The sequence below is a fragment of the Sphingobacterium sp. Ag1 genome (genome assembly GCF_000988325.1).
GTDB lineage: Bacteria > Bacteroidota > Bacteroidia > Sphingobacteriales > Sphingobacteriaceae > Sphingobacterium.
The window spans coordinates 57,672-115,342 of sequence record NZ_LBGU01000036.1; the positions used below are offsets into that span (position 1 = coordinate 57,672).

Genomic DNA, 57,671 nt, shown 5'->3' on the forward strand with positions numbered 1-57,671 from the left:
ATAAAGGAAGAAGCGCTCAATATGGAAGCGGATATTATCGCTGTTCATGCCGATGAAGATATCTTTTTGCTGAACCCGGTCATCTCAAATACGCAAGTTACACTTTACCTTCAGCCCAATATTCATGATCTTACCAAATTGAATATGACTTTTGACCTGACTCCTGGTGCCTCCATTGAGCTTTTGAAGGATTCTTTGAAAATGCCTGCCGGAACTCAGGATATGAATAAAGTAATTGTTGATGAATTGCTAAAAAACGGCGTATATTATAAAGTTACGTCCGAAGATCATCAGTTTACAAAAAACTACCTGATTAAAATTGTGAAAACAGATGGTGGATTTGTTCCAACAGCATATGGTTTTGAAGATACGGCGATTGATAAGGATGATAAATACACCATATTTTACAATAAAATTGATGGCCAGGATTTCTATAATTGGGCTTCCGGAAATCCAAGTTTCTCCTTGACATTGAGCTTAGGAGGAGGTACCAAGGACCCCGAATCATATCCCACTAAAACGAGTTCGGATGCACATTCAGGAACGAAAGCGGCTTTATTGGAAACGAAGTTGACCGGTGCTTTTGGGGCGATGTTCAAGAAACCTATTGCTGCCGGAAATCTTTTTATAGGAGCGTTTGATACAGGACCTGTATTGACAGACCCGTTATCGGCAACGCAGTTTGGCCTTCCTTTCAATCAGATACCGCTGGCCTTGGAAGGTTACTATAAGTATAGTCCTGGCGCAACGGTGACGGATGAAAACATGAAACCTGTTAATACCAAGGATTCCTGTGATATCTATGCTGTTTTCTATAATCGCAAGCAGCTTATGGACTCGCAATCTGATCCCAACAAGAAAGTTTCCTATTTAACGGGACATAATATTTTAAAAGATCCAAGTATTGTGGCTATTGCCAGGTTGGAAAATGGGGGCGCAACCAAGGCTGGTGATTTTGTTCAGTTTACATTGCCATTTAAGTACACGGCGAAAGTAAACGAAGCTGATGTTGCCAATTTGGATTATAGCATTGCGATTGTAATGTCTTCGAGTAAATATGGTGATAATTTTATAGGTGCTGTCGGTAGCAAGTTGACGGTGGACGATCTCAAAATTGTAACGAAGAAGTAATGAAAATAATAAAATATACAATCGCACTGGCTGCGATGGTTTTGATAGGATCTATTGCCAATGCGCAGGAAAATACAGCGGATGAGGGTAAATTGGGTTTCGATGTGACGGTAGGCGGTAAGATCGGCGGCGCAGCACCGCTTTCATTGCCACGGGAAATTCGAAAGATTAAAAGCTATAATCCGAATGTTCCCTTTTTTGTCGGAGCAAGGGCAAACTATCATATTGATTCCCAATGGGGAGTATCTTTGGGAATCGTCTTCGAAGGAAAGGGAATGGATACAGAGGCGAGTGTTAAAGGATACAAGACGACATTCAATGCGGTGAATGATGCAAAAGAGGAGCTGAGAGGTTATTATACGGGCGATATCACAACAAAAGTACATAACCTGTATCTGTCTGTTCCGATTCAAGCTACCTATCAGCTTTCAAATCGTTGGAATGTACAGGCAGGTCCTTATATTTCTTTTGCGGTAAAAAAGGAATTCTATGGCGAGGCCTACAATGGCTATCTTAGGCATGAAGAGCCCACCGGAAATAAGATTGTTGTAGATAATGCCGATTATGATTTCTCGGAGAGTGTTAGAAGTATTGATGTTGGTATGAGTTTGGGCGCACATTATGCTATCGACAAAAGATTCTTTGCGTTGGCACAGTTGGATTATGGCTTCAATAATATTATGAAAACCGGATTTGAAAGTATTAGCTTTGGGTTACATAATATCTTTATGAATGTTGGTATAGGTTATAAATTGAAATAGCTTTAATATCCATAAAAAAGAAATGGCCGGTCCTAGGATCGGCCATTTCTTTTTTTATACTGTTACGCTCATTTAAATGATGCGGAGTTTTACATTTTTAATCCGATTTCTCTTAAGCGTTCATCCAGGTACTGACCAGCGGTATAATCTTCGTAGACCTTCGGGTGTTCCGCATCGATGCAGGAATCCAATGAAGCCAAACTCATGGCGGATTTTGGATGTAAAAAGAAGGGAATAGAAAAACGGGAAGTACCCATCTTCTCACGTGGTGGGTTTACCACGCGATGCGTAGTAGATTTCAACTTATTGTTTGTTAACCGTTGCAACATATCACCTACATTGATGACGATATCTTCACCTTTGGCTTTGATAGGAAACCATTCCCCATCTTTTGTCAAAACTTCAAGACCATCCGCACTAGCTCCAATCAATAAGGTAATGAGGTTAATATCTTCGTGGGCACCTGCACGTACTGCGTCAGGGGCTAAGGCGTCAGGATCGTTGATTGGGAAGTAATGGATCGCGCGTAGAATAGAATTACCATTGATGACATATTGTTCAAAGTAATTTTCTTCCAGATCGAGGTAGGTCGCAATCGCTTTCAATAAGTCTCGTCCTGTATCTTCTAGTTTTTTATAAACCTCAGCGGTTACGCCATTAAAGCGAGGAATTTCAGCTACTTCAGGATTGTCCGGAAAATCAGCTTTGGAATATTCTTCACCAACAATCGTTTGACCGCGTTGCCAGAATTCTTTTAAGTCAGGTGTTTTCGCGTCTTTGGCTTTTTCTCTTCCCTTTGCGGTATAGCCACGTTGACCTGCAAGTTCTGGAAATTCATATTTTTCCTTGATCTCAGTCGGCAAAGCAAAAAATTCAGGAACCACCTGATATAATTCCTCAATCAGCTCTTTTGATAAGCCATGATTTGCAATCGTTACAAAGCCTGTTTCATTGAAAGCTTTGCCAATATCTTGGATAAATTGATTTCGTTGTTCTTGGGTTCCTTGTGTATAATGTAGCAAGTCCAAGCGAGGTATGTTTACTAAAGCCATACAGTGTTGATGTTTGTTCAGGACAAAGTTAACGGAATTAATTTTGATTATTAAACAGGGACTGTTAATAAAAGTTTTGTGTTTCTGTTTATTTTGCTGTATTTCAGTGTTTAAAAGTTTTCCACATTTCACAATTGACGACAAGTATCGTTAGGTATGTATACCGAATTATGCTGACGAACATATGACAAAATTTATAATTTCGAACTTGTTATTCTAATTGCTAACTGGTATATTTGTTATGCAAGCATAATAAATAGCTTGTGAGTACGCTTATGAACCAAAATCAGACAATCGATTATTTTTTAAAAACAGGCTGGCAGACAATAGCCAATAAATATAATCAAATTGCTTCGCAGTACGGTTTTACCCAGGCTGCGGGATATATTTTGATTAACATCCATAAAGAGGGTACACCTGTTTCTCAGATTGCAAATTTGACAGGAGTTAAAACAACTAGTTTGTCTCGGGTGTTGAATAATTTGGAGTCATTGGGATTTATATACCGCGAAACGAGTGAGACCGACAAGAGGTCCGTAAAAGTGTATTTAACCGAATTGGGGCGAGAGAAAAGACGGATTGCTAAAGATGTTGTTCGTAATTTCAATCAATATTTAGCGGACAATTTTTCAGAAAATGAACGGGATCAATTGATTGCTTCTTTAGCGAAGCTCAATGAGCTCGCAACAAGTTACAAAGAAGAAGTAATCATCTAGGAATTAAACCAAATGTACAGAAGTGCATGATAAATATGTTATGATGAACAGAAATATTAGAAAAGTGGCAGTTCTCGGATCGGGTGTTATGGGCTCGCGAATTGCTTGTCATTTTGCTAACATTGGTGTTGAAGTTTTACTGTTGGATATTGTTCCGCGCGAACTGCTTCCGGCAGAACAAGCCAAAGGCTTGACTTTGGAGAGTAAGATCGTTCGGGACCGAATTGTCAACAGCTCCTTAGAAACGGCTTTAAAAACAAACCCTTCGCCAATTTATAGCAAGTCATTTGTAAGACGTATCAAAACAGGGAATTTTGACGATAATCTAAAAGACATTGCTTCTGTGGATTGGATTATCGAGGTTGTTGTTGAGCGGCTCGATGTTAAAAAATCTGTTTTTGAGCGTGTTGAGCAATTTCGAAAACCTGGGACATTGATTACTTCCAATACTTCTGGTATTCCTATTCATTTAATGACAGAAGGGCGAAGTGAAGATTTTAAAGATCATTTCTGCGGCACACACTTCTTCAATCCGCCGCGCTATCTCCCTTTATTGGAAGTCATTCCAACACCGCATACCAAGCCCGAGGTTGTTGACTTTATACTTCACTTCGGTGACAAGATGCTGGGTAAATCGGTTGTGTTATGTAAAGACACTCCGGCGTTTATTGGTAATCGTATCGGTGTTTATTCGATGTTGGCGGTTACTCATTTAGTGGAACCTCTTGGATTGACCGTTGAGGAGGTCGACAAATATACCGGTCCTGCAATGGGGCATCCCAAATCGGCAACTTTTCGTACGGCCGATGTGGTAGGACTTGATACTTTGGTGAATGTTGCCAATGGACTGGCGCAGAATGCCCCAGAAGATGAAGCCAAAGGGGTGTTCCAGCTTCCTGCATTCATCAGCAAGATGGTCGAGAATAAATGGTTGGGTGAGAAAACCAAGAAAGGGTTTTATGAAAAAGTAAAAGCTGCCGATGGTAATTCGGAGATTTTATCTTTAAATCTAAAAACACTGGAATTTGGTTCACAGCAAAAAGTGAAATCCACTACTTTGGAAGCTACCAAGCCTGTGGAGGATATCCGCAAGCGGATGAAAGTATATGAACAAGGAACCGATAAAGCGGCGGAACTCTTCCGTGCCATGCATTATCCATTGTTTGAATATGTATCCCGCCGTGTTCCCGAAATTACAGATGACTTCTTCCGGATCGATGATGCCATGCGTGCTGGATTTGGTTGGGAGTTAGGACCATTTGAAGTATGGGATGCGCTAGGTGTTCGCGAGACTTTAGCTAAAATTAAGGCCGAAGAAAAACGACTTCCGGGTCAGGACGGGGAGGTTGCTTCCTGGGTACACGAGATGTTGGAAGCCGGATGTGAATCATTCTATAAAATAGAAAATGGTGTACGTCACTATTATGATATTGCGACCAAATCGTATAAAGCTATTCCCGGTACCGAAGATCTGATCGTATTGGATCACATCCGGGAAAGTAAGACAATCTGGAAAAATACGGGTGTTTCTATTATTGATCTGGGCGATGGTATCATTAATTGTGAATTTCATACCAAGATGAATACCATTGGTGGGGATGTTATCCAGGGATTGAATAAAGCCATTGACCTTGCTGAAAAAGAGTATCGCGGTTTAGTGGTGTCCAATGATGGGAAAAACTTTTCTGCTGGAGCCAATATCGGAATGATTTTCATGATGGCCGTAGAACAGGATTTTGATGAATTGAATATGGCCGTTCGTGCATTTCAAAATACATCCATGCGCTTACGCTATTCGTCAATACCTGTAGTCGTTGCGCCATTTCAAATGACCCTTGGTGGGGGCTGTGAATTCTCCATGCATGCCGATTTTGTTCAGGCTCACGCCGAAACCTATATGGGATTGGTTGAACTGGGCGTTGGTGTTATCCCCGGTGGCGGTGGAACCAAAGAATTTACACTACGTGCCTCGGAGGAATTTAAGGAGGATCAGATTGTTCAAAATACGTTAAAAGATAAATTCCTGACTATTGGCCAGGCGAAAGTTTCAACTTCTGCCTATGAAGCCTATGAACTTGGCTATTTGCAGAAAGATAAATTTGCAATCACCATGAACCGTGCCCGTCTTCTGGCGGATGCCAAGGCAAAGGCATTAGAATTGGCAGATGAGGGTTATGTTCAGCCTGCTCCACGCAATGATATCAAAGTTTTGGGAAATCAAGGATTAGGAATCGTTTATGTGGGCGCTTCATCAATGCGTGAAGGCAATTACATCTCTGATTATGATCGTAAGATCTCAGAGAAACTAGGCTGGGTGATGTGTGGTGGAAATTTATCGTCACCGACGGAAGTGTCTGAACAGTATTTACTGGATCTTGAACGTAAAACATTCCTTGAGCTTTGTGCTGAACGCAAAACGCTTGAAAGAATTCAATTTATGTTGACCAAGGGTAAGCCTTTACGGAACTAGAACTCACTACTCACGAAAAAATTAAAAATCATGGAAGCATATATAGTAGCAGGATTTCGTACAGCAGTAGGCAAAGCGCCCCGGGGAGTATTTCGCTTTATGCGGGCCGATGATTTAGCCACGGATGTTATTAAACATCTTGTATCCACTGTGCCGAATTTAAATAAAGAAGATATAGATGATGTCATTGTTGGGAATGCCATGCCGGAAGCGGAGCAGGGACTCAATATGGCCCGTTTCATTTCACTGATGGGATTGGACACGGATAAGGTCCCGGGTGTAACCGTTAACCGATACTGCGCATCAGGCCTAGAAACCATTGCAACCGCGGTAGCAAAGATTAAGACTGGGATGGCAGATGTTATCATTGCCGGTGGTGTAGAGGTGATGTCCGGAATGCCTTTTGGAGGTTGGAAGATTGTGCCTAATCCTGTTGTGGCAAAAGAGCATCCTGACTGGTATTGGGGAATGGGATTGACTGCCGAAGCCGTAGCCAAAGATTACAATGTTTCACGCGAAGATCAGGATGCTTTTGCACTTAAATCAAATCAAAAGGCAGTTGCAGCTATTCAAAACGGTCATTTGAAAGATGGGATTGTGCCTATTACTGTAAAAGAAAATTACCTGAAAGACGGTAAGATTGCAACGCGCGAATATGTTGTTGATACAGATGAAGGTCCTCGGGCTGATACTTCCCTGGAGGCTTTAGGGAAACTAAAACCAGTCTTTTCAGCGAATGGTTCAGTAACGGCAGGGAATTCCTCACAAACTTCTGATGGAGCAGCATTTGTCTTGGTGATGTCTGAAGCAAAAGTGAAAGAACTTGGTGTTAAACCAATTGCAAAGCTTGTTAGTTTTGCTGTGGCAGGTGTTCCACCGCGCATTATGGGCATAGGGCCTATCTACGCTATACCAAAGGCCTTGGCGAAAGCTGGGCTTAAAAAAGAAGATATTGATCTATTTGAACTGAATGAAGCTTTTGCGTCTCAATCGTTAGCCGTTATTCGCGAACTCGGATTAGACGAAGAGAAAGTGAATGTCAATGGTGGTGCCATAGCATTAGGGCATCCACTTGGTTGTACAGGCGCGAAATTGACAGTCCAGGTCCTAAGTGAGTTAAAGCGTAGAGGCAAAAAATACGGCATGGTGACGATGTGTGTGGGAACTGGCCAAGGAGCAGCTGGTATTTTTGAGTTATTGGACTAAATAGGTCTTTAAAAACAGCGATATAATTAAAATATGGATCTCTGATCTCATAGTGAATAGAAGTATTTAACAACATTGTGGACAGCATTCGTCGCATAGCAAGATTTTGCTGCCCATACAAATCTAAAAAGACAATGAGCGAAAATAAAGCAATTAAAGGCGGAGAGTTCGTGATTAGGGAGACGCCCTATACAGCAGTTTTTATTCCGGAAGAATTTGATGAAGAAGCCAAAATGATTCGTCAAACTTGCTTGGATTTCTTGGATACGGAGGTATTGAACAAACTTGATCGTATAGATGCACAAGAAGAGGGGCTTATGCCTAGTTTGATGGATAAGGCCGGTGAACTCGGGATGCTGGGAGTTTCTATTCCCGAAGAATATGGTGGTTTCGGCAAAAATTTTAACACGTCTATGCTTGTTGCAGATGCGGTAGGGGGTGGGTTTTCTTTTGCTGTCGCATTGTCTGCTCATACAGGAATCGGAACACTGCCTATTTTGTATTATGGTAATGATGCCCAAAAGGCGAAATATATTCCAAAGCTTGCTACCGGTGAATGGAAAGCCTCTTATTGTTTGACAGAGCCCAATGCCGGATCGGATGCAAATTCTGGACGTACCTCGGCAAAATTAAACGCTGAAGGAACACATTATTTGATCAATGGTCAAAAAATGTGGATTACAAATGGTGGTTTTGCAGATATCTTTATCGTATTTGCAAAAATCGATGATGATAAAAATCTGACGGCATTTATTGTCGAAAAGGATTTTGGTGGTATCACGATGAATCCAGAAGAACATAAATTAGGCATCAAAGGGTCGTCAACACGTCAAATCTTTTTTAATGACTGTGCTGTTCCCGTAGAAAATATGCTTTCTGATCGTGAAAACGGATTTAAGATTGCTGTAAATATCCTGAATATTGGACGTATAAAACTGGGCGCTGCCACAATTGGTTCGGCACGAATGGTGATTAACCATGCGGTGCAGTATGCCAATGAACGTGTGCAGTTTAATCTGCCGATTTCTAAATTTGGTGCCATTCGTTATAAGCTCGCTGAAATGGCAACACGTTTGTTTGCTGTGGAGTCTGCGTCATATCGCGCGGGTCAAAATATCGATGATGCCTATGATGCACTGATTGCTGGTGGTATGGATGAAGCGAAAGCAAAATTGAAGTCTGTGGAGCAGTTCGCAATTGAGTGTGCTATCATCAAGGTATGGTGTTCGGAGATGTTGGATTATGTGGTTGATGAGGGCGTGCAAATCTATGGTGGAATGGGCTATTCTGCAGATGCGCCGATGGAACGCGCTTATCGGGACTCACGGATCAACAGGATTTTTGAAGGTACCAATGAAGTGAATCGATTACTTGTGGTTGACATGTTGTTAAAACGGGCCATGAAAGGTGAATTGGATCTGATGGGACCAGCGCAAGCTGTAGCCGGAGAGCTTCTAGCTATTCCAGATTTTGGTGAAGAGGACGACGCACCTTTTGCTGCAGAAAAGAAAATTGTGGCAAACCTTAAAAAAGCGGGCTTATTGATTGCCGGAGCAGCTGTGCAAAAATTGATGATGTCTCTTTCCAAAGAGGAGGAAATCCTCATGAACATTGCCGATATTATCGGGTATGTTTATATCACTGAGTCAGTCTTGTTGCGTGCGGAAAAATTGCTGCATACAGGATCAGATAAAGCAGACTATGCGAAAGATATGGCTAAAATTTACCTGTATGGTGCTATTGATAAAATTAGCGCTGCTGGCAAAGAAGCATTATATTCTTTTGGCGAAGGCGACGAACTGAATATGATGTTAGTTGGTTTGCGCAGATTCACAAAAGCACAGCCATTTAATGTGAAAGCTGCACGTCAGCGAATCGCAAAAAAATTGATCGATGAGAATAAATATTGTTTTTGATTGATAATAGATTATTGGTTTTGGTTGATGGCCGGAGAGAAATCTTCGGCCATTTTTGTGTTACAATACTAGAAAGTAACGGTAATTATGTTAAATTTAACCTTTAAACCCTAACCATTCTATGACATCTTCAAAATCATTTGCATTTACAGAAGACTGGGTAGTCGTCATTTTGGGGATTGCTACCATATTTCTTGCTCTCTCAGGAATTGTTGCGCCGGTACCTAGTTTTTCGTGGAGTAATTCTGCCGAACTCGTCTCGACGATTTTTGACCCGACAAATTTACTGAAGCTTTTTGAGCAGTTTATTTTTGTATTCGTTACGGCGATATTAGGCGCGTTTCTTTTGGGAAAATCTGTAAAATATTTATTAGTTGTATTTCCGACTGTATTTATCCTTACGGTATTTGCCCTGATTTTGGCAGGCAACGCAACGGTGAAAGAATATAATCTCGAAGCTGTAATTTTTAGTTTGATTATCGGTTTAATTATCAGCAATTGCTTTAAACTGCCCAATTGGTTTAAAGAGGCACTCAGTACGGAACTGTATGTCAAGATAGGCTTAATTTTGCTCGGAACGACAGTGATTTTCGGAGATATTCTCAAAGCGGGATCTTTGGGGCTTATTCAGGCACTGGCCGTTGTGCTGTCTGTTTGGTACTTCGCGTTTTGGATCTGTAAAAAGCTAAAGATTGACAAGGAAATGTCCCTGATGCTGTCGAGTGCGGTTTCTATTTGTGGCGTCTCCGCCGCAATAGCAACATCTGGAGCCATCAAAGGCGATAGCAAAAAACTTTCCTATGTGATTTCGTTGGTCCTGATTACAGCAATTCCAATGATGATTTTCATGCCCTATATGGCGGAGTGGATGGGCTTGTCGCAAGAAGTTACCGGAGCTTGGCTTGGAGGAAGTATTGATACAACCGGAGCTGTAGTAGCTTCTGGCTCCTTGGTCGGTGAAGAAGCGTTGAAGATCAGTACCATTGTGAAATTTTCCCAAAATGTATTGTTGGGGCTGGCTGCTTTTGCCATTAGCATTTATTGGACCTACGCTAAATCTGTTGATGATGAAACCAAGCGCGATAAACCGACATTGAAAATTATATGGGAGCGTTTCCCGAAGTTTGTGTTGGGATTTGTGTTTGCATCGTTGCTATTTTCATTCGTTATCTCCCCTGAGAAGATCGACGCCGTCAAAGGAAGTCTGAAAAACCTGCAGGGTCTCTGGTTTACCTTAGCATTTACATCAATAGGTTTGGAAACGAACTTTAAGGATCTTTTTGTCCAAGACAACAAGAAACCGCTGTATGCCTTTCTAATTGCCCAGACTTTTAATGTTATTATTACTTTATTGATTGCGCTGGTGTTATTCCGCTAAGAAGGTAAGTGTTATGATCTGAGGCGGATCGTTAAATATGATCGTAAAAATGGCTGTCCAACAAGGACGGCCTTTTTTGTTCCGTGCTCCTCATACGCTCTCGGATATACCGCTTTTTACAGCTCACTTCATAAGTCCAAAGCCAGCCGCATGCAGTAGATCATCTTGACGACGACTGTAGCTTTCATGATTTTTCACGCCGGATGAAATGCGATTAGCCTTTTTATTCTCTTTAAGTGCCTTAAAATTAATGGTTAAGGGTATTTTAAAAAAAATATTATTAAATCTATCAAATTAGTAGTCTTTTAAAAAATATTTATATATTTGTATCGTTATCTGATTTTCAGGTAAATAGAAAGGTGGGCAAAAAGACTGACTTGACTATGAATCGAACTAGCCATGAAATTGATTTTGTAGAAAGACATGTAATTAAAGTTGTTTGAAATTGCCACACTGTAAGTGCATATACGGATTTGCTTTATGTAGTATGAAATAAAAGAAAAATAACAAGATAAAAAGAATGAAACAAAATTACTCTTCAAAAACAAGTTTATTGGTTGCTTCGGTAGAAGGATCTGTTGTTGGCCTAGAAAGTTGCCAAAAACGAATGTGTTGTTAAAATTTCTCTCTTACACTCTCTTATATTAGAAAAGGGAAGCCCGAGGCTTCCCTTTCACAAAGTTTTAACAATGAAGCAAGTATCGATTGGCGTTGGCACTTGTTTAGATTCACCATTAAACTGAATAAATTTATGAAAAAAAATGCTATTTTTCGAATTAGCGTCGTTTTTAGCTTGCTTTTAACGGGTTCTTACCACAGCTATGCGCAAGTAGAAAATCCTAAACCTATTATAAATGCCTCATTAACAGGTACCGTAATTGACGCCGTAACAAAAGAACCATTACAGGGGGTAACGGTTCAGCTGGAAGCTGTTACGCACCAAGTAAAAACAGACAGTAAAGGCGTTTTTCAGTTTGTAACTGGACAAAAATTACCATTTTCATTGATCGTATCCATCGTCGGTTATCAAACCCGTCACATCGTGGTAGATCATTCTCCGGCTGTGATTGAACTTACACCACGATTGGAAGCATTGGATCAAGTGGTCGTCACCGCACGTCGTCGGAAAGAGCAATTGCAGGACGTGCCTATTCCCGTATCAATTATTCGTGGAGCAGCATTGGAAGATGCCGGCGCATTTAATGTTAATCGGTTGAAAGAACTGGTGCCAACTGTTCAGTTGTATGCATCGAACGCACGTAATACAACACTTAACATACGCGGACTTGGTTCCACCTATGGCCTCACCAATGATGGGATTGATCCTGGCGTTGGATTTTATCTTGATGGCGTATATATTGCCCGCCCTGCCGCAACTTGGCTAGATTTCATTGATATTGATCAGATTGAAGTACTGCGGGGACCACAGGGTACCCTCTTTGGAAAAAATACAACCGCGGGAGCTTTCAATATCACCTCACGTCTGCCTCAATTTACACCCGAGGCCAATGTGGAAGTCAGCTATGGAAACCAGGGGTTTATTCAGGCGAAGACTTCAATCTCAGGACCATTGGCCAAAAACTTGGCAGCGAGAGCTTCTTTCTCTGGTACACAGCGGGATGGAAACTTGTTTAATGTACATACCAATAGGAAGATCAATGATATCAACAACCTGGGCTTTAGAGGGCAATTGCTGTTTACCCCAACCGAAAATATCAAACTCGTACTTTCTGGGGACCTGTCATCACAAAAACCGGACGGTTATGGCTGGGCGGTTGCCGGAGTTGTAAAAACACAGCGTGCAGACTATAGACAGTTTGATGCAATTATTAAAGATCTTGGCTACGAGTTGCCCTATAAAAGTGCTTTCGAACGTAAGATAGATCTGGATACGCAATCCAAAGCCGATAATAAATTGGGTGGGGTCGCATTGAATGCCGATATCAAGATTGGAGAAGGGACACTGACCTCTACTTCTGCTTGGCGAACATGGACGTGGGTTCCGCTCAATGACCGTGATTACTTAGGACTTCCGGTATACACCGTTTCAGCAGGTAATTCCGTCCATAACCAGTGGTCACAGGAGTTCAGATACTCTGGGAAAATCAGTGAAAAGGTCAGCGGGGTTGTTGGGTTATTTGGCCTTTGGCAGGATCTGGGCACAGACCCCGTACATACCGAAGAAACAGGATCTGCCTTTTGGCGTTTTCAAAAAAGCTCTACCAGTGCTTTGTGGCAAACTCCGGGCTTATTCGATAATTTTGGAATCAAGACTGTTTATGGCATCAAGAGTACGAGTTTAGCTGCTTATACGCAGATCGATTGGGCTGTTACGCCAAAATTACACATCTTACCTGGTTTGCGTTACAACTATGATAAAAAGGTTGCAAACTACGATAGACAGACCTATGGCGGCTTGCAGACATCAGACCCCGCATTGCTTGCTTTAAAGAATGGTGTGTATACAAACCAGACTTTTGATGTCAATGCTGATGCCGATAATTTTTCAGGCCAGCTCTCGGCAAGATATCGCTTCAATCCGAAGATAAATGCTTATGCAACTTATTCTATTAGCTATAAGCCAGTCGGTATCAATGTCGGTGGGTTGCCGACAGCAAATGGAGCAGTGCTGCTGGATCTCGCCGAAGTAAAACCGGAGGCTGTCCGTCATAAGGAAATTGGTGTGAAGACGAATCCGACACGCAATACACTCCTCAATCTGACCGTCTACCAAACGGATATCAAAGACTATCAGACGCAAGTGCAGACACCAGAGCCTGGGGTAAACCGTGGTTATCTGGCCAATGCCGAAAAGGTACGTGTAAAGGGTGTTGAATTGGATGGAAATATCAACATCGGACACTTTCTCCGATTGAATGGAGCATTGGCCTATACTGATGCCAAATATGTTAAATTTACCAATGCACCTGTTCCCTTAGAAGAGGTTGGCGGAGCGCAAGCTTTTAAAGATATCTCTGGTGGCGTCCTTCCTGGTGTTTCCAAATGGTCTTGGTCCTTGGGTGGCGAAGCGAATAAAAGTGGGAAGCTGATCGGAATTAATGGATCTTACTTTTTGGGCGCAGACCTATTTCACCGTTCTAAATTCTCATCCAGTTCCTCACCATCACAGTACCTAAACATTGATGCCTATTCGGTATTGAACGCTCGGCTAGGATTCAGGGGATCGAATGGTATTTCGGTGTTTGTGTGGAGTAGAAATCTAACCAATAAAGATTACTACGAACAATTGCTGGCAGCACCTGGAAGCTATGGACAGTATGCAGGGGTAGTTGCCGATCCGCGGACTTACGGTGTTACACTGCGATACAATTGGAAACAAGGAAATTAAATCCGTAATTCATATTATATTTTTATCGACCGTCTCCATTTCGTTATGGGGACGGTTTTTGTTTTGCGCTAATTTTCAATAGCTCCTTTTTTTATATATGGAAATTTGTATCTTAAATCATCATTAAGGTGAATGATTTGCGCATGAACGAAAAAGAGCTTTTACAACACTATAAAACAAGCGGTGACTTGTCTACGCTGGGGAAACTATATTCGCCCTATATGTCCTTGCTTTATGGTGTGTGCTTTAAATACTTACAAGACCCCGACCGTAGTCAGGATGCTGTGATGCAGATATTTGAAGAACTTATCACGAAGCTTCGGCAATATGAAGTCGATAATTTTAAGAGCTGGTTACACGTTTACAGCAAAAATTATTGCCTGATGCAGTTACGTAAAGATAAGCGGACAACACAGGTTGATATTGAAGATAATTTGTTCGAAAGCGAACAAAAGCTAAATGATACCAGTGAGGTCAAATGGGAAGAAAAAGACTTTGAGAAACTGGAAGGATGTATGCAGACTTTAAACCATGAACAACAAAAATGTGTGCGTTTATTCTATCTCGAGCAAAAATGTTATAAAGATATTGCAGATTTGACCGGATATGACTTGAATAAGGTCAAGAGTGCTATTCAAAATGGAAAGCGCAATCTAAAAATCTGTATGGAAAGGAAAGAAAATGGAAAATAATTATCAATTATCACGGATTCATAATTACATCCATGGTTTGATGACTAAGGAGGACATGTTTCAACTGGAACGAGAAGCATTGGAAGATCCCTTTTTACAAGATGCTATCGATGGTTATCGATTACAAAATGGTGTGGATGCCCGACAATTGAGTCTATTGCAGCAACGCCTCAATCGTCGTGTAGAAGATACCGTTGCGACAAGACATGCCCAATATTTCACTTGGCAGCGTTTGGCGATAGGCGCTACCGCAGGGGTACTTTTTGTGACTTTATTGGCCTTGCTCTATTTTAAACATTTTAGCGGTAAAGCGGAGCGTACAACGGATGTAGAGTTGAGCGAGCCTGAAAATAAGGTGTCTGTTGAACCATTGTTGGATGGAGGTGATGCAACGCCGCGTGAAGGATGGAAAATTTTTGAACAGTACCTCAATCAGAAGTCCGTTACATCTGTAAGAGGAGGCGAAATTATTGTCAATTTTACGATCGACAAAAATGGAGTGCCTACTCATATCAGTGCTGAAGGACAACCAGATCAGGCTCTCGTTGATGAAGCGGTTCGACTTCTGCAGTTTGGGCCAAAATGGCAGGGAACAAAAGGGCGTCTGAAAATTGTGTTCCCCGTCAAAGAGGAACGGAACTCGGCACAAGTAACTGTAATTAAACCGCCGCATTGTTTTGGGATCGAAAAAAAAATAATAGTGATCTGATAAAAAGCAGCGAGCCATTTCTTTCATAGGAAATGGCTCGCTGCTTTTTTATATAGTCTGAATTACTTAAAATGCATATCTCAGGCCTAATTGTACTTGATAAGGATTACCATTTAAATTGGATACTCCCACACCAGAACTCATATTATAAATATATTGTTGACTGGTTGCATCAAAGCTTTTGATGGCATAGAGATTTTGCTTACCCAGATTGTGTCCTACGCCCCAAGTTTTTTTCAATAGGTTGGCTACATTGAAAATGTCTATCGAAGCTTCAATGCCATGTTTCTTGTAAACTTTTAGATTTTTAGCCAAATGTAAGTCAAATACGCCGTAAAAACCGTTGATGCCGCCGTTTCTTTCGGCGATGCGGTCGAGGTTACCATTGATGTATTTTTTAATGCTCTGTTCTGCCTTTGGATCATCCAAAATGGCTTGAATGCCCGATTTGATGTAATCGGGTGTGTTTTTATTGCTGGGGTTGTAAACGAAGGCAAGATCGTTGGAATTTACAAAATCACCATTAACATTCCCGTTAACCGCTAGGGAATAGCGCGTTCCTGCAATTCCGCTAAAACGTAAACCCATAGATACACCCCATAGCGATGGCATAGTACCATAAAAAACAACTTTATGGCGGAATTGATTGTCCGAATACGTCATCGTACTCAAGTCGCGTGGATCATCTTTCACCATCAGCGAAAGGGTAGCGGAGTTTGCGACGTTGCCGTTGTAAGAGGTATTGTCTTTTGTGTCGTTCCAGGTGTAAGATACGGTTATCTGCCCGTCTTTATAATAACGATAAGTTCCGTCCAGCACAACCGTATAAGAATTGTTTTTTCCTTCACTGTTCATTTCCAGTACGCGGCCTATTTGTTTTGTTTTACGGCTATTGGTCCAGTTGGCGGCACCGTTTGTCGTATTGATGCTTGATGCCGGAACATACACCCCACGGTTACCTTCGGCAGTCAGCCTAAAGTAAGGATCCTCCACCATATTGCGATCTACATACATATAATTGTTGCGCCCCCAGGTTCCGTAAGCGCTTAAACCGATGCGTAGCGAAGGTGTGAAAAAGTGATTGATGGAAATATTCGCTTTATATACAGTTGGCACTTTTACATCCTTGCTATTGGTATTGATGGTGACAAGTTTTTCGATCTTCGGGTTGTCCAGCAGTTCGCGCCCTGGAGCTGTATCGGGGTCTTGGCGATATCCTGCAAAATTTGGTTTGGGAATTAAAGTAGGGTCAGTAATATCTACACCGGCAATGCGTGAGCCATCAAACAACATATTGTTTAACATAGAATATGGGTTGAGGGCCGAACCGAATATACCCGCGCCAAAACGGATTATATTTTTCTTTTCTTCATTGATATCCCAGTTGAACTGCACGCGAGGTTGTATCTGAAAAGTGTTGATACCATTATCGGTTGAAAGGCCCAGTTCGTCATAGACTGTTTGGTTGAATGTAGCCTTCTTTAGGTATTTCGTATTGTCCAGACGTAGGCCGCCGACAACATCAAGACCCCTAGCGATTTTAGTTTCCATCTGTCCATAGAGACCTACAGCTAGATTGTTGACCAAGGTGTTTTCTTTGTCAGTCATATATACATCACGGGCATACCGATAAGGAGTCAGGTTATCGAAATTTTGTAGACCAGTAAAATAGAAACGACCATTCATTTCGCTGCCGTAGCGGAAATCCATGTTCGTATACATGACATCTGCACCGAAGGTATATTTGATTTTATCTGTGTTATAATAGAGGTTGTTGACCAGTTGTAACATATTTCCGTTGAACCATTCTGGTGCATAGCGCTGACCACCAAGCTGTATTGAATTGGTATATTTATTTGTGCCGTCCACCGATTGAACAGATTCAACGATCGCACGTGGAATACTGTGTGACTGATCAAATCCAGCGACATTGTGCTGTGCTTCAGAACGCTCATAAAAATGTTGCACCTTCAAATCGTTGGTCAATTTGGAACTGATCGACGTGCGCAAGGAGGCCATGAGGCTGTTGTTGATATACCTTCTGTTGGTGTAGGATTCAAAAGCATTGATGCCTGTATTGTCTCCCTCTTGTTGATTGTCCATGTCGTAGACAAAGTTGTTCCGAATAGTCAATAAGTTTTTATCGTTCAATTGCCAATCAATGCGGGCGAAGGCCGCGTCGGTCTTTTTCTTCTTGTCAAAGGAACCAAACAGGCGATCGGCACTTGCTCCATATTTACCTACAGCAATGCGGGTAAACTCATCTAATGTAGCCTGGGTTACTTTGTACCGTGCAATGTCCTCCGTTGTTTGAATGTCTGCGATCTGAAGAGGACGGGTATCCATTTGACGATCCCAAGTTACAAAGAAGTGAGCTTTGTCTTTTATGATTGGACCTCCAAGTGAGAATCCATATTGATAGGTGGAGAATTTTTGTTTTCGGGCTGTTCCATTGAGGTTGTACTTACTCGAAAGCCAACCTGCCCGGGCAAAAGTAAATGCACTTCCAGTTAACGTATTTGTACCGGATTTGGTTACGGTGGTAATGCTGCCCCCACCGCTGCGGCCGAACGTGACATCATAGTCGTTGGTCACTACTTTGAACTCACGAATGGCTTCCATAGAGATTGAATAAGCTCCGCCGCTATTGCCACCGGCTACTGTACTGCGTGAATTCATTCCGTCTACCGTAAAATTGGTCGATGAAGCACGCTGCCCAGCAAGATTCGTCCCACTACTGACAGGCGATAAATCAATCAGAGAGGAGAAATTACGACCATTTACAGGCATTTTTTTGAGATCATTGGCCGTAATGGCGGTAGATGCACCCAATGTCTTGATCTTATTTTTTAGGTCAGCCGCAGTGCCTTGAACGATAACTTCATCCAATTTATTTTCAGCTGATGATAAGGTGAAATCCACATTGAGTTCGTCACCATAGCTCAATTTATAGTCGGTCTTTTTTTGTTCTGCATAGCCAACGTGGTTGATTGTAATGCTGTAGGGCGAGCCCAAAGGTAATTGTTGAAAGGTATAGACACCATTTTGGTTGGTCAGTGTCGTTTGTTTAAATCCTGTTGATTCATTCCTTACCGATACAGATGTTCCTTTTACGGGCCCATTGTTGTCTATGATCCGACCTGTAATCGTCGCTTCGGTACCCTGAGCCCAACTGTTGGTTGGAATTTGGAAAAATGTAATAATGGTTAATACCATTAACCAAACGATGTTTCTTTGCATAATAATTTCACTTTTTAGTTGATTAGCGTCTGTCACAAGTATGTTGCGAAATTATCTCTGCAAGATTGTTAAATGGTTAAGATCTCATTATGAAATATTTAATAAAAATGGGTTTTGATGGTCCGTCATGCATAATTAATTAACCTATAAACAGCGAGCGGCTCAGATACCTCTAAGCCGCTCGCTGTTTATTATAAAGTTGAGAAGATTTATTCTTCCCAACGAATTTTATCTGCAATTGGTGTGCGGATAGGTTCGCGCGCCTCAGATTGATGGTGTCCTAAGTAGAATAGACCAATACATTTTTGATTTTCTTCGAGATTTAAGAAACCACCCAAATGATTGATTAAACCGGGAGTCGCCCAGTATCCACCAATGTTTAGCGAGTGTGCAGCTAACCACATGTTTTCAACTGCTGCAGCAGTACAGGCCAATTCTTCCCATTCGGGAACTTCGCCTGTATAATTGACAACAATAGCGATCGCAACGTTTGACTGTGTTGCTTTTTTGCCCATTGTTATTTCTGTTGCTTCAGTGTATTTCTCTGCTGGTGTTACCGATTTGTAAATACGTGATAACTCCGTGCCCAAACGTTCCAATCCCTCTTTGCGGAAGATGATAAAACGCCAAGGTTGTGTCCTTTTATGTGTTGGAGCAGCATTAGCCGCTTCCAAGATACTCAAGATATCTTCTTTACTGACTTCTTCTTCAGTAAAGGATGCTTGAAATACTGATCTTCTGTAGTGTATTGCCTTTAATACGTCGTTTTTCATTATAATTTATTTTTCCTTTATGCTTTTTCTTCCCATAAAGATACAACATGCAAAATTGTTTTGACGGCTTTTTCCATATCTTGTACAGCTACCCACTCTTGCTTTCCATGGAAAGCATGTCCTCCGGCAAAAATATTTGGACAAGGTAGCCCCATAAACGAAAGACGGGAGCCATCTGTTCCACCACGGATACTTCTTCTTTCAGCCACCATTCCTGCTCGGTTGATGGCTTCCATACCGATTTCCATAATTTCAGGATGCTGATCCAGCACTTCTTTCATATTACGGTATTGTTCTTTTACAACAAAAGTATAAGTACAGTTTGGATATTGCTCCACGATTGATTTTGCAATACCTTCCAGTTCATCTTCATGTTTCTTGAGATTGGCCGTAACGTGATCACGTACGATAAATTGAATTTCTGCTTTTTCCACAGATCCACTGATATGAACAGGATGTACGAAACCGTCTTTTTTGCTGGTGCTTTCAGGTGAAAGCCGATTTTTCGGTAGCGCATCAATTACTGCACTGGCGATTTTGATGGCACTTTGCATCTTTCCTTTAGCAAAACCCGGATGCACAGACACGCCATGAATAGTCAATGTAGCTCCATCTGCTGAAAATGTCTCATCTTCGATGGTTCCGGCTCTTTCACCATCCATGGTATAAGCGAAATCTGCTGCTAAACGTTTTAAATCTGCTTTATCAACACCTCTACCAATCTCTTCATCCGGTGTGAAAAGAATTTTGATGTCACCATGTTTGATTTCAGGATGTTTCATTAATAAACGGGCAGCATCCATGATTTCGGCCACACCTGCTTTGTCATCTGCACCGAGTAAAGTAGTGCCACTCGCTGTAATGATATCATGGCCAATTTGATTGGCTAGATCGGGATGTTCGGCATATTTGATGATAATACTATTGTCGTCAGGAAGCACAAGATCCTGGCCCTGATAGTTAGCATGAACCAGTGGTTTTACATCTTTTCCAGAAGAGTCCGGAGATGTATCCATATGAGAACAGAAACAGATAACGGGGACTTGCTTTGTGGTATTAGAAGGAATAGTTGCGTAAATATATCCATTTTCATCCATTGCCGCGTCTGAAATACCCAATGCCAGCAACTCCGTTACAAGTAACTTTCCTAGGTTCTTTTGCTTTTCTGTAGAAGGACATGTTGGTGAATTTGCATCAGATTGTGTGTCAATCTGTACATAACGTTGAAATCTTTCGGATACCGAAAAATCACTTATGTTGTTGATCTCAAATGTGCTCATTTTTTAATAGCCCTAATGTGATAAGGGTGGTCAAACTTAGATAAATTGCTTTTTATTTGCAATTTAATTTGGTTGCATTTACAAACAATTTACCCTTCATACATGCGTTTGACGCTATTGTAACAAATGGGCAATAACTGGAAACTGATCGGAGCGGATAGAATCCTAATTTTCGCTAAAGAGAATGTACCGCTAAAGAAAATGTATCGCTAGATAGCATTGTGCTGAAGGGCTTTTGAACAGTACGGTTGTTTGTATCCATGGATATGCAACAAAAGAAATCATGATGGTGGTACATCAATAAAAACCTTCATGACTTCGCAGACACCAACAGCAATGAAAGCAAACTGAAGGTTCTTTGTGGCCAATAAGACCAGACAATTTCAGAAAAAAAAGGACCTATCAAATTGTTGACAGGTCCTTTTTCAGTGGTAAATCGTTTTCTATTTCTTTTCGTCTGCGTAACCAAATACCTTCTGCAGGATATTGGTATTTCTACTGCCGCCTATGTTGTGTCTAATTTTTGACTCCTGGTCTGCAACTTTGATAAATAGACCATCTATTGCTTTCTGCGTAACGTATGCAGTAAGATTTGTCTCCACTTTATTGCCTAAAGGAAGGTTGTTGTAAGCTGTTGTCAATTGGGTCCAGTACTGGTCCACATTGTTTGTACCCATGGCAGATTTGATAACAGGACTAAACTTGTTTGTTAATTCGGTCGATGCATTTGTTTTAAAAAACGTTGTGGCGGCGTCTTCTTTACTACCTAAAAGAATATTGGTTGCATCGGTTATCGTCATCTTCGAAAGTGCGTTTACAAATACTGGGGCAGCCTCTTTAACGGCTCCCTCTGCTGCTCTGTTCATGCTCTGTATAAACTGATCGCACAATTTCCCCATCCCAACAGCACGAAGTGTTTTTTCTACTTTCTGTGCTTCGGCAGGCATCAAAATCTTTACTGCCGCATCACCCAAAAAACCATCCTTCTTGGCTAGAGATTCGATACTCAGATTTAAGCCGTTGCTTAAAGCCTGTTTGATTCCCAACGATGCATCCTTATTGGACAAAGATGCCAAGGTATTCGATTTTGATGCTATTGCAGTCGTATTTGATGTTGTCGTCTTTGATGTCGACGTCGTTTTAGTACTGTCGGTCTGGCCCTGATTTGCTTTTGCCAATGTCTCACTGATTTTCTTAAAAATCTGTGCTTCGCTTGCATTGGAATAAAGTAATCCGGAGACAAATAGTGTACAATATAATAGTGGAAATTTCATTATGCTTTTGTTTTGCTGTCAAAATTAAACATATCGACTGTTAATTTATGTGAAAGTTTAAACCAATTGCAACGAACCATAGCTATTGTCGGGAATCGTAGCAGATGCGCTACAGCGTGCCGAGTCGCTATTCCCGATGCGGTGTAAATAAAAGCTGTCCCACAAAATAAAACAGCAGATCCTAAGCGGACCTGCTGTTTGTGTTATAAGGTTGTTGTTATTAACAAGATATTATTTCCAGGAGAGTGTCGTTGCTACTGGAAAGTGATCCGACGGAAATTTATTCATGTAGGTGTCGGTCAGGATACCATATTTTTTTACCTGGAAAGGTTTGGTGATAAAGATATGGTCTATGCGGCCTGTTGGTCTGATGCTTTTGCCCCATCCGTTGAAGGAAGAATTCGGTTCATATTTGAAAGGAGCCAATTCATGTACGTCGGTAACTACTTTGCTATTGGCAAGTGTAAAATAAGCCTCATCTTGTTCATCCACATTGAAGTCTCCGGTTAAAATGAGCGGTAGATCTTTGGCAAACTCTTTTGCTTTTGTCAGAATCAATTTCGCACTCTCGGTACGTGCAGTACGGCCGATATGATCAAAATGCGTGTTCATGAAGATGAAGCGTTTTTTATTGGCCTTGTCTTCAAAAATACCCCAGGTACAGATTCGCGGTAGTGCTGCATCCCAGCCTTTATTCGGGTGTTCGGTATCTGTGGCTGAAAGCCAGAAAGTTCCACTCTTTATCGCCTTAAAGCGATTTGTATTGTAATAAATCGCCGAGTGCTCGCCCTCTTGTGCACCATCGTCGCGACCTACACCCACGTAATCAAATCCAGGAAGGAGCTTTTTGAGATCTTGAACCTGATCAAAAAAACCTTCTTGGATACCAAAGATATCAAAACCATGGTATTTGATCAGATTGGTAAGCGGGACTTTCCGGTCGTTCCACATGTTATCGACATCGACGGTATTTCTTTGGCGGATATTATAACTGGCTGCAATAAATTCCTGCCCATACGATAGGAAGGATAAACACAGTGCTATAACGAGAAAAAGACTTTTTTTCATTTATTTGAATTATTTATGCTATTTATGAGTGATCTTCATGTGTTTAAATGAACTCGTTTCACTCGGTTATTTGTTTATCATTTATTCTTTATATAAAGGCAATCATGCTGCCTCGGACGACACGAGTGTTTAGTTTCATCGCTATAAATGTCCTTTGTTCACTCGGTTTGTCCTTATTTCTTTAATATGCGGAGCAACAACTCAGGTTCATCAGTGGTAATAAAATCAATTTTCTGATCGATTAGATTTGTCATTTCTTCTTCTGTGTTTACGGTCCATGCATTCACTTTCATACCAAGTTGATGCGCATCTTTCAGCCATGTCGCATTCTTTTTAAAGACGGAAAAGTGATAATCCACCCCATTAATCCCAGCAGCTTTTACATCTGAAGGAGATTTATCTCCTGTAAGATATTGGATATTAGCCTTAGGAGCCAATTCGTGGATCTTTTGACAAGCTTCAAAGCTGAAGGAAATGTAATCCGTAATTTTCTCAGCTTTTAAGCTTTTGACCATTTCAACCGTTTTTGTGGTCGCTTCAAGTGTACGCTCGACGCCGAGTTTATTAATCTTCAATTCAAGGATAAGACGCAAGCCTTTCAATTTTTTTCCAGCATTAATATATTCTTCCAACGTGGGAATGGATTCACCGTTAGGATGTTTCTTTTCTAAGAGCTCTTTGTAGGTTGCCGTTGCGATATCAATGCCATAGAAATCATTGTCATGGTTGACTACAAGAATATTGTCTTTGGTCAAATGTACATCAAATTCAGACCCGAAGAGCTTGAGTTCGTGGGCCGCTGTTAAGGAAGCAATGGAATTTTGCGGAAGGTGGCTGTTTTTCCATACGCCACGATGTGCAATGGCTTTCGTTTGCGCGAATAATGCGGAGGATGAGATTACCATAGCGAGTGTCAGACAGCTAAAAATATGTTTTTTCATGCTATAATTATGTATGAGTGGTTGTTTTCAACGGCAGAATGTGCACGTTCCACTCGGTGATTTATTCCTATTCTATTTCTTTTTTGGACATTTATATGACCGATTGTGATGTTACCGATAAAAAATAGACCCCGATGATGATCGTTTCTTACCGATATGTTTAAAAGCTGATTTTACATAGGACAAAAAAAGTGGTACTTTTTATCTCGATGTACAAGATCTAAAGTACCACTTTTATATTTAGGAATTGTTAAGTGTAATTTATTTTTTACCATTCCATTCAGCCATGAACTCATCCAGAAAGTTGAGCATATAGTCATGACGATGTGCTGCTATTTTTTTTGCAGCCTCTGTATTCATCTTATTCTTTAACAATAATAGCTTTTCGTAGAAGTGATTGATTGTAGGAGCTTCCGAATGTTTGTACGCTTCCTTATCCTTATATTCTTGAACAGGAATGTTCGGATTATACATCTCACGGCCTTTATTACCACCAAAGCTAAACGCACGGGCAATACCTATTGCACCGATAGCATCCAAACGATCAGCATCTTGGACGATTTCCATCTCTTTTGAATGGAATGACACTTCGCCCAAACTTGCTTTGAAAGACATATTGAAGATGATTTTCTTGACATGGTCAATGATCTCAGGCGAAATTTCTAGACTTGCCAAAAACTCTCCGGCAACACGAGGGCCTATTGTTTCATCGCCATCGTGGAATTTACTGTCAGCGATGTCATGTAATAGTGCCGCCAATTCGCAGACCATAACATCCGCTTCTTCATCTTCTAAAATTAACTTCGTATTGTTCCATACGCGTTGAATATGCGACCAATCGTGGCCTGCTTCTGCAAATTTCAATCGATCTTGCACAAATGCTACTGTGCGCTCAATAATGTTATTCATACAATACTTTTGTTTTTTCGCGAGTACCCTCGTATAATTCGTATTCTAATAATCTACAATCTAATTTACCATTATAAAATTCTATGCGACGGGACGCGCGTAGGCCGATTTTCTTTGCTAGATCTGGATTTCCTGTAAATATATAGCCTCTATAACCTTTGCACTCCTGTTTCATGAAATCCCCCATACGCTTATAGGTAATTTCTAGCTTGCTGTGCGTGCCCAAACGTTCACCGTATTCAGGATTGAATAAAATGACACCACCTTCTTTAGGAACGTGTGTTTCGGCAAAATCGCATACTTCAAACGAAATTAATTGCTCCACACCAGCAGTTCTTGCATTCATCTTTGAGACGTTGATTGCCTCTTCCGAAATATCGCTTGCAATAATTTGTGGAGCCGCTTTTTTATTGATCTGATCTTTGAGTAGTCGGCGCTCTTGGAAGAAAACTGTTTCATCATAACCAATGAAATGCATAAATGAATAGTTCATGCGCAGCAACCCTGGTTTTCTGTTTGTTGCTATCAGTGCTGCCTCAATGGCTAAAGTTCCGGATCCACACATCGGATTTACAAAAGGTGAATTACCGTCCCATTTGGAGGCAATAATTGTTGAGGCTGCAAGAGCTTCCAGCATTGGCGCTTTTCCCGGGATCTTACGGTAGCCATGTTTTGCCAGTGTCTCGCCTGAAGTATCGAGAAAAATTTCAGCACGGTCATCTTTCCAGTACAAGTGGACAACCGCTTTATTATTGTCCGGACCTGAATTAGGGCGCAGACCTTTTTTTTCCTTTATACGGTCCACAATTGCATCCTTAACCTTTACGTTTGCAAATAAAGGTGTGCTGATCGTCTCATTGTCTACATTGGAGCTGACAGAAAAATATCCGTCAAATTGAATAAGTTCTTCCCAGGCAATTTTACTCAATTCTTCATAGAGCTCCGTCGGATTGTTGGCTGTAAACTCCTTCAACGAATACAAAATCTGAGAGGCTGTGCGTAGGTTCAGATTAAGCTTGATCGTATCGTTTATACTGACCTTTAATTCTACGCCTGTAGGGAATGCCCTGACAATGTCAAAACCTAACTCTTTAACTTCCTGTTGCAAATAAGGTGATAAGCGCTTATTGCACGTTATAATAACTTTATTGGGGGTGTTGAAAACTTCCATCATATTTTGTACAAAGTTAATTAAACTCTTCCTCAAAAATTGCTTAATTTTACGCTTTAATATTTATTTTTTTGATTATGGAAATTAGAGGAAAAGTACACGAGATAGGAGCGACACAACAAGTGACAGAATCATTCAAAAAACGCGATATGATTGTAGCTTATGCCGAAAACCCACAATTTGTTGAGTATATCCGTTTTGAAGCAACACAAGACAGAACGTCAATTTTTGATAACCTTGCAATTGGTGAAGAGGTAGAAGTATCTTTTAATCTTCGTGGTCGTCCTTGGACTAATAAAGATGGCGTAACAACTTATTTCAATTCATTGGTAGCATGGCGTGTTACAAAATTAGGTAATGCTGCTCCAGCTCCATCTTCTCCAGTTTACGCAGATATGCCTGCCCCTGTAGATTTGGCGGGTTCATCAGATGATGATGATCTACCATTTTAATCTGAATAGGATTATATAGCCTATCGCCACGCGGTAGCAAATAGATTATTTAAACTGTTCGCAATACAGTTATCTACGATAGAAAGGCTTCCTCAAGAAGCCTTTTTTGTTTGGTGTCCAGTAGGCATGCCTGATTTTTCTTGGCGCTTAAATTGCTTGCTATACGATGTCGTACATCAAAAACTACAGATATGAAATTAATTGTATTATTCTCTTGCTTAGCAATGATCTCGCTAAGTGCATGTAATCAAACCTCGAAAAATAGTCAGCATATAGCTGCAGATTCCTCGGCACATGAGACTGTGGCGGTAGATACTGCCCATACATCTCAGAATTCGTTGGATTGGGCCGGTACCTATGAAGCTACTATTCCCTGTGCTGATTGTGAAGGCATCAAAACAAATATCACCTTAAAAAATGACAATACCTTTGCCATCGTCAGTGAATATATTAATAAAAATACCAAGGTCGAAGATAGTGGTAAAGTCATGTGGCACGACAACGGATCCGTTGTTCACCTCACAGGGAAGGAAACAAATATGAAACTGAAGGTGGGTGAAAACAAGCTGATTGGGCTAGATCAGGAAGGCCATGCGATTGAAGGCCCCAATGCGCATCTTTATGTATACAATAAGGTAGAAGGCGAGAAATTGTAAAACGAAGCTCCGATAAAGGAGTTAGCCACTAACGTATTTACCGTACGGAACTTTTCGTAATAAATAGGTCAGTAGGGCGCTAGCCAACAACGTGAGCACCGTTGCTGCCGGGATTTTCCACAAAGTGGATAAAGGAAGCAAAGGATGAATATAATTGAGTAGCAAAATATGGCAAAGGTAAATGCCAAAGCTGTGGATGTCGATAAATTCCCAGAAGGCGTTGAGGTTTTCTGGGAGTTTAAGACGTTGAACGAAGACGAATAAAAAGCCTGCACTCAATGCGATGTTGGGCGAAAGATAGTTGTAAAGTGTCGGATCAAATTCCCCACGGGAGCTACTTAGATAATATGTCCCCGATGCCGTAATTAAACAGCAGATTAGAAAAAATGTAAAACTTGACAATTTTACCATTGGGATAGGGTAATTACGTAGGTAATGGCCCAAGACCAAATAGCCTGCATAACCCGAGAAAAAGGTCAGGTCAAAATTAGGTAGGTAACTATTGAACCATTTATTCGTAAAAAATAACGCTGCAAACCACAATCCCAAAAAGATCTCAAGCTCTCTCTTACTGCAATTGCCCACAATTTTGCGTATGAAAGGAACTGCAAGGTAGAGCCCAAGTATCATGTATAGGTACCAAAGGTGCGCATTCGTTCCTGATTTTAAGCGAATTAACACAATGTTAATAACTTGTGGAAAACCGATATAGTCAAAATCAATATAACGGACAAAATAATAGAGAAGATAGACGATGCTCCAAAAAAGAAAGGGCGGGACAATTTTTAATAAACGTTTCCGATAAAATTGTCCCGTACTTTCGTCTTTCTGTAACAGGAGGGCACCTGAAATAACGACAAACAGGGGTACAGCAAAGCGCGAGAAGCTATTGAGCCAATTGGCATAACTCCAGTCGAATGATTCAAATTCATTGCTGTTTAAGTAGCCCGAAGAGGAATGAATCAAGATAACGAGGAATATCGCAACAATACGTAGTACACTGATATAACTGGTTCGCGCCATTTGATTATGCTGTTTTTATTGACTTTTACTGTCGTAGACTTTCAAATACAGCAAAGTTAGGAGTGCTCCAATGCTCGCCATACCCACACCAACGAGGGAAGGTGTATTATAAGCTAAACCCCAGGTTATTGGGATTCCACCTAAAAATGCACCTAAGGTATTCCCGAGGTTAAAGGCTGCCTGGCCACCTGCTGCGGCCAATGTTGCTGCTTCTTTTGAGGCGCGGATCAACATCAGTTGTGTCGGCGAACCAATAGTGAAGGACACCAGTCCGGTAATAAAGGCTAAAGGATAGGCTGTCCAGCCCAGTGGTGATATAAAGTAAACCATCACAAGGCATAGTGCCATAGCGGAGAAACTCGCGATTGCCGCTTTGGTTGGGGAGATTGTATCCGCCAGTTTTCCGCCGATAAGATTTCCGAAAAACATACCAACACCGATCAGGATCATAATCAAGGGGACACGATCAGCAGCGATGCCCGACACATTGGTCACCAAAGGCGCGATGTAGCTGATCCAGGCGAAAAGTCCACCGGTACCAATGGCGATAATAGCCATTAAGAGCCAGGCGATTTTTTTGTTGAAGAAGTTTAACTGACTAAAGATATTATTTCCTTTGGCGGCCTCAATTTTTGGCATCCATGCATAAATTGCTGCAAAAGTGATTAATCCCAATATACTGATAATACCATACGTTAAACGCCATGAATAATGATGGCCTAAATAGGTGCCGAGTGGTACTCCAGCCAAATTGGCAATAGTCATTCCGGTAAACATAATGGATATAGCCTGTGCTTCTTTTCCTTTCGGAGCCAACCGGGCAGCAACAACAGAGCCAACACCAAAAAATGCGCCGTGCGGAAGTCCGGCCATAAAACGGGAGAGACTAATCAAAAACTGCCCCGGTGCAATACTGAAAAGGCCATTGAAGATAAAAAAGAGCAGCATTAAAAAGAGTAATACCTTCTTCGGAGGATATTTTCCTGTAAATAGCACTAATGTTGGGGCACCTACAACGACACCCAGTGCGTAGAGTGCAATCAGGTGAGCAGCGGTAGGGATTTCGATATGAAGATCTTTGGCAATGTCAGGCAGGATGCCCATCATCGTGAATTCGGTCATTCCGATGGCAAGTCCGCCAAATGCCAAAGCGATAATTCCTTTGTTCATTGTATTTTAAGGTTGAGGTTGTACGATAATGGTACGAAGATAGTAAATAGATTGTACTAAAAATTATTGATACCTTTTTTGAGGGACGCAAGTAATATTTTTAGTCTTTCTTAAGATGATCTGACGTTGATCTAACCTGCTTTCCAGTACCACCGAATCTGCAGCATGATAAACAACTTTAAAGCGGGGGATATACTGACCGGAAAGATAGCAACCTGAAATCTTCTGTTTGCCATTTTCCTTGGTATAGATACCATCGACAATGATGGAGTCTCCGCGTAATACATAAATACCTTTTGCATGTTCTGTCCAGGAGCCATTTTTGTAACAGCTATCTGGTATGGTTTGTACTTTATTGTTGACGTGCATGGTCGCGTAAACAGAGTCACAGGTAAACTTGAAGTCGGTCAAGGTATATTGCATCATCTGCTGCTGTCCAGGAATACTGTCTTGGACCCATTCTCCCTGTAAAAAGGGGGCACCTTCACTCTGCATATCCGAATTGAATTTGCAGGCTGTAAAAAAGAAAAACATACCTATGGCAAGTGCCAATAGGTATGTTTTTGTTTGTATATTTTTTATTGAAATAAAAGTCACAGCTTATTTTAAACTTCCAACCATATCTTCTGGTTTTACCCAAGCATCGAAATCTTCAGGAGTCACATAACCTAAACGCACTGCTTCCTCTTTAAGCGTAGTACCATTTTTATGTGCTGTCTGCGCGATTTCTGCCGATTTGTAATAACCAATTTTTGTGTTTAGTGCAGTTACCAACATCAATGAATTGTCAACCAATTCTTTGATACGTTTGTAGTTCGGCTCAATACCAGCTGCACAGTGCTCTTCAAATGAAACACAAGCATCACCTAATAGGCGAGCAGACTGCAAGAAGTTTGCCGCCATCAATGGTTTGAACACGTTTAGTTCATAGTGACCTTGCGTTCCACCAATCGTAATAGCCACATCATTACCCATCACTTGTGCCGCAACCATTGTCAATGCTTCACATTGCGTTGGATTAACTTTACCTGGCATAATTGATGATCCTGGTTCGTTCTCCGGGATCAGGATTTCACCGATACCTGAACGTGGACCTGAAGCCAACATACGGATATCGTTTGCAATTTTATTTAATGCTACAGCCAATTGCTTTAATGCACCGTGTGTTTCGACGATTGCGTCATGCGCTGCCAATGCCTCAAATTTGTTTTCAGCGGTTACGAAAGGTAGGCCTGTAAATTCAGCGATATATTTAGCAACGACAACGTCATACCCCTTTGGAGTATTTAATCCTGTCCCTACTGCAGTACCTCCCAATGCAAGTTCTGATAAATGTGAAAGTGTATTTCTTAAAGCTTTCAGACCATGGTTCAATTGTGCGACATAACCTGAAATCTCTTGACCTAAAGTCAACGGAGTAGCATCCATTAAGTGTGTACGGCCAATTTTTACGACATTTTTAAACTCTTCAGCTTTTTTAGCTAATGTGTCACGCAATTTTTCTACACCTGGAATTGTAACTTCTGCAACAGCTTTGTAAGCCGCGATATGCATTCCTGTAGGGAAAGTATCGTTAGATGATTGCGATTTATTTACATCATCATTTGCTTTTAACACAGGCTCGCCTTCGCCGATCTTATGTCCAGCCAATACTTGTGCACGGTTTGCGACAACCTCATTCACATTCATATTGGATTGTGTACCTGAACCCGTTTGCCAGATCACCAATGGGAATTGGTCATCCAATTTGCCCGCCAAAATCTCATCACATACGGTAGCAATCGCATCACGTTTCTCTATAGGTAATACCCCCAACTCGTGGTTAGCATAAGCAGCTGCTTTTTTCAAATAAGCAAAGCCTGCGACGATTTCGTGTGGCATCGAAGCTGCCGGTCCGATTTTAAAGTTGTTGCGTGAACGCTCTGTCTGTGCACCCCAGTATTTGTCTGCAGGGACTTGAACTTCACCCATCGTGTCTTTTTCAATTCTGAATGACATAGTATGTAAGTATAAGTAAAACGTAAAAATTATAAGTATATATGCAAAGCACCTAATACATCAATTACAAAGTTACAGGATAATACAGTAAAGAGCAAGGATTAAAGCATAAGGATTGAGAATAAAACCCAATAAGCAGGTCTTAAAAACCAAGACGTTTTGTTAAGGAATCATTCACATGGTGGAAAACTTGTTTCGGTTTTAATGCCCGCCAAGGTAGCTCATTCAATGCGCCACCGAAATTGATGTAATAATCTATATTCTGTTGCTGGAACTCTTCGATCACATGTTCACGGAAACCGACGCCAGCAATCCAGCCATCATCGATATCCTGAAACCATTCCTCATAGTAAGAGTCGTCTGAAGCATGAAAATTCAGTACATTCTCCCCGATTAGAATAAAATACTTGATGCCTTGACTGATCAATACATCGATAATCTCGCGCTTGAGCAACATAATATCATTGTAGATCGCATCATTCCATTCACCAATCAGTTCGATAATACAGTATTGTTTTTCATAGTCCACAAATAGTATTTTTAGATATAAGGTAAGTGAACCAAATTCATCCCATTGTGGGTGCAAAAGAAAATTATAGATCTGCTTGTCAAAATCGAATTCGCTATAGATTGTACCATAAAATGGGGATTGTTCATCTTCAGCGGCAATGTAATAGTCCCGCCAATTATAATAAGGTTCGATTTCGTGCATAAAGTGGAATCTTTTTCAATTCAAACTAAGATAAATTTACGCGCATTTGCAAGTTAAATTATAGACATCATCTTTATCTGTTGAAATTAAATGTTCGATGCCCTTATCGGCTGTTCTGTTGTTATTTTTGAAAGTTTTACAATGACTTCTAATCGTGGACGGCGCTGTTTCCACCTAAAAGCAAGGGCGGGAACTTTTTATTTTTAATGTAAAAATATGGGTTTAGGTACTCGTTTAACCGAATAAACTTGCTATTTTTGATGAAGTAATTAATTGTTGAATAGTTTGTCTCATCTTCGATAATTCATGAAGATCTCCCATGCAGAAAAGTATTAAAAGAAATATTTTTGTAGCCGCTACTTATGCTGCAGTATTGCTTCTTGGCTTGCTGTTGGGGCAAAATTATGCCGAGGAGCAGGGAAGCAACCAAAAAACAACCTTTTCGAGTCTACGCTCGAATGGCAACTCGGACAAATTACAATATCTCATTCAATTAATTGCTGAGAATTACGTTGATAATGTCAGTATAGATACCGTTCAAGACGAAGCCATTGAACATGTCGTGTCCCGTTTAGATCCTTTTTCCACCTTTTTAAGACCGAATCAAGTGCTTGCAAAGCAGGAAACGCTTGAAGGAACATTTGATGGTATCGGTGTGGAGTATTTCCGTCTGAAAGATACGCTACTTGTTGTTGGAATGGTTGCTGCTGGCCCCGCTGAAAAAGCAGGTATGCGTATCGGCGACCGCATTTTAAAGATCGGGAATAAGGATCTTGTCGGAAGAAAGGTAGCCGAGTCCGAAATTGAGAGGTTAATCCGTGGAAAGAAAGGAACAGCTGTATTGATTTCTATTCAGCGCAATGGAGTGGTAATGGCCAATCCAATAAAAGTCATTCGCGATCAGGTAAATGTCTCCAGCTTAGATGCATCCTATATGATCGCTCCGAAAACAGCTTATGTGAAAATTCGGAGATTTGGGCATAAGACAGCAGACGAATTCAGACAGTCGCTCATAGATTTACGGAAAAGTGGGGCGCAGGATCTTATTTTGGATCTGCGTAACAATGGTGGCGGATTTGTCCATACGGCGATTGATCTGGCGGGTCAATTTTTCAAAGAAAAAAGATTGTTGATGTATACCGAGGGCGCCAATGAACTACGTCAGGATTTCTATTCAGAGAAAGCTGGTGATTTTGGTGACGGCCGGGTCATTGTGCTAATCAATGAAAGTACGGCATCAGCAAGCGAAATCCTGAGTGGTGCTCTTCAGGATCTGGATCGGGCAACGATTGTTGGCCGCAGATCCTATGGTAAAGGCTTAGTACAAGAACAATTTGACTTTTCGGATGGCTCTGCAATCAATCTGACTGTCGCTCGCTATTATACCCCTCTTGGAAGATGCATTCAGCGAAAATACACACGCGCCAATTTTGATGCTGCGAAATACATGACGGGCTTCGATCTATGGACGATGGACACTGAATTCAGCCAAAAAGAAATGTTTACCACCAGTAAAGGGAAACTTGTTTTTGGTGGTGGTGGTATTCTTCCGGATGTTACTATTCCGATTGACACCAACGAAACCAGTGCCAAATACCGCGAGATATTTCATTCCAATGCGATCGAAGAATTTGTTTATGATCGCTTCACGAAACATTTGCCCGCATATTCTATAGAGAATTTTATTAGCGGTTACCACTTACCGACAACAGAATTTGATCTATTTATTTCATATCTCAACAGTCAGAAGCGGATTTCGGTCACCGCCAAAGAAGCAAAAAACTTACATGATTTGATTCAATCCGATATCGAAGCCTTGGTGGGTCGATATTATTTTGGTCGTGAGGCCTATTATAAAATCAAAAATCGAAGGGATAAATTTATTGAAATAGGACTTAAAACATTAGGTTATCAGATGCCTAAGGTTTAAGCCTAAGATCAGACCATACTGGGTAATGATCCGATAATTTCTGTTTGACAATCTGATAATTCATTACCTGAAATTTCTGGCTAGCAAAAATATAGTCGATCTGAAAGATCGGTAGGAGGGCATGATGGGTCACTCCCCAGCCGTTACCTTTCTCCTTAAACGCATTGTACAAACCATCTCCAATTAAATTGACCGAGTAGCTCATTGGCGTATCGTTGAAATCACCTACGGCAATATAAGGATATTGACATTCATTCATGTGCTTCTTCAACGAATGCGCCTGTTCGCTACGTAGCTCGAAGGCATTCTTAAGTTTGCGGCTCAATTTACGGGTCCTCGAATTATCCGATTCATTATTATTGGACAGGTTTTGGATAAATTCCTTGTCTTCATTTTGCAGCGCAAAAGAACGTAGATGTATATTGTAGATGCGGATCAGGGTATCCTGTTTTTTGATATCAACATAACTAATCCGGTTGATTCCGTAATCGTTATCTCTGATGGTCCCTGAATCATAGATTGGGAAACGGGAAAGAACAGCCATTCCATACGCCTCATAATCGTTTTTAGAGCTCGGTTCAAAGAAAAAATAATCATATCCCAATTTATCTTTGAATTCCTCAGAGAAAACATGTTTTCCCTTAATCTTGCTAATATATTCCTGAAAGCAGATCACATCAGGAGAGATGCTGTCAATAATGCGGACAACGTCGGCTTTAAAGTTCTTTTTCTCATCGTTTACCTTCTTGAACAGATGAGCATTGAAAGTCATTATGCGAAGCGTACGTACCTCCGATGATACAGGGGCATTCTCTTTGCGAATATTCCAATGCTTAGTTAAAAAAGGCCACCCAATGAGGATCGTTATGAGCGAATAAAGCGCAATTTTCCGTTTGCGGAGTAGCCAATAAAAGATAAATCCAATATTGATAAGGAGGATCGGAAGGTAGCCTAAGCCCATAAATGCAATCGGCCAAAAGGATTTGGGATTAATGAAGGTCGCCGAATAACTCATAAGTAAAGCAACGATCGCAAGCATATTTGCCAGGAACATTGTTTTACTGATAAAGCCCAGTTTTCTCCTTAAAAATGTCCTTCTATCCATCAACCTTGTCACCACTATTGCTTGCCCTAAAGAGCGTTTCTTTTTCATGGTTCGTTAGACTGTCGTAGCCAGAAATAGAAATTTTATCTAAGATAGCATCGATTTCATCCTGATTGGGTAAGTCATAACGATGTTTCCGATTTGTCGGTATATTGTTACCCACAACGACTTTCATTTTTGCAGGCTTCTGTTGTTTTTTCTGAAAAATTGTAGACCAGTCCATCCCCGATTTTAGCGCATAAGTGAAGCCCATTCCAAAAAGGACAACAGCAAAATACGAAATGGCAGCAGGTCGATTCGTCATCGTAAGTGCAAGAAATTCTAATCCAAAATAGACAATGGCCACTAATTTTAGCTTGATGTTACCCAGAAGCAGAAGCCGTAGCTCATACTTGGGGACCAAAGTCACAATCGCGGCGAATACCGCTGCCAAGGGGAGAGAACCTCCCATAAGCTGTAAGTTACTTGGCATGGGAATAAGTGACCCAAAGCCCATATAGAGCACACTACCGATCAGCCAAGAGGCCATATAGACAAACAGAAATTGCCGCGTGTTTAAGAAGGTAAAGAAGATCTGACCGACCCAATAGAGCCAAAGACTATCAAAAAGTATGGTCCAAAGCTTGACGTAAACGAAATTCGATGTAACCAATGACCATGGTTGTGCAATAAAGCTTGAGAAATTACTCGGTAAACTTAATAGACGTACCGTAGGCTCCAAGAAGCTTTGTGGAACAATTTTTAATTCGAAGAGCAGGTCTAAAAAATAAATGAGGACGAATAAACAGACCTGAATACTGATCACCAAAGGTACGGGCGAGCCAGTTTTATAGGTTTGTCTCCAAAAATCTTTTAAACCGATGTTATTCATTGCGCACAATATTAATAAATTCCTTTTCTAATCTTCCACAGTTTAAGCAGTAGATAGCCAAATAGTGCACCACCGACGTGAGCCAGGTGAGCCACAGAATCTCCTGGTCTAGATAAGCTCATATATATTTCGATGAGGATAAATCCACCGATCATATACTTCGCTTTGACTGGTACAGGAATAAACAAAAATTGAAGCGGTATGTTTGGAAAAAGGTAGGCAAATGCCAATAGTACACCATAAATAGCTCCCGAAGCACCCAACATGGGAATGAGGTAGGTTAATGCTTCGTTGTTCCCGGTATTGGCCATGGAAATAAGTTCGTTTCCGCTCATGCCATGTAGCGGAGCGAAAGAACCCGTCGCATTATAAAGTTGTATGCCATTTACAGCCGTATAAAGAAACCAAGCACCGATTCCTGAAACCAGGTAAAAATTTAAAAAACGTTTCGAACCAAGGACCTGCTCAATCATAGGGCCAAACATGACTAAGGAAAACATATTGAAGAAAATATGAGTAATGGTGTTCTTGTCATGCATAAACATATGCGTGATCACCTGCCAGATTTTAAAATAAGGGGAGTCCGGATAGTAGACCGCAAGATAATCATATGCTACAGGTACAAGTTGAGATCCAATATAAAATATAATATTGATGATCAATAAATTCTTGATAACAGGTGTCAGTTGTGGAAACATATATTTTATCTTCTAATTTTTACCAAATTTTTCCGCTAATTCTTGCAATGTAAATGTTACAATTACAGGATTCCCATAGATGGAGATATTGGGTGAGTGACAAGCAAAAAGTCTGTCCACAAGCTCTGCCATTGCTGTGTTGTCCAATACGGTTCCAGGTTTAATGGACGCGTTACGGGCAAGGCTTTTTGCAAGATTTTCGCGCTTAGCTAGCTTATACTCAGATTGATTGTTTTTGTAATCCTCTAATATTTTCTCAATCATCTTTATTTCGTCGAATCCTGTCCCTAAGTCTGCAGGAATTCCGTCAATAATATAGGAATTTTTTCCAAATTCACGAATTTGAAAGCCCAAACCGTTGATGTCCTCCAGGAGGTCTTTCATTAATTCATTATCTGCAGCATTCAGATCCAAAGTCTGTGGAAACAAACTTTGCTGACTCAGACCTTTATGTTGGTCCAGCTGTGAAAGAAATTGTTCAAAGAGAATACGCTCATGTGCCGCTTGTTGATCGATTAGGATAAATCCGGAGTGAATTTGTGAAACAATATATTTATTATGTAACTGGAAAAAGAGCTTCGAGGATGATTTATCTTCAACTTGGATGATCTGCGGGCCATCGGTACGTAATTCCGGCTCGGCATGCAATGGCAGCTGAACAGACTCCTCCTTTTCGACAATTTGATATAAAGAATCCCAATTGCTGGGTATGCCACCTGTTTTCTTGGTAAGCCCCTCAGCATAGCTTTCTGAGCGGGTGTAGCTCGAATTGGATTTTGATTTGTCTGTATCAAAAGGGTTGAAGTCCGGATTAAAGGTAACTGTTGGAACGATAATTTCATCCAGTGCCTTTTTTGTAATGAGATTGGTGAAGCTAGTCTCCTGTTCAAAATCCAGGGATGGCATAATATTGTACCGTCCCAATGATCTTTTTACGGCCGAACGGATAATTGCATAAATAGCTTTATCGTCCTCGTACTTGATTTCAGTCTTGGTCGGATGGACATTGATATCAATACGTGCGGGATCTATGTCGATAAATAAGACATAGAAGGGAAATGTTTCTGCCTGCAAGATATCTTCATAGGCGTTCATGACAGCGTGGTGCAGGTATGGATCACGTACAAAGCGTTTGTTGACAAAGAAAAACTGTTCACCACGAGTTTTTTTCGCAAACTCAGGTTTCCCCACAAAGCCCTCTACCTTGATGATGGATGTATCTTCTTCCACAGGGACAAGACGCTGATTGTAATTGTTTCCGAAAATATGGACAATACGTTGTTTTAGTGTCTCTGCCGGCAAATGGTAGATTTCATTTCCGTCGCTATGTAAGGTTAGGAAAATCTGTGGGTTCGATAAAGCAATACGTTGAAATTCATCAATGATATGACGCATTTCTACCGAGTTGCTCTTGAGGAAGTTTCTCCGGGCAGGAATATTGTAAAAAAGATTTTTAACTAAAATATTTGTTCCGGCAGCCACAGCTTCCGGATACTGATTGACAACTTTCGATCCCTCTATTTCAACGACTGTACCTAGCTCATCTTCAATACGGCGTGTTTTGAGTTCGACCTGTGCAATTGCGGCAATGGAGGCCATCGCCTCACCACGGAAACCCATCGTACGAATAGCAAATAAGTCTTCAGCCTTACGGATTTTTGATGTCGCGTGGCGCTCAAAACAAAGGCGAGCATCAGTTACGCTCATACCACAACCATTGTCAATGACTTGAATCAACGACTTGCCTGCATCTTTAACAATAAGTTTTATTTTGTCAGCTCCAGCATCAATAGCATTCTCAATCAATTCTTTAATTGCAGACGCTGGTCGCTGCACCACTTCTCCCGCCGCAATCTGATTAGCAACATTATCTGGAAGTAATTGAATAATATCCGACATATAATACAAAGTTAAGAAATATCCATGTTTGCAGCGTATAAACACTGACGAAAATCAAGCGGACATTCCACATGTTCTTTAAAAACAAAAGCGTGTAATGCGTTCATTTATACAAATGAAAATGGAATAGCAACGACCAACTGTTTACAGCCGCAAAGAACCTGTAAACGTATTTAGTCACTAAATATGACGCTTCCCAGTTGACGTCAAAGTCAGTGTGCGTTGTCTAGCACCTGTGTAAAACACAGCTGATATCGAGCTGGAAAAATATTCCCTTCGCAATAACCGAGCCACCCTACGAACAGAAACCGCATAATTCGCAGCTGCTGTTTTGTTGATATTACATTTCCAGTTTTAAGAAACGTGCCGTTTCGCTTTTGTTATTTTTAATTAAGTTTTCAGGCGTTCCTTCAAATAGAACCTGACCGCCCTCTTTACCACCTTCGGGACCGATATCAATGACCCAATCTGCCGATTTAACAACATCAAGATTGTGCTCGATGATCAAAACGGTATTTCCACGTCCGACCAAGCGATTGATAACGCCCATAAGGACATTGACATCTTCAAAGTGTAGTCCTGTAGTCGGTTCGTCAAGGATATAAAATGTATTTCCAGTATCTTTTTTAGAAAGTTCCGTAGCTAATTTTACCCGTTGAGCCTCGCCTCCCGATAAGGTTGTGGAGGATTGACCTAAGGTGATGTAGCCCAAACCTACATCCTGCAGTGTTTTGATCTTTCGATAGATACTCGGTACGTTCTCAAAGAAATCCACAGCATCGTTGATACTCATATCAAGTACATCGGAGATGGATTTTCCTTTATACCGTACTTCTAAAGTTTCTCGGTTATAGCGTTTTCCGTGGCATGTTTCACAAGGAACCTGTACATCGGGAAGGAAATTCATCTCAATGACTTTCAATCCGGCCCCCTGACAGGTTTCACAACGGCCGCCTTTGACATTGAAGGAAAAGCGTCCTGGTTTATAGCCCCTGATCTTAGCCTCTGGCAATTGAACAAACAAGGTTCTGATATCCGAAAATACGCCTGTATAGGTGGACGGATTGGATCGTGGTGTACGGCCGATAGGACTTTGGTCGATCTCGATGACTTTATCAATATGTTCTAACCCTTCAATTTTTTTGAAAGGAAGCGGCGTGGCTTTGGCTCTGAAAAAATGTTTATTCAGAATCGGATATAATGTTCCCGTGATTAAGCTGGATTTGCCTGAACCCGAAACCCCCGAAACAACAATGAGTTTCCCTAATGGAAAAGAGACAGACAGATTTTTTAAGTTATGCCCTGTTGCGCCATGCAATGACAATGTTTTTCCATTGCCCTCACGACGTTTCTCCGGAATCTTAACCTCTTTTGTCCCGTTGAGGTATGCCGCTGTCAGAGAGTCTGATTTGAGGATTTCTGCTGGGGTACCTTCGGCAACTACTGTACCGCCGTGAACCCCTGCAGCAGGACCCATGTCAATAACATGGTCCGCATGTAGGATCATGTCTTTATCATGTTCGACAACAAGGACCGAATTGCCAATATCGCGTAGGTTTTTCAGGGCATTGATCAACCGTTCATTGTCTCGCTGATGTAGTCCGATACTCGGCTCATCCAGAATGTAAAGTACATTCACCAGTTGGGAACCAATCTGTGTTGCCAGACGGATCCGTTGTGCCTCCCCTCCGGAAAGTGTTTTAGCAGTACGATCCAAGGTGAGGTAATTTAAGCCTACGTCCAGCAAGAATCCTAAGCGTGCGCGGATTTCCTTTAAGATCTCTGTTGCAATAATAAGCTGGCGTTCATCAAGTTTGCTTTCTACCTGATCAAACCACTCCTTGATCGATGTAATATCCATCGTGGAGAGCTCATGGATGTTTTTATCCGCTATTTTAAAATGTAAAGACTCTTTTTTCAAACGCGCTCCCGCACAGGTTGGGCAGGTGACTTTCGTCCTGAAATCATCTAAAGATGGGGCTTCATCCGAAGATTTTCCGGAAAACTCTTCCAGCATCTTAAAGATTCCTTCAAATTCAACGCGATATTCACGTGTGCCATAACTTCCATAGGATACCGTGACAACAATAGGCTCTTCCTTATTGCCAAATAAAAGCTGGTCAATCTGTTCTTCATTGAGCTTTTCAAGCGGCGTTGAAATGGTAAAATCTAATTTTTTTGCGACAGCCTTCAAGACTTCTGAAGTCCAGTTCTCCCGGGTAGGTCCCAAAGGGGCTAAACCCCCTTTTTGAATACTGAGTTTTTTGTCTGGAATAACCGCATTTTTATCAATTTCAAAAATATAGCCTAATCCATCACATGTCGGACAGGCACCATAAGGCGAGTTGAATGAGAAAGTGTTGGGCTGCGGTTCATCATAAGAGATACCCGATTCAGCATCCATGAGATAGCGGCTGTAGAATTGCTCCTGATTATCTTTGGTGGAGACCTTGATAATACCTTTGGCAGTTTTCATCGCCTGCATAACCGAAGTCTGTAGGCGCTTTTTATCTTCACGCTCTACTTTCAAACGATCCACGACGATCTCAATATCGTGAATTTTATAGCGGTCTACTTGCATTTTTGGAACAAGGTCCAAGATCTCTCCATCCACGCGCACCTTCACATAACCTTGTTTACGGATTTGCTCAAACAATTCCCGGTAGTGACCTTTACGGCCTTTAACCACCGGAGCCAAGATATTTAAAGCCTGCCCTTCAAATTCAGTCAAAATACGTTCGATAACCTGATCGTCCGACATACGCTCCATTTTCTTACCGGTCACATAGGAGAAAGCTTCCCCCGCTCGGGCAAATAGTAGACGCATAAAATCATACACCTCGGTAATGGTTCCAACAGTGGACCTGGGGTTTTTGCTGGTGGTTTTCTGCTCAATGGAGATCACTGGACTTAAGCCCGAGATCTTGTCCACATCCGGACGTTCCATGCCGCCCAAAAATTGACGGCTGTAGGCACTGAATGTCTCCATATACCGACGTTGTCCTTCAGCATAAATGGTGTCAAAAGCCAAAGAAGACTTTCCGCTGCCACTTAAACCTGTAATAACAACCAATTCATTTCTCGGAAAAGAAACATCTATATTTTTTAGATTATGCGCACGCGCTCCAAATACCTGAACTTCACTTTGTTCGCCCAAATCTGGGCTTCTTTTTACTGCCATGAAAACTCCTTAAAGTCCCTGTTGAGGGATAAAATGCAAAACATGCAAAATTACAGATTTTAAAGGAATTATGCGAGCCAATCTGACTTTTGGAATAAAATGTGATATACAAGTGATTTAAAAAAATAATGTACCTTGCACAGTAAATCTAAATTTATGCGAAAATACGACGTCAGCAAACAAGAGAAGCAATCGATCGACGATATCGTCCAATTTTGGAAGAAAGAAAACCTGTTGGATGAACAAAAAGCGAACGAGCTGATGGATAGTTTGGACGTAAAAAGTTTTGACTGGGGACAACTGGCGAGATATGCTTTTTGGATTGCCTTGGCTTCTTTGGTCTTTGCTGTTTTTTCGTTGTTTACAGATGCATCATTCTTGGCCTTTGTCGATACACTTTACGAAGCACCTAATATCCTATTTTGCTTCTTTTTTGCTGCTGTGGCCGTATTATTCTATACGCTGGGTTTTCGGTATAAGAAACGATATCCTTATAAAAATCTATCCACTGAAACGATGATGCTGATTGGGGTTTTTGGAACAGCAGCCTGCATCGGATTTATGGGTAAAGTATTGGATAAAGATACGATGCATTATTCCTTGTTATTTTTACTCTCTGTTGCAATTTATGGCTTTCTGGCCGTTAAGCTTGACAGTAAACTGATTTGGACCTTTATGCTTTTGGCTTTGGGGGTATGGTTTGCGACCGAGACGGCCTACCATAGCAATTGGGGCTTTAAGTTTTGGGGAATGAATTACCCACTTCGTTTTACCATCTTCGGAGCGCTGCTAACCGCTTTGGCTGTTTGGGTTCAACCGCGGTTCGAACGCCTGCAAATCTTTCAGCCTATCAGTTACATTGTAGGGTTGATCTACCTGATGGTCTCCTTGTGGACCCTATCTATTTTTGGGAATTATGCTGATTTCTATGAATGGACGACAGTACGTCAATACCATATGTTCTATTGGGGTATCTTATCCACTGCCGTGTCGGCATTCTTGGTTGTCTACGGCTTAAAGGCTAAAGATAATGTAAGCAGGGAAGTGGGATTTGTATTTTTAGTACTTAATATCTATACCCGATATGTGGAGTATCTCTGGGATAATATCAATAGAGCCGTATTCTTTTTAATTTTAGCGGTGTCCTTTTGGTTTGTCGGTCGTTGGGCAGAGAAATTATGGAACAAGCGGAAAGAAGAGATTGCCGGATAATCCTTAAAATTGAATCGTAAATCCGACTGCTCTATGTGAACTGATACTAAGCTTGGGATCCAGGCTTAAGTATTTTCGGATTCGGGTAATAAAGACATCCATACTCCTTCCGGTAAAGAAATCTGCGTTTCCCCATACCTTTTCAAGAATTTCTTCGCGTGTGACAAGTTGACCATTGTGTTGCGACAGAAATAGGAGAAGTTGCGATTCACGTTCAGTAAGCTTATATTGTTTCGAAGCATGGCTTAATAATAACTGTTCGGGATAGAAAATATACGTACCTATGGCAATCGATTTTGGGGTACTATTTTTCTGATTTCGCTTTAATATATTCTGTATGCGAAGTAACAGTTCTTCAGGATCACAAGGTTTGGTGATATAATCATCGGCACCGATTTTTAGTCCCGTGAGCTTATCTATTTTTTGCTCCTTGGCTGTTAAAAAGATAAATGGCAACGTGGGGTATAGGGCGTTGATTTCTTTAGCCAGGCTAAAACCACTAATTTGAGGAAGCATAACATCCAGTATAACCAGATCGTAATCGGCTAGCTGCTGGAAATTTTCCGTAAGATCATTGGGCTGTGCTATCCAGTCTATGTTAAATGTGGATAGCTCAAGGTATTGCTTGAGCATAAAACCAAAATCTGGGTCATCTTCCACGAGTAGTATTTTGTTCATATGCTATTTTCAGTCGTTAATGTATTGATTGTCTATTCCCTATTTTGTTTTCGCTGATCATCCCTGCTGCTGATCATGATGTCTGTGATTGAATAGCAACGAGGGGCAGCTGAATTTTAAACGTAGTGCCTACATCGGGCTTGCTGGTTACTGTAAGCTGCCCGTGATAACGATCCACGATTGTCTTAACAAGAAAAAGACCGATTCCCAAACCTTTGCTGTCGTGAATATTGTTTTTTTGGATGCGGTAAAACTTGTCGAAAATATAAGGTAACTCGGACTCCGCCATGCCGTAACCATTATCCTGTATATAAATCGAGAGTTTACCTTTCTGATCCTCAAAAGAGATATTAATCCAAGTTGCACCATATTTTACGGCATTGTTCATCAGGTTTTGAAATAGTGTTGTCGCATCATTTAGGCTCAGGCATAATTTACCGTCAGGCAAGGGGCTTAATTGGAATGCGATAGCCGGATTGGTCAATTGAAAGTCTTCGAAAATAGCGTGTAGTTCTCTGTTGGTAATAGGACGCTGATCCCTTGTTTGAAGGTTCTCGCTCAGTGGGTTGAGGGTTTGTTCGAGACGGTTTGCCTGACGTTCAATGACCGTTATGATATTGTCGTCTGTTGATTTCCGTAGTGTTTTAGCTGCAATCTTCAAGGTTGCGATTGGCGTTTTGAGCTCATGAGAAATATTGTCAACGACATCGTGTAGCACGCTGATTTGTTTCTGCTGTTTTCTGAGATTCTGAATGGTTCTATAAAAAAGCCAAAGGAAGGCGACAAGAATAAAAAGGGTGCTCAATAGAAGCGAAGTAAGTTCTTTGAATAATATCCAGTTGAGATTCGTCACCTCAAACGATGTCTTCCTATGTACAAGAAAGGTATATAAGATTTCTTTGCTTTGGATGCTGTTTTCGATTTTCTGTGTTTCTGTTTTTTCTGTTATCCACTCGCTTGAGGAAAGTTCAACGGGCTGCCGAAAAGCTCCAGACGTTGTGTAAATGGTAATGGGACCCGCCGCGATCTGTTTTTCTAAGCTCTTGAAATAGATGCCCAAAATTTCTTTTTTCAGGATGACATCCATTCCAAGTGGCTGAAATAGACTGTCGACATATTGTGTTAGCCTCTGGGATGTTTTATGTGCATTTGCACTGTAAAGTCCTTTCAGTTTTTCGGCCGTAATCTCATTTTTAACCAATTTGATATAATAGTCTCTGGCAATGTCCTTACTCATTAAATCATCATCAAAAAGCTTGTCATTGTCATGAAGCTTGCCAAGCTTACTTTTCACAGTGGCAAAAATATCACGCTGTTTGAGCTGATAGGTATTATACAATTGATACCCCTGTATGCCGATAAGTACAGCAAAAAACAGCGTAAAGAGGACGATGTAACTTTTGGGCTTCAATTCCATACACAAATATAACTGCTGACGGCTAAGATAATATACCTTAACGCAGCATTAACTCTTTGTTAACTATCATTTGCTTGAACTATAGGCACTTTTGAAGCATAGAATATCAGCGTATTAAATGGCCGCGGTTGTCAAATATGGATGACCACAAACTGGCCTATGTGTTACAAAACATAAATTCTAACAAATAGAATAATGCGGATAAGCTATACTAGAATTTAAAGACTAATTATTTGTAGATGAAATTGATCCTATTTTTTCTGGCTTTCCCCTTGTTGCTTTCGGCACAGACCAAACAAATCGGGGGGCAAGTACAGGATGCAAACAAAATTGTGCTGGCGGGAGCGACCGTTATGCTATTGGATAGCAACTATCAGGAGATCCGGGAAGTAAAGACGGACCATTTTGGAAAATTTATACTTATGCTGGATCATCCTAGTGGCTACTATCTACGAACAACCTATCTAAACTTCAAGTCTCAGGAACTTTTTTTTCACAGCGATACCATTTCACGCCCTTTCTTGCTTGAACTTCTTCCCGAAGCAAAAGTACTCGAAGAAGCACAAGTCGTCGGTCGCGCTCCTAGATTGATCCGCAAGTTGGACCGCTTGGAATTTAACGTTCAGAATTCAAATCTTTCAGCGCTCAACAGCTGGGACATTTTGAAGCGTACGCCATTGGTGATGGTGAATGGTGCGGATTTAATGGTCCGTGGAAGCAAAAATATTGTTGTCCTCATTAATGAGCGAAAAGTGATGCTCACGGGGGATGAACTGAAAACCTATCTGGAGAATACAGCAGGTAGCGACGTACAATCGATAGAGGTTATTACCAACCCGCCAGCAAAATATGAAGCTGAGGGAAGTACGATTATCAATATTAAACTTTCTAAATCGAACCTATATGGCTACAGAGGCTCAGCGGTTGCATTGGCCGAAAAAAGCAGTACCTGGAAGCAACTGTTTGGACTAACCCAGTATTATAAAAATGAAAAAATCAATCTTCGTGGTACCTATAACTTCGGAAGAGGGACTTACGCACGCTATGAAACGAATTATGTGTATTATCCGAACGAGCAAACCTCATGGGAAGGTGTAATGGATCGATTTGATACCAACAACAGTCAGAACAGCTATGTGTTTTCGATAGACTATACGCCCGATACAACCTGGACAGTCAACGCCGGATTAAATGGATATTACGGACCGAAAACCTATGGCATCTATGAGGTACCCACGATCATATACGATAAAAATCATGTGCAGGAGTCCAGTTATTTTACCACCAATGATCATCAACGATCGGCAAAAACGAATAACCTCTATCTTCAGGTAACAAAGAAACTTAATCCCCAATGGAGCATAAACTGGTCATCCTATTTTACAGATAACCATTCTACCAACGATCAGGATGTTTTGACGGCACTGCGATTTAAGGGGGAGGAACCTACAGACACTCGATTTATCAGTAATAATGAAAATAAAAACCGGCTTTTTTCTTCACAGATAGATTTCACCGGGAAAATAAAGAAACTGGGGCTGGAGTTTGGTGGGAAATTCAGCGATGTAAAAACAACAAGCACCCTTGCTTTTTCCGATGATGAATCCGGTACTCTTCAGCACCGGCCCGACAAGAGCAGCGTGTTTGATTACAAAGAACGGAATATAGCTGTATATACCTCATTCGATTATGCTTGGAAGAAATGGAGCTGGAAAGCTGGTTTAAGGGGCGAATATACCAATTTGGAAGGTATTGTGTCCGAACCAGCTGATATCAATAAGCGTGATTATTTTGTGCTCTTCCCGACATTTTACATGCAATATGCCTTGGCTGACGATCAGCAGTTCGGCTTTTCTTATGGAAAGCGTATTAGTCGCCCAGCATACTCTTGGCTTAATCCGGCTAAGTCCTACTATAATCGCTTTTCCTATTTTCAGGGAGATCCACGTTTAAGGGCGACGATCGTCCATAACCTCAATCTGACCTGGACCAAAAACAACTGGAATATCGATCTATTTTACCGATTTGAGAAGTGGCCGAATATGGAAATTTCCCGTCAAGATAACAACAATCACCAGTTGATTTTCCAATATACCAATATCAAGAAAGGACAAGGGGCGGGTATAGACCTGGGTAAGAGTTTTCAGCTGACAGGACGCTGGGGAGTGAACCTCCAGTTGGAAGGAATGTATAACGAGAATTACTTTATGGGGACTGATGATGTATTGCACAAGAATGATGTGTATATCGGCAACGGAAATGTAAGTACCAACTATGTACTGCATAAAGATGCTGGCTGGAACCTTGAACTGGGTAACACATTTACATCCCCGACGATACAAGGGCCATTTAAAATAACAGGATATTCAAGTACCTATGTGACGACAAATCGAAAGTTCTTTAAGAAGAAATTTGAAGTGAATCTATCATTTATGGACATTTTCAAAACAGAAAAAATGACGATATCATCCAAGTATGGCGACCAAAACAACTTTTATAAAGATTACCGCGATACTAGAAAGGTGAATCTGACGCTGCGGTATCATTTTGGAAACCAGAAGGTCAAGAGCAGCAATCAGCCTACAAGAACAGAAGAGCAGAATCGCTTGTAAATCGGTTAATTTTGACGAAGTCAAATCCTGTTGCAGATGCTATTTACTTGGTATATCCCCATGCGCCGGTAAAGAGAATAATACCGCATGGATCAAAAATAATAATCCTCCACATCGAATGTGGAGGATTATCAGATGCCAGGAAAGTATTTCTTAGTTTATTTTCAGTGAATATGTGATATTGATACCGCCAGCGGCAAGCATATCATGTACTGAGCAATATTTTTTAACGGCCAGTTCAGCCGCTTTAGCTGCTTTTAGCTCATCAATTTCGCCTTTTAGGAAAAAATTGATGTGGATATCTGTAAATACCTGCGGGATTTCTTCGCGTCGTTTTCCTTCCACTTCGACCTGGATATCGTCAATTTGCTGGCGTTGTTTTACCAGTATGCTATGGAGGTCAAAGACGCTACAAGAACCCAGTGCCATTAAAACCAATTCCATTGGACGAACACCTTTTCCTTCGCCGCCGATAGCTTCCGAGCCATCGATGTTGACTTTGACAGGCGATAATTCACTGCTGGCTTCGAAATGCACAGCTTGGTTGACACGGTTTAATTTGATTTTCATCTTATTTTATTTTATTCTTTTTTGCTCGTTTAGACTCCTTTTTCAATCCATACGAGGGTTTTGTTGTTCAATCTATACTAAACAAATATACAAAAAAGGCAGACGATTATTCGTCTGCCTTTTGTCAGTATGTAGATCACTCTTTATTTTGTGACGGTATCGGGCAGTTTGACACCGCGATATTTCGCTACATCAACTTGTGGAATCTTTGAGCCATATTTAGAATTGATGGCACTGATAAAGATGTTCGCCATTAGGGCGTTGCCAATTGGTGTTAAGTGAATACCATCTAAAGAGAATGCATTTCCGGTAATGTATTTTGCACTCACCGCTAGTCCGTTGATACGAACACCTCCTTTTACATTATTCAAGAACTCATGCACATCAGCTAAAGCTAGACCTTTTGAATTTGCAGCAGCTTTAATGGCTGCATTATACTCGTTGATACGTTGTACGACCGTTGCCGTTTCGCTTACATCAAGTACGTATTTGTCTTCGACGGGATTCAGCGGGTGTAAACCGTACGGAATTTGTGCAGCATTTGGTTTTCCCAATAATCCTGTTGAGGAGAAAGGAAGGACAAAATAATCTTGATCGGTAGCTGCACGGGGACCTGACTTGGTTGCTATGTAGATATTTGTTACCGGTGTCGGCGGATTTGTTGCATTGACAGCTGCCAATAAAGCAGCACGGGTTACCGTTGTAAAATAGGGTGTTGCTGTTACATCTGGAATTGTTGCTAGTACTCCTTTTTGTCCGCCAGCGGTTAATGTCGTCACATAGTTACCCAATAATGATGTGAATAGCGCAGTGGAGGTTAATGTTGATGTAGGTCCATCTTCTACGCCACCATTTGTAGCCCAGCCTAAGGCATCGTTGTTACCTAGGGCGAAACTAAAAAATGTGTGATTTTGAGCTGTAGAATAAGCAAAATATGTTTTCATCGCATCTGCATCAGGCAGCAAGCGTTCGAAATACATATTTCCAGCCTGTGATCCTATTCCAGCTACAAAAGCCATGTCCATACGCATGCCCGGTACACCAAGGTTGTTGATCGGGTCGGTGTATTTTGTCAATAATTTTGGTGAAGCTGAGCGGTAGGCCAGTTTATCCGTTACCTGTGCCGTTACAGGCTGGCCATTGACGAGCGCTGTAAGTGTAATATAACCAGACCCATTGGCTTGATCTTCACTGAAAAATGGCGATTTGAATTCACCACCACCGACTTGTTTTAACTGTTCGGCAATTAAATTGGGATAGGCTACCTTTTGACCTTCCAGATACAGTCCGCCATCCGCATACCCAGCAGTCAATGAATTACCGATGGCAACATATTTTGAAAAATTAAGCGATCCTGCCGAAGGCGTATATTCGTCCAAAGTAGGTTTACATGAGGCGATCGCTAATAGTGCTAACGCCGCAGCTATATAAAGTTTGTTTTTTTTCATCTTAGTCAAATTTGGCTGTTAATTACCATTTATAACTTACACCAATACCGGGAGCAAAAATATTTGTCGCATATGTACCTGAAAGATGGCTCTCCACATTGGTTGACGGACGAGCCACAATGCGTTGATAAGCGAAGGAACCTGTGACATCAATTTTTGGCGATGGTTTTACCGTAAAACCTCCAGATATCAAATATCTTGTGTTATCTGGTGTCTCCGGATAGACATAGGCGCTCTGTTGGACCGGTGTGGCGATCACACCGCCACCTATACGTAATTGCAGGCGGTCGGAAGCAATATACTCCAATCCTGCTTTAATAGATCCTGCTTTGTCGTATTTTTTTGGTGAATGGGTATCTTGCAATACAGGTGTGTTTTCTTTGTAATCGAAATCTAGGGCTTTATATATGTCGTAGTTAATGAGCGTTGCATCAAGAGCCATCTTCAATTTCTCCGAAATAGGGAAGGCGATGCCCGCGGCAAATGTCGAAGGAAGCGGTAGCTCAGCACTGAATTTGTTACCTGCAGGAAAATTGCTAGCCACCGATTCAGGCACGTCAAAAGTTGCATCACCATTTTTAAGTTTAGTGACAACTTTAGATCGGTAACTTACCGATATTGCAAATTCGTCTTCTAGGTTATAATGGATACCAACGTTATAACCTGTGCCAGTTCCGGTTCCTTTTAGGGTTGCCAATCCGGCGTGACCATCTGGGTAAAATACCGGAACAGAATTCTCGAGGTCTACGGTACCAATGTTGTATACAAAACCACCCCCAACACTAAAATTTTCAGTCAGTTTGAAACTTAATGTAGGCTGAATATAAATTGCACGAAGCGAAAGGCTAACCAAACTGAATTTACCTACCCAATCTTTTCCCCAATCGACGGCTCCACCATAAGGTGTGTAGACGCCAATACCTGCTTTCCACCAGGAGTTTTTAGGGCCGAATGCGGCAAATAATGAAAAAGGAGTTGAAATCTGATTTCTAGTATGATAAACAACTGTACTTCCAACCTCTTGAAATGCAGATTTATACATGACAGCATTACCGGCAATCGAAATGGCATTGTGGTCCATTTTTGCTAAGGCGCCCGGACTATAGAAAATGGAAGATTCATCTAAAAAGTAAGCAGAGCCTGCTCCCCCCATTCCCACTGCCTTGGGACTTTGTAGATTCACTTGTGATCCTTGTGCAAACAGGAGTGACGGACTTGCACAAAGTATTGAGAATAGTAGTTTCTTCATACTAGTGTTTATTGTTTGGTTAACATTCCTCTATCAAATACAATGCTAACATAATAAATGTTTGACTAAAATTAATAAATGTTGTGTAATATTTTTTTTGCTCGTACCTTTAAGTGCAAGGATACTAAAAATTAAACGATCATATTATATGGCTACAATCACTTTTAAAGGCAATCCAGTAAACACAAAAGGCAGTTTACCACAAGTTGGCGAGCAAGCTCCTGATTTTAAATTAACTGCAGGCGATCTTTCCGATAAATCTCTAGCGGATTTCAAAGGAAAAAAAATTGTATTAAATATTTTCCCTAGTGTAGACACCGGAACTTGTGCCGCTTCCGTACGTGCATTTAATAAAGAAGCATCGCAGTTAGATAATACTGTTGTGTTATGTATATCGAAAGATCTACCTTTTGCACAAGGTCGTTTTTGTGCAGCAGAAGGTCTAAATAATGTGGTGACATTATCGGAGTATAAAGATTCAAACTTTTCAGATGCTTATCAACTGGCTATTGCGGACGGACCGTTGGCAGGTTTGTTGAGCCGTGTTGTCATTACATTGGATGAAACTGGAAAAGTGTTGTATGAAGAGCAAGTTGCAGAAATTGCTGACGAGCCAAACTACGCGGCAGCGATCGCATCTTTGAATTAAGAATAACTTTGGAATAATCTAAAAAGCCTTTGCTTATGCAAAGGCTTTTTTAGTTGATGTATATTCGCTAACTATAACTAAGCGAATGTTTATCTTGTTTTTTCTAATGCTTGCAAGATGTCGTTGATGATATCTTGTTGGTCTTCTAGCCCCACAGACAGGCGGATGCTGCCCGGTTTGATGCCTAAGTTCAAGCGTTCATCTTCTGACAATTTTGAGTGTGTGGTGGAGGCTGGATGCGTCGCGATTGATCTTGAATCTCCTAGATTAGAGGTGTATAAAATCATTTCCAAATGATCCACAAAGGCTTTTGCTCGCTCAAAACCACCTTTGACAACAAAGGTTACAATACCGCCACCAGCTTTCATTTGTTTTTTTGCCAGCTCATATTGTGGATGGCTTGGTAAAAATGGATATTTTACATCCTCAATTTCCGGATGATTTTCCAATGCCTCGGCCAAAGCCAATGCGTTGGAACAATGGCGGTCCATACGAATGCCCAGCGTGTCTAAACTTTTTGATATGATCCATGCATTGAATGGGGAGAGTGCTGGACCTGTATGACGAATGAAGAACATCAATTTGTCGATTAGCTCTTGTTTTCCAACCACAATTCCACCTAAGACACGACCTTGCCCATCCATATATTTGGTGGCCGAATGGATAACCAGGTCAAATCCATATTGAATCGGTTTCTGAAGATAAGGCGTAGCAAAGCAGTTGTCGATCGACAGAATGATATGGGGATATTTCTCTTTGAATTTACCCAACCATTCCAAATCAACCAGTTCCAAACCAGGATTGGATGGCGATTCCAAAAAGATGATTTTCGTATTGGGTTGAATCGCTTTTTCCCATTCTTCAGGATTAGCAGCGTCTACGTAAGTTGTGGTAACACCCCAACGTGGGAAGAGTTCCGTAAATAACTGATGCGTGGAACCGAATATCGCGCGTGAAGAAACGATATGGTCTCCACTTTCGATAATGCCTGCAAAGGAGGCAAATACTGCTGCCATACCTGATGCAAAAGATAACCCTGCCTCTGCGCCTTCAAGAATACAAACTTTGTTGATGAACTCAGAAGTATTTGGATTGGCATAGCGGGAATAAATCATTGCATCCTCTTCGCCAGCAAAGACCGCCCGACCTTGTTCAGCGCTGTCGAAGATAAAACTTGATGTAAGGTATAAAGGAGTCGAATGTTCGCGAAGTGCTGAACGATCGACCTGTTCACGTATGATTTTAGATTGATCTTGTTTCATGATGTGTAAAGGTACGAGATGAAATTTTTATATCCACATTTTTGGGTCATGAAATCATTTAATTTTATGAAATTTATAATGTTATTTCATTGTCTTGTAGAAGAGTTTGATTGTGGAACGCAAATCTTTGTTTACTTCTGATTAATAGTTAATAAGATTTTGAAAATTCAGAATCAGTTTCCTATATTTAAGATAGCTTTTATAACAGCCAAATTATAATTTATTAACCGAGAAAATCCTATTTTTCTATGTATTCCAATATTAAAGTGAACTGGTTTTTCAGTTTGTTGTTTGCGGGAGTGATTGCCACAATTTTTCCTGGCGACAGCTATGGTCAACACGTCGATGTATCCCCTTTAACAGGTGGTGCCCAGATGAATATTCCGCTCTATTTAATCCAGCGGGGTGATATCCAGATCCCGATCAATCTCTCCTATTACGGAAATGGGGTTAAGGTGAAAGCCTCAGAAGGAAATGCAGGGATAAACTGGAATGTATCCATTGGTGGCTCAATCTCCAGAGAGCTCCGTGATCTTCCTGATGAGATCGATCAAGGTACAGGAGCAGATAGACGTGCTGGTTGGCTTTATAGTGGAAACGAAGCCAAGATTGCAGCTTTCAATATCTCCAATGACAATAACAAAACAACCTGTCCTGATGAAACCACAGATTTAACCTATCTCCAGACAAATTTTTCATCCCTATGGGATATGGAACCGGATGTTTTTCATCTAAACGCGCCGGGTCTTTCTGCCACTCTAATTTTTAGAGGAAATCAATTGGTATCTACCGACAAATCCGACCTGAAAGTGAGTTATACGCTCTCCTCCACGGGCTTTGGCATGCAGAGTATCGTTGTGAAAACGGACCAGGGGCTCACCTATGAATTCAATGTGACGGAGCGCTTTGTTCGTCAGGCAACAAGCCCCAATCTCTCCGGTATCCTCTACCAGAAACGACAGTATGATCTTTACAAAAATTCAATCGGTTATAATGGCAACTGGTATCTGAGCAAAATAACGGATAATAATGGTAATGATGTATCCTTTGGTTACAGCGAGTTAAGCCGGATTTATATGGGAAGGGACGTCGCCTTCTATATCGGAGATTCCAATACCAAGACAATACAATATCGGATTGAAGATTATTATACTCCGGTATTGCTGACAGAGGTTACCTATTCGGGTAAACCTGACAATTTGGGGGTTCAGCAGCTCAAAATCTCCCATGATTTCAACCAATTCACGCGTACCTATATGGTAAGCGATCTTACCTTAAGCTCTTACGAATCCGAGATTGTTCCGATCGATCCACCGGCAAACTTCTGGAAAACAATTGGGAAGGTGTCATTTAGCTATGCGAAAGCGGCTAATGGTAACTATCAGCGGTATTTTCTGAAGCAAGTCTTGGGTTCTGCCAATGGACAAAAGTTAGATACCAAATTCGACTATTATGGTTTGACCTCTTTAGATTTCTCTGCTTATAATATTGATCTGCCAGATTCTGCCTCTACTCAACTGGATGCATGGGGTTATTACAACAGCAGTTCGGCTTCAACACTGAATCCCCAGCTTTATCTCAATCCATCTAGTTCAGCCCATGACCGCATCCGTACTTATCTGCCAGCAGGGCTAACAGCCACCTATCCCTATACCCTAACGGGGAATGCCCGGTCAACGGATATTAACCGGGTGAAAAATGGTATGCTCCGAGCTGTCACTTACGAAAATGGTGGTACTACGGAAATAACTTACGAGCCACAGCAATTTTACGATGCCCAGGCAGGTGTGGATGTTATCGGCGGCGGTGTAAGGGTCAAACAGATTACAGATAAAGACGGCCTGACGACCAATGACGGAATACGCACCTATGACTATACCGATCCTGCAACAGGCAAGTCCAGCGGAGCTCCTATTGCCCTGCCCCAGTTTGCCTTTATGCAACCTTTTACGGGAGGGGGTACAACCGAACAGCAATGGAAAGCATCCATCATCAGATCCGATGAAAACCTTTCTGCAGAACCGGACAATATTCTTTACGCTGTGGTCAAGCAGAGTTCACCCGACCTGGGGAGTACCGTGTACCGTTTCACCCGGCCAGCGATGCATTTTGATGTGAGTTCAGCTCCTGACTGGACTCCCAATTGGTCCTATCTTGCAAGAACTGGCTGTGCCACAGTTGGAGTCCTAGCTGCAGACCGCAATACCTACCCTTTCGCCTCGAATATGGATTTTAGTTTTGAACGCGGCCAGTTAATTTCCGAAACATCCTACAACGAGAGCGGACAGAAGGTTAAAGAGAGCACAAATACCTATGTACGCAGGCAGACACCTGACAGAATGTATGCCCTTAAAATGGAGACAGTGGGCAATGCGGTCTATTATACGAAATATCCTGTCTTATATAACAAAGATAAAGTTGTGCAGAGCCGCAAAGAGCAGCTGTTCAATACCGACGGTACCGTTCAGGAAAGCAAGGTGATCGACTATACCTATGGAAGCACGCTGCACAGTTATGCGACCCAGATGACTACTACGGCCAGCGATGGGTCAATCTTGAGAAATAACACGAAGTTCCTGAAAGACTATAATCTAACAACCGCTAGCGATGCAACTTCTATTGCCATGAAGCAGCTGCAGGACCGCGGGATCAATATTCCGATCGAGACCTGGCGTACACTTGAACGCAGCGGAACTGTGAAAACAATAGCTGCGCAGCTGACCAAGTTCAATACTTTTACCTGGCAGGGGTTAACTTATCAGAGACCCGGTCAGCAGCTAATTTTCCAGAATGCCGATGGAATAACAGATTTTCAGCAGTCTACAGTACAGGGCGGAAATTTCAGTTCTGATGCGCGCTACTGGATCACAGCCAATTATACAGCCTATGGCCTAAATGGCAAATTGCTGACATCAGATGATAACCTGGGGAATAGTCAGACGACATTGTATAGCGGCCACCTTCCCTATGTCCGTGCCACCGGAGCTGCCGTCAGGGAGCTGTCCGTAAATATTTTTGAGGATCTAACAACTGACTACGAAAGTGGATTTAGCCCTGATGCGGTGTCATCTACATATTCCTGGAACGAAAATGACGGCCGCACCGGTCAGCGTTCCCTGAACCTTCCAGCGGGAACGTTGTTCAGCAGAACCGTTTCAAAAAAAGCGGGCACAGACCGGTATTTACTTTCTTTTTGGGTAAAAGCTCCTAATGCGGGTAATATTACCCTGCAGCTTTTTGTGAACGGTGTTTCTGTCCAGAGTATCCAGGTACCTTTTGTGGCAAGTGGAACCGAATGGAAATTTTATCAGCAGTATATTTACGTTGCTTCGATTTCGGGTGATTTTGTTGCGAAACTGCAGACCTCCCAGAATCTGGCAATAGACGATATTTATTTCTTTCCGGAGCAAACTGCGATAACCGTTAATACTTTAGATTATGATCGGGGTATTTCAACTTCGCAGTCAACGCTGAATGGCGTGACCGAGTTTTATGAATACGATGGTTATGGCCGTTTAAGGAAAACCCTGGATGCTGACCGTAATATCTTGGTGGCCAATAGTTATGTCAATAAAGATGATCTAAGTGACAGTGTGCTATATATTGACCATGATGGAATTGCTAGCAATAAACAGATCACTTTTTCGACCTATGGCGTATTACGTAACAAGGACGGTAGCAAGTATATCTGGAATTTCGGGGATGGTACGGCTCCCGTTACAACCACCAGCAATGATGTTCAACATATATATACCAGCAATGGAAACTTTGTCGTCACCTTGCAGCAGGTATCCCCGTTATATGGAACCTACACGGCATCCAAATCCATCACAGTGACACCATATGACAGTACCGCTATAGTCGAAGCACATATAGGTGAAATGTCAGGCGGTGATATTACACAGGTTGATTTTTATAAAGGGTCCACATTATATAAAACCTTTTCAAAACAAGAATTATGGTACAACTGGAATGCCAATGTTTCCGTACCTCCTGGCGCCTACACCGTGAAAGTGTATACTACAGGCGGTTATCACCCATCCTATAACCCGCAGGGTTACAAAAGTGTACATTGCAGCTATGGCACGGTGGATCTGTGCCGGGCCGTTGCCCCGGGCGTCTATCAATTTAATGTGGACCTAACAAGCCAACCAAGAATTGATGTTAGCGTAAAACTGCAAGATTGTGAACTTATAGAGATCGAATAGTCATGAACACAAAAAATATAATCTTATATCTAATAGGAGCCTGCCTTTCCTCGCTGTATGTTCCGGGAGCAAAAGGTCAGACACTGTCCCAAAATTTTGTTCAGCAGGATATCGTCACGGTAAGCGGTGTAAAGACGATCGATGATGTACTGGCACTGGACTATACCAAACGCATGAGTACCCGGAGCTACCTGGACGGATTCGGCAGGCCCATTCAGACGGTACAGCGCCAGGCCAGTCCACTGGGCAAGGATATTGTACAGACGATCAGTTATGACAAACAGGGAAGACAGGAAAAAGAGTTCATGCCTTTTCAGGCCAATTCTGTTACCGGTGAATACCGCTCTAATGCAGCAGCTGAACAGCAGAGCTTTTATGCAACTTCCGGGCAGAAAATTGCCAATGACACAAAACCTTATACCTCAAGGCTGTTTGAGAAAAGCCCCCTGTCCCGTTTGCTGGAAATGGGGACAACCGGCGATGGCTTCCAGCCGGGGCAGCATAGTACCACCTATTCTTATCGGAGCAATACCACTGCGGATGCTGTACGCCGCTGGAATGCTGATGGCACTGCCGCCGCCAATTTTGCTCCGGGAGCACTCCGTGTGGCGGAGACGCAGGCTGCCGACGGTCAA

General features: G+C 41.5%; 43 protein-coding genes (2 of these 43 cut by a window edge). 18 read left to right on the forward strand and 25 right to left on the reverse strand.

Annotation, left to right across the window (positions count from 1 at the left end; all coding sequences use genetic code 11):
• Positions 1–1,131 carry the 3' portion of a PCMD domain-containing protein gene (locus AAW12_RS10910; protein WP_053003625.1) on the forward strand. The gene continues 159 nt to the left of window position 1, outside the view, so only the last 1,131 of its 1,290 coding nucleotides appear in the window; its start codon lies beyond the left edge, outside the window; its stop codon occupies positions 1,129–1,131.
• Positions 1,131–1,892 carry a porin family protein gene (locus AAW12_RS10915; protein ID WP_046673660.1) on the forward strand — a complete coding sequence of 254 codons (762 nt, stop codon included), beginning with the start codon at positions 1,131–1,133 and terminating at the stop codon, positions 1,890–1,892. Before AAW12_RS10910 ends, AAW12_RS10915 begins: the two co-directional genes overlap by 1 nt.
• Positions 1,893–1,981: 89 nt before the next feature.
• Here the strand turns inward: AAW12_RS10915 and AAW12_RS10920 are convergent, their stop codons facing one another.
• The gene (locus AAW12_RS10920; protein ID WP_046673661.1) at positions 1,982–2,944 is read right to left on the reverse strand and encodes an isopenicillin N synthase family dioxygenase; all 963 of its coding nucleotides are present in this window, start codon (positions 2,942–2,944) and stop codon (positions 1,982–1,984) included.
• A gap of 275 nt (positions 2,945–3,219) precedes the next feature.
• On the opposite strand from AAW12_RS10920, the gene AAW12_RS10925 reads away from it, so the two are divergent.
• The 8 genes from AAW12_RS10925 to AAW12_RS10960 all read left to right on the forward strand — a co-directional run bounded on the left by AAW12_RS10925 (position 3,220) and on the right by AAW12_RS10960 (position 15,380).
• Positions 3,220–3,660, forward strand: a complete 441-nt coding sequence (locus tag AAW12_RS10925) for a MarR family winged helix-turn-helix transcriptional regulator (protein WP_046673745.1) — start codon at positions 3,220–3,222, stop codon at positions 3,658–3,660.
• A 40-nt stretch (positions 3,661–3,700) separates the two neighbouring features.
• Positions 3,701–6,130 carry a 3-hydroxyacyl-CoA dehydrogenase/enoyl-CoA hydratase family protein gene (locus tag AAW12_RS10930; protein ID WP_046673662.1) on the forward strand — a complete coding sequence of 810 codons (2,430 nt, stop codon included), beginning with the start codon at positions 3,701–3,703 and terminating at the stop codon, positions 6,128–6,130.
• A gap of 30 nt (positions 6,131–6,160) precedes the next feature.
• Positions 6,161–7,336, forward strand: coding sequence for an acetyl-CoA C-acyltransferase (locus AAW12_RS10935; RefSeq protein ID WP_046673663.1), 1,176 nt, complete (start codon positions 6,161–6,163; stop codon positions 7,334–7,336).
• 134 nt (positions 7,337–7,470) lie between these two features.
• Positions 7,471–9,252, forward strand: coding sequence for an acyl-CoA dehydrogenase family protein (locus AAW12_RS10940; RefSeq protein WP_046673664.1), 1,782 nt, complete (start codon positions 7,471–7,473; stop codon positions 9,250–9,252).
• Positions 9,253–9,373: 121 nt separating this feature from the next.
• Positions 9,374–10,630: a YeiH family protein gene (locus AAW12_RS10945; protein WP_046673665.1), complete on the forward strand. Its 1,257-nt coding sequence runs from the start codon at positions 9,374–9,376 to the stop codon at positions 10,628–10,630.
• A 751-nt stretch (positions 10,631–11,381) separates the two neighbouring features.
• Positions 11,382–13,979: a TonB-dependent receptor gene (locus AAW12_RS10950; RefSeq protein ID WP_046673666.1), complete on the forward strand. Its 2,598-nt coding sequence runs from the start codon at positions 11,382–11,384 to the stop codon at positions 13,977–13,979.
• 143 nt (positions 13,980–14,122) lie between these two features.
• Complete coding sequence (locus AAW12_RS10955; protein WP_046673667.1) at positions 14,123–14,671, forward strand: RNA polymerase sigma factor; 549 nt, start codon at positions 14,123–14,125, stop codon at positions 14,669–14,671.
• Entirely contained in the window at positions 14,661–15,380 is a 720-nt protein-coding gene (locus AAW12_RS10960) for a hypothetical protein (RefSeq protein ID WP_197084018.1), read from the forward strand. Before AAW12_RS10955 ends, AAW12_RS10960 begins: the two co-directional genes overlap by 11 nt.
• A 66-nt stretch (positions 15,381–15,446) precedes the next feature.
• On the opposite strand, the gene AAW12_RS10965 is transcribed toward AAW12_RS10960, so the two are convergent.
• The 8 genes from AAW12_RS10965 to AAW12_RS11000 all read right to left on the reverse strand — a co-directional run bounded on the left by AAW12_RS10965 (position 15,447) and on the right by AAW12_RS11000 (position 26,036).
• Positions 15,447–18,620, reverse strand: coding sequence for a TonB-dependent receptor (locus tag AAW12_RS10965; protein ID WP_156167618.1), 3,174 nt, complete (start codon positions 18,618–18,620; stop codon positions 15,447–15,449).
• Between the two features lie 209 nt (positions 18,621–18,829).
• Positions 18,830–19,393, reverse strand: coding sequence for a nitroreductase (locus AAW12_RS10970; RefSeq protein ID WP_046673669.1), 564 nt, complete (start codon positions 19,391–19,393; stop codon positions 18,830–18,832).
• A gap of 17 nt (positions 19,394–19,410) precedes the next feature.
• Complete coding sequence (gene pepT, locus AAW12_RS10975) at positions 19,411–20,673, reverse strand: peptidase T (RefSeq protein WP_046673670.1); 1,263 nt, start codon at positions 20,671–20,673, stop codon at positions 19,411–19,413.
• 443 nt (positions 20,674–21,116) lie between these two features.
• Positions 21,117–21,947: a DUF4197 domain-containing protein gene (locus tag AAW12_RS10980; RefSeq protein ID WP_046673671.1), complete on the reverse strand. Its 831-nt coding sequence runs from the start codon at positions 21,945–21,947 to the stop codon at positions 21,117–21,119.
• 231 nt (positions 21,948–22,178) lie between these two features.
• Positions 22,179–23,015, reverse strand: a complete 837-nt coding sequence (locus AAW12_RS10985) for an endonuclease/exonuclease/phosphatase family protein (RefSeq protein ID WP_046673672.1) — start codon at positions 23,013–23,015, stop codon at positions 22,179–22,181.
• Positions 23,016–23,188: 173 nt separating this feature from the next.
• The gene (locus AAW12_RS10990; protein WP_046673673.1) at positions 23,189–23,956 is read right to left on the reverse strand and encodes a glycerophosphodiester phosphodiesterase; all 768 of its coding nucleotides are present in this window, start codon (positions 23,954–23,956) and stop codon (positions 23,189–23,191) included.
• A 261-nt stretch (positions 23,957–24,217) separates the two neighbouring features.
• Entirely contained in the window at positions 24,218–24,865 is a 648-nt protein-coding gene (locus AAW12_RS10995) for an HD domain-containing protein (protein ID WP_046673674.1), read from the reverse strand.
• A complete protein-coding gene (locus AAW12_RS11000) occupies positions 24,858–26,036 on the reverse strand; it encodes a class I SAM-dependent RNA methyltransferase (RefSeq protein ID WP_046673747.1) in 1,179 nt (392 codons plus the stop codon). Before AAW12_RS11000 ends, AAW12_RS10995 begins: the two co-directional genes overlap by 8 nt.
• A 77-nt stretch (positions 26,037–26,113) precedes the next feature.
• Between AAW12_RS11000 and AAW12_RS11005 the strand changes: the two genes are divergently transcribed.
• Positions 26,114–26,488, forward strand: coding sequence for a DUF3127 domain-containing protein (locus tag AAW12_RS11005; RefSeq protein WP_046673675.1), 375 nt, complete (start codon positions 26,114–26,116; stop codon positions 26,486–26,488).
• A gap of 191 nt (positions 26,489–26,679) precedes the next feature.
• Positions 26,680–27,144, forward strand: a complete 465-nt coding sequence (locus AAW12_RS11010; RefSeq protein WP_046673748.1) for a copper resistance protein NlpE — start codon at positions 26,680–26,682, stop codon at positions 27,142–27,144.
• Positions 27,145–27,165: 21 nt separating this feature from the next.
• On the opposite strand, the gene AAW12_RS11015 is transcribed toward AAW12_RS11010, so the two are convergent.
• From AAW12_RS11015 to AAW12_RS11035, 5 genes are all read right to left on the reverse strand, one after another.
• The gene (locus AAW12_RS11015; RefSeq protein WP_046673676.1) at positions 27,166–28,167 is read right to left on the reverse strand and encodes an acyltransferase; all 1,002 of its coding nucleotides are present in this window, start codon (positions 28,165–28,167) and stop codon (positions 27,166–27,168) included.
• Positions 28,168–28,182: 15 nt separating this feature from the next.
• A complete protein-coding gene (locus AAW12_RS11020) occupies positions 28,183–29,337 on the reverse strand; it encodes an MFS transporter (protein ID WP_046673677.1) in 1,155 nt (384 codons plus the stop codon).
• Between the two features lie 63 nt (positions 29,338–29,400).
• Entirely contained in the window at positions 29,401–29,889 is a 489-nt protein-coding gene (locus AAW12_RS11025) for a fumarate hydratase (protein WP_231585252.1), read from the reverse strand.
• 48 nt (positions 29,890–29,937) lie between these two features.
• The gene (gene fumC, locus AAW12_RS11030) at positions 29,938–31,335 is read right to left on the reverse strand and encodes a class II fumarate hydratase (protein ID WP_046673679.1); all 1,398 of its coding nucleotides are present in this window, start codon (positions 31,333–31,335) and stop codon (positions 29,938–29,940) included.
• A 142-nt stretch (positions 31,336–31,477) separates the two neighbouring features.
• Positions 31,478–32,047, reverse strand: a complete 570-nt coding sequence (locus AAW12_RS11035; RefSeq protein WP_046673680.1) for a hypothetical protein — start codon at positions 32,045–32,047, stop codon at positions 31,478–31,480.
• Between the two features lie 319 nt (positions 32,048–32,366).
• Between AAW12_RS11035 and AAW12_RS11040 the strand changes: the two genes are divergently transcribed.
• The gene (locus tag AAW12_RS11040; RefSeq protein WP_046673681.1) at positions 32,367–33,977 is read left to right on the forward strand and encodes a S41 family peptidase; all 1,611 of its coding nucleotides are present in this window, start codon (positions 32,367–32,369) and stop codon (positions 33,975–33,977) included.
• On the opposite strand, the gene AAW12_RS11045 is transcribed toward AAW12_RS11040, so the two are convergent.
• From AAW12_RS11045 to uvrA, 5 genes are all read right to left on the reverse strand, one after another.
• A complete protein-coding gene (locus AAW12_RS11045; protein ID WP_231585253.1) occupies positions 33,967–35,130 on the reverse strand; it encodes an endonuclease/exonuclease/phosphatase family protein in 1,164 nt (387 codons plus the stop codon). The two genes, AAW12_RS11040 and AAW12_RS11045, sit on opposite strands and share 11 nt — an antisense overlap.
• Positions 35,075–35,953, reverse strand: a complete 879-nt coding sequence (locus AAW12_RS11050; protein ID WP_046673683.1) for a rhomboid family intramembrane serine protease — start codon at positions 35,951–35,953, stop codon at positions 35,075–35,077. Before AAW12_RS11050 ends, AAW12_RS11045 begins: the two co-directional genes overlap by 56 nt.
• A gap of 11 nt (positions 35,954–35,964) precedes the next feature.
• Positions 35,965–36,651: a rhomboid family intramembrane serine protease gene (locus tag AAW12_RS11055; protein ID WP_046673684.1), complete on the reverse strand. Its 687-nt coding sequence runs from the start codon at positions 36,649–36,651 to the stop codon at positions 35,965–35,967.
• Positions 36,652–36,663: 12 nt separating this feature from the next.
• Positions 36,664–38,550: a DNA mismatch repair endonuclease MutL gene (mutL, locus tag AAW12_RS11060; RefSeq protein WP_046673685.1), complete on the reverse strand. Its 1,887-nt coding sequence runs from the start codon at positions 38,548–38,550 to the stop codon at positions 36,664–36,666.
• A gap of 340 nt (positions 38,551–38,890) precedes the next feature.
• Positions 38,891–41,731: an excinuclease ABC subunit UvrA gene (gene uvrA / locus AAW12_RS11065; protein WP_046673686.1), complete on the reverse strand. Its 2,841-nt coding sequence runs from the start codon at positions 41,729–41,731 to the stop codon at positions 38,891–38,893.
• 156 nt (positions 41,732–41,887) lie between these two features.
• Here uvrA and AAW12_RS11070 point away from each other — a divergent pair, with 156 nt between their 5' ends.
• Complete coding sequence (locus AAW12_RS11070) at positions 41,888–42,943, forward strand: hypothetical protein (protein WP_046673687.1); 1,056 nt, start codon at positions 41,888–41,890, stop codon at positions 42,941–42,943.
• Positions 42,944–42,946: 3 nt separating this feature from the next.
• Here AAW12_RS11070 and AAW12_RS11075 read toward each other — a convergent pair whose 3' ends face one another.
• Together AAW12_RS11075 and AAW12_RS11080 are read right to left on the reverse strand one after the other, a co-directional pair.
• Positions 42,947–43,621, reverse strand: a complete 675-nt coding sequence (locus AAW12_RS11075; protein WP_046673688.1) for a response regulator transcription factor — start codon at positions 43,619–43,621, stop codon at positions 42,947–42,949.
• Between the two features lie 73 nt (positions 43,622–43,694).
• Positions 43,695–45,038: a sensor histidine kinase gene (locus AAW12_RS11080; protein ID WP_046673689.1), complete on the reverse strand. Its 1,344-nt coding sequence runs from the start codon at positions 45,036–45,038 to the stop codon at positions 43,695–43,697.
• A 239-nt stretch (positions 45,039–45,277) separates the two neighbouring features.
• On the opposite strand from AAW12_RS11080, the gene AAW12_RS11085 reads away from it, so the two are divergent.
• Positions 45,278–47,650, forward strand: a complete 2,373-nt coding sequence (locus AAW12_RS11085; protein WP_046673690.1) for an outer membrane beta-barrel family protein — start codon at positions 45,278–45,280, stop codon at positions 47,648–47,650.
• A gap of 153 nt (positions 47,651–47,803) precedes the next feature.
• Here AAW12_RS11085 and AAW12_RS11090 read toward each other — a convergent pair whose 3' ends face one another.
• From AAW12_RS11090 to AAW12_RS11100, 3 genes are all read right to left on the reverse strand, one after another.
• Positions 47,804–48,220, reverse strand: a complete 417-nt coding sequence (locus tag AAW12_RS11090) for an OsmC family protein (protein WP_046673691.1) — start codon at positions 48,218–48,220, stop codon at positions 47,804–47,806.
• Positions 48,221–48,363: 143 nt separating this feature from the next.
• Positions 48,364–49,668: an SGNH/GDSL hydrolase family protein gene (locus AAW12_RS11095; protein WP_046673692.1), complete on the reverse strand. Its 1,305-nt coding sequence runs from the start codon at positions 49,666–49,668 to the stop codon at positions 48,364–48,366.
• A 22-nt stretch (positions 49,669–49,690) separates the two neighbouring features.
• A complete protein-coding gene (locus AAW12_RS11100) occupies positions 49,691–50,917 on the reverse strand; it encodes an OmpP1/FadL family transporter (RefSeq protein WP_046673693.1) in 1,227 nt (408 codons plus the stop codon).
• 148 nt (positions 50,918–51,065) lie between these two features.
• Here AAW12_RS11100 and tpx point away from each other — a divergent pair, with 148 nt between their 5' ends.
• Positions 51,066–51,566 (forward strand): thiol peroxidase, encoded by a 501-nt coding sequence (gene tpx / locus AAW12_RS11105; RefSeq protein ID WP_046673694.1) that lies wholly within the window; start codon positions 51,066–51,068, stop codon positions 51,564–51,566.
• An 89-nt stretch (positions 51,567–51,655) separates the two neighbouring features.
• Here tpx and AAW12_RS11110 read toward each other — a convergent pair whose 3' ends face one another.
• Positions 51,656–52,828 carry a trans-sulfuration enzyme family protein gene (locus AAW12_RS11110; protein ID WP_046673695.1) on the reverse strand — a complete coding sequence of 391 codons (1,173 nt, stop codon included), beginning with the start codon at positions 52,826–52,828 and terminating at the stop codon, positions 51,656–51,658.
• Positions 52,829–53,076: 248 nt separating this feature from the next.
• Between AAW12_RS11110 and AAW12_RS11115 the strand changes: the two genes are divergently transcribed.
• Both AAW12_RS11115 and AAW12_RS11120 read left to right on the forward strand, forming a co-directional pair.
• A complete protein-coding gene (locus tag AAW12_RS11115; protein WP_046673696.1) occupies positions 53,077–57,036 on the forward strand; it encodes a PKD domain-containing protein in 3,960 nt (1,319 codons plus the stop codon).
• 2 nt (positions 57,037–57,038) lie between these two features.
• Positions 57,039–57,671, forward strand: partial view of a DUF6443 domain-containing protein gene (locus tag AAW12_RS11120; protein ID WP_046673697.1) — the 5' portion only. The gene runs 3,111 nt beyond the window's last position; the window shows 633 of its 3,744 coding nt (coding positions 1–633); its start codon is at positions 57,039–57,041; its stop codon lies off the right edge, out of view.

Bases quoted from the DNA above. Each gene is read 5' to 3' on its own strand.
- AAW12_RS11005 (WP_046673675.1), top strand. From the start codon at position 26,114: ATGGAAATTAGAGGAAAAGTACACGAGATAGGAGCGACACAACAAGTG.
- AAW12_RS11095 (WP_046673692.1), bottom strand. From the start codon at position 49,668: ATGAAAAAAAACAAACTTTATATAGCTGCGGCGTTAGCACTATTAGCG.
- AAW12_RS11110 (WP_046673695.1), bottom strand. From the start codon at position 52,828: ATGAAACAAGATCAATCTAAAATCATACGTGAACAGGTCGATCGTTCA.
- AAW12_RS11000 (WP_046673747.1), bottom strand. From the start codon at position 26,036: ATGGAAGTTTTCAACACCCCCAATAAAGTTATTATAACGTGCAATAAG.
- AAW12_RS10930 (WP_046673662.1), top strand. From the start codon at position 3,701: ATGATGAACAGAAATATTAGAAAAGTGGCAGTTCTCGGATCGGGTGTT.
- AAW12_RS10960 (WP_197084018.1), top strand. From the start codon at position 14,661: ATGGAAAATAATTATCAATTATCACGGATTCATAATTACATCCATGGT.
- AAW12_RS11055 (WP_046673684.1), bottom strand. From the start codon at position 36,651: ATGTTTCCACAACTGACACCTGTTATCAAGAATTTATTGATCATCAAT.
- AAW12_RS10995 (WP_046673674.1), bottom strand. From the start codon at position 24,865: ATGAATAACATTATTGAGCGCACAGTAGCATTTGTGCAAGATCGATTG.
- AAW12_RS11015 (WP_046673676.1), bottom strand. From the start codon at position 28,167: ATGGCGCGAACCAGTTATATCAGTGTACTACGTATTGTTGCGATATTC.
- fumC (WP_046673679.1), bottom strand. From the start codon at position 31,335: ATGTCATTCAGAATTGAAAAAGACACGATGGGTGAAGTTCAAGTCCCT.
- AAW12_RS11115 (WP_046673696.1), top strand. From the start codon at position 53,077: ATGTATTCCAATATTAAAGTGAACTGGTTTTTCAGTTTGTTGTTTGCG.
- AAW12_RS10955 (WP_046673667.1), top strand. From the start codon at position 14,123: ATGAACGAAAAAGAGCTTTTACAACACTATAAAACAAGCGGTGACTTG.
- AAW12_RS11070 (WP_046673687.1), top strand. From the start codon at position 41,888: ATGCGAAAATACGACGTCAGCAAACAAGAGAAGCAATCGATCGACGAT.
- AAW12_RS11050 (WP_046673683.1), bottom strand. From the start codon at position 35,953: ATGAATAACATCGGTTTAAAAGATTTTTGGAGACAAACCTATAAAACT.
- AAW12_RS10980 (WP_046673671.1), bottom strand. From the start codon at position 21,947: ATGAAATTTCCACTATTATATTGTACACTATTTGTCTCCGGATTACTT.
- AAW12_RS11035 (WP_046673680.1), bottom strand. From the start codon at position 32,047: ATGCACGAAATCGAACCTTATTATAATTGGCGGGACTATTACATTGCC.
- AAW12_RS10950 (WP_046673666.1), top strand. From the start codon at position 11,382: ATGAAAAAAAATGCTATTTTTCGAATTAGCGTCGTTTTTAGCTTGCTT.
- AAW12_RS10985 (WP_046673672.1), bottom strand. From the start codon at position 23,015: ATGAAAAAAAGTCTTTTTCTCGTTATAGCACTGTGTTTATCCTTCCTA.
- uvrA (WP_046673686.1), bottom strand. From the start codon at position 41,731: ATGGCAGTAAAAAGAAGCCCAGATTTGGGCGAACAAAGTGAAGTTCAG.
- AAW12_RS10920 (WP_046673661.1), bottom strand. From the start codon at position 2,944: ATGGCTTTAGTAAACATACCTCGCTTGGACTTGCTACATTATACACAA.
- AAW12_RS11020 (WP_046673677.1), bottom strand. From the start codon at position 29,337: ATGAACAAAGGAATTATCGCTTTGGCATTTGGCGGACTTGCCATCGGA.
- AAW12_RS11080 (WP_046673689.1), bottom strand. From the start codon at position 45,038: ATGGAATTGAAGCCCAAAAGTTACATCGTCCTCTTTACGCTGTTTTTT.
- AAW12_RS10925 (WP_046673745.1), top strand. From the start codon at position 3,220: ATGAACCAAAATCAGACAATCGATTATTTTTTAAAAACAGGCTGGCAG.
- AAW12_RS11085 (WP_046673690.1), top strand. From the start codon at position 45,278: ATGAAATTGATCCTATTTTTTCTGGCTTTCCCCTTGTTGCTTTCGGCA.
- AAW12_RS10935 (WP_046673663.1), top strand. From the start codon at position 6,161: ATGGAAGCATATATAGTAGCAGGATTTCGTACAGCAGTAGGCAAAGCG.
- AAW12_RS11075 (WP_046673688.1), bottom strand. From the start codon at position 43,621: ATGAACAAAATACTACTCGTGGAAGATGACCCAGATTTTGGTTTTATG.
- AAW12_RS11090 (WP_046673691.1), bottom strand. From the start codon at position 48,220: ATGAAAATCAAATTAAACCGTGTCAACCAAGCTGTGCATTTCGAAGCC.
- AAW12_RS11045 (WP_231585253.1), bottom strand. From the start codon at position 35,130: ATGAAAAAGAAACGCTCTTTAGGGCAAGCAATAGTGGTGACAAGGTTG.
- AAW12_RS11040 (WP_046673681.1), top strand. From the start codon at position 32,367: ATGCAGAAAAGTATTAAAAGAAATATTTTTGTAGCCGCTACTTATGCT.
- tpx (WP_046673694.1), top strand. From the start codon at position 51,066: ATGGCTACAATCACTTTTAAAGGCAATCCAGTAAACACAAAAGGCAGT.
- AAW12_RS10940 (WP_046673664.1), top strand. From the start codon at position 7,471: ATGAGCGAAAATAAAGCAATTAAAGGCGGAGAGTTCGTGATTAGGGAG.
- AAW12_RS11010 (WP_046673748.1), top strand. From the start codon at position 26,680: ATGAAATTAATTGTATTATTCTCTTGCTTAGCAATGATCTCGCTAAGT.
- pepT (WP_046673670.1), bottom strand. From the start codon at position 20,673: ATGAGCACATTTGAGATCAACAACATAAGTGATTTTTCGGTATCCGAA.
- mutL (WP_046673685.1), bottom strand. From the start codon at position 38,550: ATGTCGGATATTATTCAATTACTTCCAGATAATGTTGCTAATCAGATT.
- AAW12_RS11100 (WP_046673693.1), bottom strand. From the start codon at position 50,917: ATGAAGAAACTACTATTCTCAATACTTTGTGCAAGTCCGTCACTCCTG.
- AAW12_RS10990 (WP_046673673.1), bottom strand. From the start codon at position 23,956: ATGAAAAAACATATTTTTAGCTGTCTGACACTCGCTATGGTAATCTCA.
- AAW12_RS10945 (WP_046673665.1), top strand. From the start codon at position 9,374: ATGACATCTTCAAAATCATTTGCATTTACAGAAGACTGGGTAGTCGTC.
- AAW12_RS10915 (WP_046673660.1), top strand. From the start codon at position 1,131: ATGAAAATAATAAAATATACAATCGCACTGGCTGCGATGGTTTTGATA.
- AAW12_RS10965 (WP_156167618.1), bottom strand. From the start codon at position 18,620: ATGCAAAGAAACATCGTTTGGTTAATGGTATTAACCATTATTACATTT.
- AAW12_RS10970 (WP_046673669.1), bottom strand. From the start codon at position 19,393: ATGAAAAACGACGTATTAAAGGCAATACACTACAGAAGATCAGTATTT.